A 57671-nucleotide genomic window follows, 5' to 3' on the forward strand; every position below is an offset into this window, starting at 1 on the left:
AGTCTGAATAGGGCGGCAAAGTCGTATGCAATAGACCCGAAACCGAGTGACCTAACCATGTCCAGGCTGAAGTGGAGGTAAAACTCCATGGAGGGCCGAACCCACGTCCGTTGAAAAGGCCGGGGATGAGGTGTGGTTAGCGGTGAAATTCCAATCGAACTCGGATATAGCTGGTTCTCTCCGAAATAGCTTTAGGGCTAGCCTCATGACAGATTACCGGAGGTAAAGCACTGAATGGGCTAGGGGTCGAAAGATTACTGAACCTTATCAAACTAAGAATGCCGGATAATCGATTCATGGGAGTCAGACTGTGTGAGATAAGTCTCACAGTCAAAAGGGAAACAGCCCAGACCCACAGCTAAGGTCCCAAAGTATGTTTAAGTGGAAAAGGATGTGGGGTTGCATAAACAACCAGGATGTTGGCTTAGAAGCAGCCACTCATTAAAAGAGTGCGTAATAGCTCACTGGTCGAGTGACCCTGCGCCGAAAATTCAACGGGGCTAAAACATACACCGAAGCTTGGGATTCATACAATAGTATGAGTGGTAGGAGAGCGTCGAATAAGGGGTGAAGTCAGAGCGTAAGCGCTGGTGGACTTTATTCGAGTGAGAATGCCGGAATGAGTAGCGAGAATTATGTGAGAATCATAATGGCCGAAAATCTAAGGTTTCCTGAGGAAGGTTCGTCCGCTCAGGGTAAGCCGGGGGCTAAGGTCAGGCCGAAAGGCGTAGCCGATGCACATACGGTTGAAATTCCGTAGCCACCGAAAGATTTAAGTATAGGGACGCTTCGAAAGTGATGTAGCCGGGCGATGGTTGACCCGGTCGTAAGGGATCGAAAATAAGTAGAGAAGGCATCATAGACGGAGACAAGAAAAGCTATATGAATATCTTAGGTGCCCGTACCGCAAACCGACACAGGTAGATAGGAAGAAGATTCTAAGGCCAACGGGAGAAGGGTTGTTAAGGAACTCGGCAAGTTGACCCCGTAACTTAGGGATAAGGGGTGCTTGAGTGATCAAGCCGCAGAGAATAGGCCCAGGCGACTGTTTAGCAAAAACACAGGTCTCTGCTAAATCGAAAGATGACGTATAGGGGCTGACACCTGCCCGGTGCCGGAAGGTTAAGAGGAGATGTGAGAGCATCGAATTGAAGCCCCGGTAAACGGCGGCCGTAACTATAACGGTCCTAAGGTAGCGAAATTCCTTGTCAGGTAAGTTCTGACCCGCACGAATGGTGTAACGATCTGGGCACTGTCTCAACAACCCGCCCGGCGAAATTGTAGTACCGGTGAAGATGCCGGTTACCCGCGACTAGACGGAAAGACCCCATGGAGCTTTACTGTAGCCTAATATTGGATTTCGGTATTTCATGTACAGGATAGGTGGGAGACTGGGAAGCATTGGCGTCAGCTGATGTGGAGTCACTGTTGGGATACCACTCTTGAAGTGCTGGAGTTCTAACCTGCGGCTTTGAATCAAGTCGGGGGACATTGTTAGGTGGGCAGTTTGACTGGGGCGGTCGCCTCCTAAAGAGTAACGGAGGCGCTCAAAGGTTCGCTCTGCATGGATGGAAACCATGCGTCAGAGTGTAAACGCAAAAGCGAGCCTAACTGCGAGAATGACGGTTCGAGCAGTAACGAAAGTTGGAGTTAGTGATCCGGCGGTATGTGAATGGAAATGCCGTCGCTCAACGGATAAAAGCTACCCTGGGGATAACAGGCTGATCTCCCCCAAGAGTCCACATCGACGGGGAGGTTTGGCACCTCGATGTCGGCTCATCGCATCCTGGGGCTGAATTCGGTCCCAAGGGTTTGGCTGTTCGCCAATTAAAGCGGTACGCGAGCTGGGTTCAGAACGTCGTGAGACAGTTCGGTCCCTATCTGTCGTGGGCGTAAGATATTTGCAAGGAGCTGTCCCTAGTACGAGAGGACCGGGATGGACGCACCTCTGGTGCACCAGTTGTCACGCCAGTGGCACAGCTGGGCAGCTATGTGCGGAACGGATAAACGCTGAAGGCATCTAAGCGTGAAGCCGCCCTTAAGATAAGATATCTCATCCTTTATGGAGTAAGACCCCTTGAAGACTACAAGGTTGATAGGCACAAAGTGTAAGTGCAGTGATGTATTTAGCTAGCGTGTACTAATTGGTCGAGGGCTTGTCCTAAATTATGTTAATCCTTAAATTACCCTTCATTATTCAATTTTGAGGTTACTGTTACCTCTAATTTATAGTCGGTGATCATTGAGATGAGGTCACACCTGTTCCCATGCCGAACACAGAAGTTAAGCTCATCTTCGCTGAAAATACTCGGCGGGCGACCGCCCGGGAAAATAAGTTGTCGCCGGCTCTCCCAAAACACTCTTCGGAGTGTTTTGGTGTATCTGCCTCCTTAGCTCAGTCGGTAGAGCATGCGGCTGTTAACCGCAGGGTCGTTGGTTCGAGTCCAACAGGTGGCGCTTCCTTAGCACTGAAATGTATTTCATTTCGGTGCTTTTTATTTATATATTTTTTGTTTTTATAACCGGCTGTAAATCTGTTTATGTAGAGGTAACAAAAAATATGCTTTTATAAACTGGTCATTTACAATTGATTCATTGACGTGAATGTATGTTTGTGCTATAATATACATGATTTATTGGGTCAATGGTTAGTTTTAGTTGTTCTGTTATTATCCCGATTTGTAAGTTTGGTCTTATGACCTGAAAGGATATGTGAAAAAATATGGAAGAAATGAGAATTTACTTCAGGAAAATTATTGCGGGAATGATGGCACTGCTGCTGACAGCACCTGCAAACCCAGGCGGATTTACGTCCTCGGGCAGCACTATACCCGTCAATGCTGAGGAAGCTGATGCAGATCGCAGCGGAATTTACGGGGATGATCTTGATGATGATCTGACTACTGATGCAGCGGATGATATCACAACCGACACCGAAACATCAGGCGGTGAGGATTCTCAGGAGGACGCTACCACTCAGGAAGAAGATGATATTGTTCCTGATGATACTGATGATCAGAATGTGGTCGACGATGAGACTACAAGTGCTGATGATCAGATAACCACTGACTCGCAGGATGCTCATGAATATGAATCTGATGAGCCTAAAAATGCTGAAAATACGGTTGTTGTTCCAAAGGATGAGAACGGTTCAGAGGCTGAATTGTGCTTCATCAAGATATCTTCTGCTGAAGGTGTTCTTGATAAGATCGATGAGATATCTCCCGAAGAGGCTCAATCATGGCTCGCTGCAAATATTGATACGATCACAGCCATAGCCCCTGCATATAATGGTCGTCGTGACTTCTTTTTTAAATACAATGACACATATTATTATGCATCCCTTGGTCCCGATCGTTTTGAAAGTCGTTATATAGGTGGCGATGATTTCTATTGGGCGGTTTTAAGTGCTGATAAGGTAGAGAGTTCGATCGCTAAATATATCAAACGTATGGATCACGTTTTTATATGGAAGAATCCTGCGGCAACATATACGAAGATAGATGCTCATGAAGCTACCTGTACTGAGTCGGGCAATACCGAGTATTATATCGGTTCCGATAATAAGTACTATAAACTGGAAGACGGTGTTTACAAAGAGATAGCTGAAAATTCATGGACCGTCGATGCACTTGGTCACAGCTATTTTGCGCCTGTCTGGACATGGATCGATGACGTCAATATAAGTGCTAAGTTCGTTTGCAAGAATTGTGGTGACGTAGTAGTTTTTGATACTCAGGCAACCAAGAAGATCGAAAGCGAACCAACTTACACACATGACGGTAAGGTAGAATATAATGCGAGGGTGGTATTTAACGGCAAGGGTTACAGCTACACCAAGTACGTTAATATTCCTATGCTTCGTCTTTCTTACGTTGAAGCTTCCGATCCGACCTGTACAGAAGCCGGTAATATCGAATACTGGTATGATGCTGATAACGATAAGTATTTCGCTGATGAAAACGGTGAAAACGAGATAACCAAGGCGAATACTGTTATTAAAGCAGCTGGACACACTGCCGGCAGTGAAGTTGTGGAAAATAAGGTCGAGCCGACTTATTTCCATGATGGCAGTTATGATAAGGTAGTATACTGCAGCAAATGCGGTGAAGAGATCAGCAGAGAGCACATCACGATCACTAAGCCTAAATATACTGCTCCTGCTTTGAAATATGCCAAGGGCGAAAACGCCGTTAAACTCAGCTGGGATGCAGTTGAGGGCGCTGAAAAGTATGGTATTGCAGGATATGTCAGCGGCAGATGGCTTCTTCTTTATGATTGTGATGATACTTCGTTTATACTGAACGGTCTTACCGAAGGTACACAGTACTGGGTATCAGTAATTACAATGTCTGAAGGAAAATGGGTAACTGATTTTTCCAATGCTATCGTTGTAACTCCACAGAGCACTGCAGGTAAGTATCCCATCCTCAAATCTGTTGAACACAATGAACCAACACACCAGTTCAAGCTCACATGGACAGCAGTTAAGGGTGCTCAGCAGTACGGTATAGGCGTTTACCTTAAAGGAAAATGGAAGGTTATCACTCAGGATATCCCCGGTGACAGGACAAGCTATATTTCACCTAAGCTGACAGCAGGTAAGACCTACACATTGGTCATTGTCGCTAAGGTAGATGGTAAGTGGGTACTGAATAATCTAAATGCAAGATCATTCACCGTTACAGTACAGCCCGAGGCACCTCTGGTTGCAGGTGCTTATGAGAGTGACGATTTTGTATTTTCAGGAAATGTATTTATTGTCGGAGATTCCACTGTATGTGAGTACAAACCCGAATCTACTGCAGCTAAGGGCAGCTGCGGCTGGGGAATGAAGCTTGCACAGCAGTTCGAGGGTGTGAAGGTCACAAACCTTGCAAGGGCTGGCAGAAGCTCACGCAGCTTTATGAATGATCCCGAGTACACGAGGATGTGTGATTCTATCGGCAAGGGCGATTACCTGTTCATTCAGTTTGGTCACAATGATGAAAGAACTGCAGAGCCTAATCATGCAGCGTACCCATATCTTGATTTCTCCACCCTTGACAATGAGGGTAAAAATGATAACGGACAGTATTCCTATGAATGGATACTGCTGAACAAGTACGTCAGGGTAGCACAGGCAAAGGGTGCAAAACCCGTACTGGTAACACCTATAACCAGACGTCACAAGGATGGTAGACCTGATTTCGAGGGTCATGTCAATTATGCAGATGCTATAGTAAAGCTCGGCAAAAAGTACAATATCCCCGTTATAGATATGACTACCAAGACCAAAGACCTTTATTATGAGCTTTACAGCAAGGGCGGTGCCGAAGCTACTGCTGAGATGCACTGTTACTTAGATGAATCCAGGACAGCAATAGATAACACTCACCTCAGTGTCAAAGGCAGTGAGATAATTGCTGATATGATCGCTGATGAGACAAAAACTCTGGAGCTGAAGATTTCTGAAAGGCTGAAATAAGTCTTACAGAACAGGCATAATAATACTGAACACAGAAAAGCCGAAAGAGCGCGTTTTACGTTCTTTCGGCTTTTTAATTTGTCAGAATATTTTGGTCAGTTCACCAAGGTATATAACAAAGGAGATGTTATTATCATGGCGATCTCCTATTCGGGTCTGAAATGTGTCATTTCAATTGCATCATTTACTTCTTGCACGATAGGATTATATCGCAGATCACATCGACCTGTTCGGTGGTAAGGTCTGCGTACAGCGGCAGAGTAAGAACCGACTTGCTGACCTTTAATGCAACAGGTGTATCATTAGCATCGAACTTACCCTTGAAGCAGTCGAAGGTGTTTGTAAGCGGGTAGAAATACTTTCTTGCAAATATGTTATGCTTAGCCAGTTCGTCAAAGACCTCATCGCGGCTGCTGCCGAATCTATCAGCATCGAATACAGCAGGCAGGTAAGCATAATTGGGCTTTACATCAGGGGAGATCTTGTTAAGCATGATGCCGTCGGTGCTGTCAAGTCTTTCGTGATAACGTTCAACAACTGCTTTGCGCTTTGCTATCTCTTCATCGACATGACGGAGATTGCATATTCCCATAGCGGCACAGAATTCGTTCATCTTGGCATTTGCGCCTACGGATTCAACGATCTCGGGACCGTGTATACCGAAGTTTTTAAGATCGTATATCTTGTCACCGAAAGCCTGATCCTTAAAGCATACTGCACCGCCTTCAATGGTGTTGAATACCTTTGTGGCATGGAAACTGAAGCATGAAACATCTCCGAAGGAGCCTATGCCTTTGCCCTTATAAGTTTCACCGAAGGTATGTGCGGCATCGTATATGACTTTAAGTCCATGCTTATCGGCTATGCGCTGTATCTCCTCAACGTTGCATACGTTGCCGTATACATGAACGGGTACGATAGCTGAGGTCTTATCGGTTATGAGGGACTCCAGCTTTGTAACATCCATGGTGAAGTCCTCAGGGTCGATATCGCAGAAAACGGGGGTAAGACCGTTCCTGACTATGGCATGGGTGGTGGAGGCAAAGGTGAAGGGGGTGGTTATGACCTCTCCTGTAAGACCAAGTGCCTGCATTGTGAGCTCCAGCGCCATGTGACCGTTTGTAAGCAGGTCGAGTTTCTCAACCCCGAGATATTCTATAAGACCTGCCTGGAGCTGCTTGTGCTTGGAACCCATATTGGTCAGCCAGCGTGTATCCCATATATCGCGTATCTCCTCGCAGTACTCCTCATACCCCGGCATGGATGAACGTGTTACAAGTATCTTGCCTGTAACGTACTTATCTATAAGCTTTGAATAGTTGTTATCATTTGAGTTCATTTGCATCGTATCTCCCTATCAGCATATTATTTCCTTCTTCGTCCAGTACTTTTACGGTACTGTAGATCTTCTCGATAGTATCCATGAGTTCCTGTTTGTCATCCGAGCACATATAGATCCGCGCAAATACCTGGGAGTAATCAGCAGGAAGCTTGCACACGGTACCAACTTTCATTTTGGGACAAACATAGATAACGCACTTTTCGTCCTTTATCTCGTCCAGTCCGCTGATACTTGCTATCGTACCTTTAGTGGCGAGCAGTGTAAGTGTAACACCTGTTTTATCTAAGCGGGGAACATCTTTCTCATTGATGATACTGTCATCGCCCATTGTTCCTGTAAGCGCATGACGTATCATCATCTGTATAACGTTCATGCCGTTGATGAAATCGGAGTAATGGAAAGTAAGTGAACCCTCAAGACGATAACCGAGATCAACGGTGACAAAATTGCCGTTTTTCATCTTGCCCTGCATAAGCGCATAGCCGTTTTTCATACCCAGTGAACGGAACAGTTCCCTGTACTGAGCGTCCTGCTTTTCTATAAAGCTTTCAAGATATCTTGAGGGGTATACATTTCCGACTGCCTGCTTTATTATACCTTCGCCGAAACCGAAATCTACCATTATCCTGTCAAGGGAGTTGGAAAGTGTTGCTGTGCCGTTGTGGATAGTGTAGAAAAATACAGGCTCGTATCTCGGATCATCACCGTCAAGAAATTCTTCGATGATAGCCCGTCCGCTGATGGAGCTCTTGCAGGCGTTCTCGTATGCTTTATTCAGTTCTTCGCGGTCTTTGCAGACAGATACACCTCTGCTTCCCGCATTATCGACAGGCTTGACGATAACGGGAAAACGGATATTTTCATCATTGATATCGTATGCAGCCGTTGCGGGGATACCTGCATTTATGCAGGCTTCACGGAATTTATCCTTGCTGAATATCGTTCCCAGATCTGCACCCTCGGTGTAACAGTAAAAGCCCATTCTTTTACATAATTCTGTCAGGCACTCAACTCGTCTTTCGCTGTATCCTGCAAGACAGCCGTCAACATTTCTTTCCCTGCATAGTTTTTCCAGCGCGTCCATATCCGACCAGCTGAGATCATAGGCTTCATCAGCCACATACTTTGCAGGTGACAGTGACCAGTCGGTGTGGTTGTCGGTGACGATAGTATACACACCGAGTTTCTTTGCTTCGTTTATTATCTCGATCTCGACGGTAGTTGCGCCGAGTATCAGAAGTCTTTTACCTTTAAGATCCATTATAGTACTCCTGTTTCTTCCAGCTTTTCAAGGATATATCCCATGTCCTGCGCATCATACCTCTGATCGACAGGCAGGGGCAGGATATTTTTTGCGTAAGTATATTCAAGACTGTTCTCATGGCAGTTATCGAATACATCGCCCCAGAGAGTTGGTACGAATATCTTAATCTGCTGAAGCTTTTTACGTATCTCCGATCCGTTTTCGATATATAGAGGATACATAAATGCACCCTCGGGTACGGTGATATTCAGCTTATTTATACCGCAGAGACGGTCATGCAGAATCTTGAAATTTTCCGTTCTGCGGGATATGATCCGGTCATAGTCGTAAGACCTGAGCAGGTCCGCTGTGAGCTTTGACATCTGTCTTATGGGTTCATCAGCGAAGAAATGGTTGTTATCCGATGATTCCTTATAGAATTCACCTGCGTTCCTTTCGTACCTGCCCAATATGTAATGTATGCGTTCAAAGGATTCATCACGGGGGATATCGCGGGTGAGGTCGTTGTCCGTGTAGAGGAAAGCGCCGTCGGGGACACCGAAATATTTACGGCAGGTATACAGAGTAGGTACGTCCTCGGCGGGGTGCTGAAAATAGCTTTGTGAGTTATCAAAGATCACACGGCTGAACTTCTGCTTGTATCCGCTAACTTCTTCATTGGAGATCTGACCGTAGTAATTGACGATATACAGCCATTCATCGGGGGCAAGGTCGTTAATTACGGGTCGGAAATTTTCATCTATATGGTAGTATCCGACCTCGGTGCCGTATTTAAGGCAGACATTTTTTACCGAGCTGCATAGAAAATAGGGCAGCCTGATCTTTTTGATACCCTCGGCTTCTATAAGGTAGGCAAGGCAGTTCCTGCCGCAGTTCAGCGGTACTGCGCCTTCGTGGTAAACTGTGCCGAAGTAGTTTTCAAATTCGATATATCCGCCTATCTCTTTCATCTCAGTCAACCTTTACACTAATCCATTTTTCGGAATTATCCATCATATCAAGCATTTCATCAAGGCTGTCGAACTTCATCAGCAGTATGCCGAGGGTGGTATTCGCGCCTGTGAAAGTGGTGATCTTGTCACCGGGCTTTACTATGATGTGATCCTCAACGATCTTATTTTTTGCATCTTCGACGATATCTATCGACTTTAAAATGCCGCTCTGATAGCTGTGAACTGCATAGTAAGCGTAGAATGTGTCATAGGGGGACATCTTCACATCGCTGAGTGACATACCCATTGCCGCCTTAACAGCGCACTCTACAAGATCAACACCTGTGCAGTACTTTATGATATCGGGGATATAATTTCCGCCGTCACGGGGTGCGACCTCCATGAGGTATACATTATAGTCCTTGTCGATACGCATATCGAAATTATATGTGGTAGTGCCCATATCAAGGAGAGTCAGCAGACGCTGTATCTCGTTATGTATCTTGGTCTGGACATCATCTGGCATATTGTAGGGGAAGCTTGCGGAAACAGGCACAAAGGGGTTCTCGCACTTAGGGTCGAAATGATCGTTGGCGAAACATCTGAATACCAGTTTGCCGTCGATAGAAAGACCGTCGCCTGCTATCTGGTAGCCGAACTTTTCCACAAATTCTTCCACAATTATTTTATGACCTCTTGAAAATGACATAGCATATTCAAGCTTTTCGGATATCTCCTCAGCGGTATCTATCCTGCCGACACCCTTGCTTCCTGAGGAATCGACGGGCTTGACGATAACAGGGAAAGTGAATACTCCCTCTTTGAGGTCTTTTTCAGCGGGGGCTGTATCCTCATAGCCCCTTGCTTTAGGGGTGCAGAATCCGTTCTCAGCAAGGAATGCCCTGAATTTATCCTTATTGCAGAGGATATCCACCGAACGGTAGGGGCTTCCAGGCAGACCCATTTTTTCTGCTACATAAGCAGCCGTGGGTGCAGCGGGGTCGGAAGCGTATGCAAGCACGCCGTCAACGCCCTCTTTTTTTGCTACTTCCAGCACGGCATCTTTATCCGTTGTGCTTACGAGATAGAATTTATCGGCAGCGTACTGACCCGGGTTATCGGGAAGATAATCGCAGAGAACAGTATAGCAGCCCAGACGCTTTGCGGTCTCAATGGCAACTACCTGCTGCGCTGAACCGCCAAGCAATAACAGTTTTTTCACTTTCTTTTTCCTCTTTTCAAGATCTTATTTAGACGTGCTGAGAATATTTCTTTCAATGTTGCGTTTGAGATCGAATTTTTTCCCAAAATCTTTTTCACCATGTTCAATATGTAATCGAAACATTCCAGTTTAAATAATTTTGCCAGTCCTACATAAGTTATCACACCCAGGGGTATCTGTATAAGCAGTGTGGGTATATCTTTCATGTGCAGTAATGTTATGGAGTATACCAGTGCGCCCATGACTGTAGCGATTCCCAGTGAGGGGAGTATATCCGTCATCTGCTCTTTATAGCCGTAATTCAGCAGCTTTCTGTTCGGTGATGCGTTAACAAAGCAGGATAGCAGTGTTGAACAGCACTGACCGAGTACGATAGCCAGAGGTGTGTGGAATTTAAACACGGTTATCAAAAGGATAATTATACCGTAGCTTTTCTTTATGAATTCCAGTTTCAGGAACATATCGCTCCTGCCCTGTGCGTTGATAGCCTGCAGGTTAGCGGTATGTACAGGCCAGAATGCGTACACGAAGCAGTATGCCTGCAAAAAGGGTACGCAGGGCATCCATTCATCGCCCAGCAGTAAATGTATCATGGGGCTTGCGACCACTGCTATGCCCATACACACGGGGAATATCAGGAAGGAACTGGTAACGATGGATCTTCGCATCATGCTTTTGATCTTGCTGTTATCGCCGTTGTGCTTTGAAAGTGCGGGCAGCATAACTCCCTGTATCGAGCCGTTGATATTGTTTATGATTATTTCGGGGAACTGCTTGCCTCGGTTACAGTATCCCAGTTCTTCTTTTGTATATTTTTTGCCTATTACAAGATTCTGGAGCTCACGGTAGATAACGTCTATCAGAGCGGATACCATAAGTTTCCAGCCAAAGGAGAACAGGAGTTTAACGCGGTCCCATTCGATGATGCGCTTGGGTCTCCACTTAACTATAAGGAGAAGCAGTATACATACAGATATACGGCTTGAGAGCTGCTGTCCTACCAGTGCCCATACGCCGCAGCCGCATAAAGCCATAACTATACCAACAGTACCCGATATGATTACCGAACCGATGGTACAGTACATAAGTTCCTTGAAACGCATCTCTCGTGCGACCTTAGCGTTCTGTATCGAGTTGAATGCACCCGGTATCAGTACCAGTGCCAGCACCCTCAGCAGGTTTTTCAGCTGGGGCATATCGTAGAAAGCCGCAACAAAGGGGGCTGTGAAAAACAGTACAATGTAAAGTACCACTGCGATAAACAGGCTGATATGGAATATCGAGGAATAGTCGTTTTCCTTGACATCCTTGCGCTGTATCAGTGCGGTGTTGAGACCGCTCTGTACAAACACCTGTGAAATGCTTATAAATACTGTCAGCAGGGTGATGATACCGTACTGCTTGGGTCCGAGTATCTTGGCGAGTACAAGCTGTACAATAAAGGCTATGCCCTGATAGCCTGCACGTTCAAGAAACTTAAAGAACAGAGATTTGATAACTACTGATTTTTCAGCCTGGCTGTTTGAAGCATCGGTATTGTTATCGACTTCCAGTTCTGCATTATCTTTTTCCAAACTCAAAACTATTCTCCTCTTTTTCAACGCCCGCGGCGCTGTGTATTATGGTAAAAAACATCATGACATCCAGCGCTCACAGCCACAAAAGCGCAGTTCTGCGGGCACTGAATGTAAGAAATAAATATATCGTTTAGTATATTTGCGGTATAATGGTCAGAATCTGAATTGGAAATAGTTGGATGCTGACCAACCGTATATCATTACCCATACGAACCAGTATGCGCCCATGAATACTACAAAGAATCCGTTTACGGCGATCTTGTCGGAGAGGGACTCACGCCTGAACACCTTGGTGATCATGGGTACCAGTAGTATAAGGAACATATCGCAGTAAAGCGATATCCTGACACCGTATATTGTCCTGAACATCATAAGTACATATGAGTAGAAGGCGAGTCCTATAACAGGCAGTATCTTAATGTTTTTATCAACTTTGATATCGACCTTTCTCATAAGGTACAGCGGTGTAAATACAAGGAATAATTTGTATACCCAGTCAAAGAAAACGTGTGTATTGAAGCCGACTATCCTGAGGTAAACATTGGTATCCATACTGAACACGGCTTCTATATTTCTGGTATACTTTTCAGGCAGCAGTGAATTCGCCAGCAGGAAGCTGCTTATTCCCCTCAGATCCAGCAGGACAAACAGGCTTATTGCCACTAAAGCGATCTTAGTATTCTTGTTTCTTTTGCCGTTGAGGAATTTTGCCATATATATGAAAACAAGTCCGAATACTGCCGAGAAATGGAAGGAGAAAGCGATAAGAAAGCATATTATCATTTTTGCCTTCTTGTGTTCCTTCATGTAAAGGTATACCAGCATTATGAACACTGCTGAAACGCTCTGCTTCATAACATTGAAGGAGTTGTTATAGAACAGGAACATATAAGCGCACATCGTCTGCCACATTGGGATCTGATTACGTTTCTTATATGCTATGATGTATACAGGAAGTATTACCATCACCTGTGAGGTGAACAGGAAGTATCCTGTATTATTGAAAAAACGCGCCGTGATATATGCCAGAGTAGCATAGCCCAGTGGCTCAGTGGTATACTCTCTCATATAACTGTAGGATGTGGATGAATTTGCCAGATCAAAGGTTCGCACAGCGTATTCAAGAACGTCCTTACCTACGGTATCAGCACGTACACCTGCGAGCAGTGACGGGATAAACAATGCGATCACGGAAAAAAATACAGCAGCACGTTTGTTGATACCAAAATTTTTATCTGCCCAATCTGTAAAAAGGCACGTAAGCAGAAATACTGATAAATATAATACGGTACTCTCGCCTATACTCATAAATCTCTCCTATTATTAATTATTATCCGACTTTATCTGATGATATGTTTTTTCTTACGTATCCCGACCGAAGATGAATGAAGACGGGTCATCTGCCGTAGGCATACGTAAGAGATCGAACATACTTTGATACCGCCTGATCTGCAGGCGGCGTCAAAGCATCTGATGCGGTTGTGCCGCGCTATTTTTTCTTTCTGAGTTTTGTGATGAAGGGCAGTTTATCCTTTACTTCATATTTCAGTTTTTCATAAGGGAGAAGCTCATTGAAAACACCTGTCGATCTCATGCCTTTAAGGTCATTGAGGTGCTGATAATATATAAGACTTTTGCGTTTTATGACGTGTTCTATCTCGTCATGGAATTTGCCTTTTGTGAATTCGTCGAATTCTCTGAGCAGTCCCACATGGCGGTCATAGAAGTTCTTTTTAAGCTTTTCGGGAGATGTCTTTATAGAGCCCGATGCTGAGTTGGGATTATTCGTTCTGTAAGCGCTCATTATCTCATTGAAGTAATGCGCACAGCCGTCATAGGTGGTGACGAGCCTTACAACAAGATCGAGGGAGGTTGAAAAATCAAGGATAGGACGGAGATTCTCTGTTCTGCCGACGATCGAGGCAGTAGGAGTGAAATCCAGTCTTATCAGCTCCTCCACGGATATATCTGTGCCTTCCGGCTTTTCAAGGGCTTTGTACAGTGCCTTATCGTTCCACATCCTTCTGGGATAGAAGGTCTTTATGAAATTATCCTCGGTATCAACGACATTGGCGTTGTGGAAGGTCATATTACATTCGGGGTGATCTTCGAGGTAGTCCACCTGTTTCTGAAGCTTGTTTTCATCGCACCAGTAATCGTCACCCTCACATATAGCGAAATACTTGGTCTGTATTGCGGGTATTACGTACTTCTGCACGATATTAATGCCCTTGCTGTAACGGTTTTCTTCCTGTATGATAGTATGTATCTTATCGGGATACTTTTTTTCAAATTCTTTGATTATAGCTATAGAGCCGTCAGTTGAACAGTCGTCATGGACAAGCACTGAGTATTCAAAGTCTGTCTTCTGGGTACATATACTGCCAAGACATTTCCTCAGCCATTTTTCGTGATTGAAGCTTACGATGCAGACCGTTACGATGGGTGCCATTTATGAGATCTCTCCTTTACATTCTGTAGCCGTCAGCCACGCCTTTGAACATACTTTTCAGCTTGTGGAATTTATCATCCTCGTAAAGCAGGGTCTGTATCATCCTCTTTACCACTCTGACATCAGATCTGAATCCCAGCTTATACTTACGCTTCAGGTAGATGCTGTTGCGCACCCAGTAATATTTCCTGAGAGGGGAGTGATTGAAGATTATGATATCCTTGCCGAAAAACTTTTTGGATGTGCTTCTGCCGACTTCATGCAGAAAACCTGTATAATTCAGCCTTATTATTTTATAGCCGTTTCTTGTGAGCGCGTAGCAGATATCGTAATCCACCATATCTATAAAGAGTTTTTCGTCAAATCCGCCCACAGCCTTTATACACCTTACGTTATTGAAGGCACCCGAGGTTATGCAGAAGCTGACTTTTTCGTATTCCTGTGTCATGCCGAAATCTACTTCCACGCTGCGGTCCTTGTATTTTGAGGTTATTATAGCCACATTATCCTTGGCGCGTTTGGTGAATGTATCGTATTTTTCGATGATATCGGGTTCACAGACAGTATCCTGGTCGAGGGTCAGCACCCATTCGGCACCGAGTTCATCTGCTTTGTTTATTATCTGGTCAAGAGCTTTTGCTATACCGTAATTATCATCGTTGCGTATATAAGTGATATTACCGTATCCTGCTATGAGTTTTTTGATATCGTCAATATTCTTTGAGCCGTTATCCACAAGGATAAGGCTGCCCACCTGGGGGCTTATTGCTGAGATATTTTCTTCAAGCCTTTTTATATCAGGGTTAAAAAGAACTATCCCTGCGGCATGAGCCATATAAAAACCACCTTTGATATATTAGTGAGGTATCATTTACCGTATTCGGAAAGGAATACATCATAGAATGCTTCACGCTTTTTTATCAGCTTTTCTCTGCTGAATTCCTTTGACTTGGCAAAATTTCTTTTAGCCAGTTTTTCAAGGTCGGTGCCGAGAACTCTCTCAACTGCTTTGATGACCTCGGTATCGCTGCCTTTTCTGAAAAGGCATATCTTTGAGATAAGTTCGGGTATTCCTGCGATATTAGTTCCTATCACGGGACAGCCTCGGCTCATAGCCTCTATCACGGCTCTGGGAAGTCCTTCCTGCTTGCTGGGCTGGACGTATATATCCAGCGAATCGTAATACTCCGGCATCTTATCAGCCGAAAGGTTGCCCACGAACTTTACTCTGTCTGTTACACCCAGTTCCTTTGCAAGGTCGCGGAGAAAGTAGTCGTGCTTAGTGCCGTTATATCCGCCTGCCATGTGGTATTCAACATCATAGCCCATTTCAGTAAGGGGCTTAATGGCGCGTATAACGTATTCCTGGCCTTTATAGCGGGTATCGAGGGCTGCTGCTGTACCGAGTATCAGCTTTTTATGCGGGTCAAAGCCTTTGAGTTTTTCAAGGCGCTTGACCAGTGTGGTATCAGCAGGCTCGTCTATAACGACGTTTGAACAGCTTACTGTATATCCCTTTGTGGGGTAGCGTCTTTGAAGGAACTTGCCTGTAACGTAGTATACGTACTTAGCCTTGCCGATTATGCTGCGAGTCTTATAATACATATAAGGTGCCACTGCTTTGCCCAGCAGACCGTGGTTCCAGTAGCTGTCCCACGAGCAGCCGACGCTTTCTACTATATAGGGTTTGTTATATTTCCTTATATACTTTACCGCAAGCTGTGCTATGGAGCTTTGTGTCCTGAGTACGAAAACGTCATTTTCCCTTACACACTTTTCAACTATCTTTTCAGCCTTGGGCTTATTCACAAGGATAGTCTTCGGGCTTTTGAAATTAGGAACGCTTATTACCTCTATCTGTGGCGGCACAAGGGTGAAGGTCTTGCCTTCAACTGGCTTTGTGCGTATAAGAAATGTTATCTTATCTGCCATATATGAATATCTTTCATAAAGCTCATGATAGGCGAATTCGTAGTAGTTGCCGTCTTTATCATAGAAAAGCGGACCGTCGTGTATAAAAACCAGTTTCATCAAAAGTAACTCCTTTATGCGGGGGGCTATTTTGTGAGCATATCATGCCACACCGCAAGATTGCGTTCAAACGAGAAGTTTTCCTCCCATTTTTCCTTGGAAGCCCTGCTGTAATCTTTCCAGCTGTCAAGGTCAACGGAAAGTTCTTCAACGGCATCTGCCCAGCCATCGGTATTATCTTTGTCATCAACAAGTATACCTGTTTCGTGATCGGTCACAACGCTGCTGTTGTAGCCGACATCTGAGGCTATGGACGGAAGTCCTGCCGCCATATACTGTACAAGTTTGAAGCCGCCCTTACCAAGTGAACGCTTGATGTTCAGCAGGGGCATTATGCCGATATGTGCTTTCAGGATCTCATCAAGGACGATATCCCTTGCCCAGCGGATATTTTTTATTTTAAGGTATTCGGTATCATGTTCAAGGGGCAGGTTGCATATAACAGTGAGTGTTACAGTCCTGCCTGACTTTTTATAGACACGTTCAGCCGCCTTATCGAGAGCCTCCACAACGTTGTGTACGTGTTTAAGTCCCGATGAAGCCCCTACCCAGAGTATATTTATATGCTTGTCAAAAGTCTGCACACGCGGGCAGTTCCTGCCTGTTTCTTCATCCACCATAAGATCACCGTCGGTGGTGGGCAGCATGGTGACTTTATCGCGGCACTTTTTGTTCAGCATATTTTTCAGATAATCGCTGGTGACGATGATCTCGCTGCTGTACTTCTGCAGAAGTCTTGCTTCGGTTTTGGTTATCTCATTTATGCCGAAGATATCGTCATCAAAGTCCCATATTACCTTTGAATTTTTAAGCACCCGTTCATACATAAAGCTGAGCGGGAAAAAGCAGACCTTTGGTACTGCTGCGCGGGATATCACCACAGTATCAGGCTTTGATACCATATCAGCAGTGAAGTTTGCCAGGTTCCTGAAAAAGAACATCAGGTGGTATCTTATCTTGTTGAAGAGGTTAGGCGCATCAGTATAGCTGCGGTACATCTTCTCGGTCATGGTGAACCTGTTGGTTATTTTTGCATCCTTTATCTTTTCGGTATACTGCAATATCCTGTAATAGCTTGCCGCATGGGTAAAGCCTCTGGTATACACCGAGATCGTTTTCATTATATCTATGCCTCCGGGTTCTGGCGTTCAAAGCTTTTCTCGCTTTGTATCCTTCTCATTCGCTTTTTATAGAGCTTCAGCAGACCAGTTTTATACATTATAGGACGTATCTGCCTTTTGATCCTGTTTTTCAGCTTGAAGGTGGATGGAAAATATTTCTTCTGCAGGGCATATACCGACATATTGTCCAGGTCAGCGAACATTTCATCTCTGCGTGGGCTGGGTCTGGCAGAGCCTACCATCATCCCTCCGTTTATAGCGCTGTCATTGTCAAAATCCAGCGGTTCGGTATCCAGATATTTTTTCATCTTCTCAAATGCGGCTGCGGCTTTCTCGTTATTGACAAGTACCTGCGATACGCCTATGCCGTCATCCATACGTGGTGCTGCGCCGCTTACGTACCAGTAATCGCCTGCGGTGAAGCTGCTGCGTCTGAATTTGCCTTTGCAGTGACAGTTATGGCATGACGGCCTTGATATCATTTCCTTGCTGTAAAACTGCAGCATTGGGTCAACATCATAGGGTTCATCGTATTGGCTGCCGTCGCTGAATATTACCCTCATGGTAGTGCTGCCGTAGCCGTAGGTCTTTTCACGGAACCTTACCTCGCGTATAGCCTTTTTGCTTTTCTTTTTCTGCCAGCTAAGGTATTTCCTCCAGAATTTCGGTGAGGGAACGCCCTTGCAGATTATATCCATAGTATACAGCTTATCGTGATCGCGTCCGAGGTAATTTAGCAGACCCTCCACCTGGCATGGTGTGCCTGAAAACAGTACGGTACGGTCTTTTTCCAGGAACTCCTTTACTTTTCTGTAAGTAAGTCCTATCTCGCTCTGTACATACTTGGATCTGTTGAATTTTCTGATATCCTTGGGGTCTTCGATATAGCTGTGGACGACGTCGAAATTTTCATTGAATCCCGCACCGAAGACACAGCCGCCCTGATCGAGTACGAACTCGGCAGCCGCTGCAAAAAAGCCTCCCGATGTCGAAGTGCTTCTCAGATTTTTGTTCCTGTTCCTAACGAGATATGCCTTGGGCTTATTATCAGTCTTTTTCTCTTTCAGCACAGGACAGACATTTACACATCTGCCGCAGTCCACGCACAGCTTTTCATCAACGTTCGGGTACAAAAAGCCTTCACCGTCGGGCTGCATGGTTATACAATTGCGAGGGCAGCTGTTCATACAGGCGCTGCACCCGCAGCAATCCTTTTTTACACTTTCAAGTATATTCATTATTTATCACCCGACTTATTGTCAATTCAGTTCTTCAGGGAATCGGAAAGATAGTTCCAGGAATAATTCCTTAATTTGTCGATATTTGCGGTAACTTCATCGTAGTTTATGGTATCGGTAAGGAACCTGTCCTCCCAGACATCGTTTACTACACGGTCTTTCATGCCTGCGATCGAAAGCAGGGATTCAAGGCGTGAGAAAGTATTTTTGCTGCTGTCGGCACTGTGACGGCGGAACACCAGCACTCTTTTATGGTATATTATGGAAAATACGGTGCCGTGATATGAATCGGTACAAACGTACTCTGCATTTTTAATAGCGCTTACGAAATGGGAAGGATCAGGGTCATCGACGAACTTAGCGTTGAGCTTATTGTCAAGCTCCGATATCTCTCCGAAAAAGGGCATCATCACAATAGGAAGCCCTGTCTTTTTGGCAAGTTTAAGAACACATTCACGGGGCTCTTTTCTGTTGCCGAGAAAGTAGCAGAATATATACTTTCCTTCAGCCACGGGCTTTTCGGGAAGTATATCGTCCCAGTCCTCCGATTTGAAAAGAAGCGTCGGGTCACAAACGACAGGGACTTTTTTGCCTATAAGATCATCTACTATTACCTGTCCTCTTTTTTCACGTACAGATATATGGTCGAACTTGGAAAGAAACTTTTTATAATGGCCGCGAAGCAGTGAAGGCACCTCGGATACACCGAAGCTGGGTGCGTATGCTACTCTCTTGGTGCTGTCGTTAAGCCAGTTTAGGGTATAAAAATCCGAACCGCTGTTGATGGGGTTCCATACCTGATCGCTGCCAAGTACTGCCATGTCATATTTGCCTGCGGCACGTCTGAGCGCATCATATCCCACATACTTTGTGGAAGCTGTCATATACTTTTCAACGAACCTGTCAAAAGCTTTGTTTCGCCTGCTTATAAAATCCTTGTGCTTTCTCTGGAAAAGCTTTCTTTTAACGAAAGACCATCTTTCAGCCATGATAGAAGGTATAAGCAGCTGGATAAGGTATTTGTAGGCGGTCTTTTTGGTTTTTACATATTTGATATACTCGTTGTCATATCCCAGCCTGGCAACAGCTTTCTGTGTTGCATAGGACTGCAATACACTTCCGAAATTCCTTATATTTGGACACACTACAACAGCTACTTTTTTCATACCGTTTTCTCCTGAATGTGGTTATGTGATACACATGATTTCTGCCAAAATTTGCATTAAACAAACTCTTTTAATTATAACAGATGTATATGGAGGATTTCAAGCAATAAATGATAAAATTTAATGAATAAATCCGTGTGATTTTACCAAAAACATCTACTTATATAAATAGAAAAAACGGTGCAATTCACTTCGGATCTGCACCGTTTTATGATCTTTAAATTATGAATTGCTGCTCTTGAATACAAATAATGCGGTCTTGATGATGATCTTGAGATCAACAAAAACAGAGCGGTCTTTTATGTACTTTCTGTCCAGTTCGATCTGTTCTTCGGTAGTCAGCGAATTTTTGCCGCCTATCTGCCAGTAACATGAAAGTCCGGGAGTTACAAGAAGCCTGTCCTCGGGAAGATTAGCCTGCTCTCTGGGGATGAAGGGCCTCGGACCGATTATGGACATATCTCCTTTGAGTATATTTATCAGCTGAGGGAGCTCGTCGATGGAAGTCTTTCTGATGATCGATCCGATCTTGGTGATCCTGGGATCGTTCTTCATTTTGAAAGTAGCGCCCTTACATTCGTCCATAGCTTTCAATTCTTCAAGTTTCTTATCGGCTTTTTTATACATGGAACGGAATTTGTATATCTTGAAAAGCTTACCGTTCTTGCCGACTCTTTCCTGTGTATAGATCGGATTTCCGAAATCATCTATAACTATGAGTACCATGACTATCAACATCATAGGTGCCAGTACCGTCAGTGCCATAAAGGAACAGGCGATATCAAATGCCCTCTTGACAGTATCGTACACAGGTTTGTCCTTGTAAAGTTTGCCTGATGTAACGGTAATATTGCTTTCGTGAAGTACTTTTTCACTGTAAGATGTCATTTCGATATTAGCTGCCAGAACACTTGCTTCTGATTGTACATTTGCATTGATCATTTTAATCCCCCATTATCCTTAGATAATTAATGGTTCTGCAGTCGGTATTTAACGTTCTCCTCCTGCATCATTGGATGAGTATACAGCACCGGACTTATGTCCTGCTGTATTATGAAATGGTTGGGCATCATGCACAAGATAAAATTAATATTTTTATATGTGCGAAGATGTCTTCAGTTAGTCAGTGCGTTTGAATTAGAATAAGTTAAATATCTTTTTGTTAAATCATTATATCACAAGAACTGACAAAAGTCAATATATCTGCGTTTTTTCATCACTATAGATAATATAACACGTTTCGAAATGACTATATTTTCAAAAATAATAATATCCTTAAATTATTGGTAATGTTATGTGCATAAATTAGACTATATATTTTCATATCATTCTTTCCAGAACGAAGATGGAATAACCATAATTGCATTCTCATAAACAATTAATGAAGAAAAATAACACGTATAACAGCATAACTATAGTCACACATTGTATAATTTTTGTTAATTGATAATGTGATTCGTTACTATTAACCGCCTATTACTTGACAGAATTTAGTTATTGTTGTACAATTATATACATATAAAGGTCCAGTGATGCTCAAGAAAGAACAAGTAGTGTACTTAGTTATAGAGATCCGCAGATGATATTTTTTGATCAGTACCTCACGGTGTTATGAGTATTGTTCTTAAATATCAAAGCGGTTGTTTGGAGGTTGGGTAATGAAGATAATCTTACTGTCGGGCGGAAGCGGAAAAAGACTTTGGCCGCTTTCAAATGATGTACAAAGTAAGCAGTTCATCCGTCTTTTCAAAAATGACGATGGCTGTTATGAGTCGATGCTCCAGCGTGTTTATCGTCAGATATCGTCTGTGAGCGGAGCGGGTATAACTATTGCCACATCACGTTCACAGGTAAGTGCGATAAAGAATCAGCTCAATGATAAGGTATCTATATGTATAGAACCCTGCAGAAGGGATACTTTCCCGGCAATAGCTCTGGCGGCGGAATTTCTTCACGATGTTAAGGATACCGACAGGGATGAGTGTGTTATAGTATGTCCTGTCGATCCTTATGTTGATGACAGTTACTATGAGTGCGTAAGATCTCTGGAAGCTCATGTGCAGAAGGGTGACACTGCGCTTACACTTATGGGTATAGAGCCTACTTATCCGTCGGATAAGTACGGGTATATCATACCTGATGAAAAGGCTGAAGTAAGCCTTGTAAAGTCTTTCAAGGAGAAGCCTGATAAAAAGACAGCGGAGGAGTACCTGAAAAAGGGTGCTTTGTGGAATGCGGGCGTGTTTGCATTCAAGCTGGGATACCTTATAGATAAGGTACATGAGATAACGGGCTATACCGGTTATAATGAACTCCTTGAAAACTATGAGAAGCTGGAAAAGATCTCCTTTGACTATGCAGTAGTAGAAAAGGAGAGTTCCATAAAGGCAGTGCGCTATTCGGGCGACTGGAAAGACGTCGGTACATGGAACATGATGGCTGAGGTAATGGCGGATGCTACCAAGGGCGATGTTACCCTTGATGATACCTGTGAGAACACACAGGTAGTGAATGAGCTCAGCATACCTGTACTTTGTATGGGCTGCCGTGATATGGTCATAGCTGTTAGCGGTGACGGTATACTTGTATCGGACAAGGAACGAAGCGGCTACATGAAGCCGTATGTTGAGAAGATAGCAGGTGAAGCGCATTTTGCGGAGAAATCCTGGGGAACGTATACTGTCATGGACAGTGAGGCTGAGGCTCTTACAGTCAAGATAAAGCTTTATGCAGGCAACAATATGAATTACCACAGCCACAAGAACCGCAGTGAAGTGTGGACTGTACTTTCCGGTGAGGGCAGATTTATCATTGACGGCATAGAGAGAGTTGTGGGACCCGGCGACACGGTGAGTGCAAAGGCGGGTGTAAAACACATGATAATCGCTGATACCGATATGTCCATAATCGAAGTGCAGACGGGCAAGGATATCGACAGGAAAGACAAGACCGTATACGAATGTGAATACGGCAAGGGTAATAAAGAATGAGTGCATCGTCTGAGAATAATTATCAATGGATATCTACCCTGAGAGGGTTTGCGGCGCTGCTGGTATTTGCGGCACATCTGCCGATACCGTGGCCGGAACCGGTCGGATTTGTCATCGGCAGGGCAGGCGTTGCGATATTTTTTCTTATCATGGGATATCTGGCAGTGCAGGCAAGGCAGAAAAGAACGAGAAAACAGTATCTGTACAACCGATTTGTGAGGATGTACCCTGTTTTCTGGCTGATACTGATAGCTACGTATATCACGAAGATAGTTCTGGCGGGAGCAGGTATATTTTCACGTTTTAAAGACCTGTTGTTCAATATGACACTGTTCAATCAGTTTCTGGGTTCGGACTGTATTATCGGTACAAGCTGGATGATGCCCATACAGGTTTGCTTCTTTGTGGCATTGGCTTACCTTTCGGCTGATTTCTTTGAGTATGTCAGTGAAAAGATGATCGAGAGGATATTCATCATTGGCGGCGGATTTACGGTGTTTATCTCACTGCTTAGATTTATCACGAGAAAACCTTTTCCGACTGCTTTCGGACTGTTGATACTGCTTGGGCTGATAGGTATACAGTACAAGGAATACGGCGATATCCGCAGTATTCCGATATCATATCTTGAGATATATGCGATCGCTTTTGTGCCGAGCGTTTTCCTATCGTACGGAAAGAATGGATTGGCATACATCATCGCGTATGCGGCAGGCATAGCACTGTTCGTGCTTGCGGATAAGTACAAGGTATCATCTGAGGCTATGGACAAGCTTGGAAGTGTGGGATTCTCATTCTTCCTGGCGGCGGATATACCGCAGCTGATACTTGAAAAGATCATTAATACGAACGGTTCGGTGATCAAGCTGATACTGTTCATTATCATAAAATTCGCGGCTAGTCTGGGTCTGGCATATGTGCTGACAAAGTATGTTGAAAAGCCCATGCTGAAAAAAGCTAAGAGCATCGAGATGTCGATGAAATAATAAAAGTTGAGGCTATGGAGAATGAAAAAGATCTTACATATTTCAAAATATTATTATCCCTTTATAGGCGGAGTTGAGGAAGTTGCGGCTGACATAACTCTGGCGCTGAAGGGCGAGGACTATGAGCAGAAGATCATCTGTTTCAATGAGGATTCTACCACGGACGGTGTGACAACACACAGGGGAGAGACTGTTCAGGATAATTTTGACGGCATTGAAGTCATTCGCTGCGGATCGGTGGCTAAAGTGGCTTCGCAGGCTCTTTCGCTGACTTATCACAAGGAACTGAAAAAGGTGATGGATAGTTACAGACCCGATATCATCGTGTTCCATTATCCGAATCCTTTTGTGGCTGAGATGCTTCTGAAATACAAGAAGATGGATTTCAAGCTGGTAGTTTACTGGCATCTTGATATCACAAAGCAGAAGATGCTTTCAAAGCTGTTCTACAAGCAGAATATAGATCTGCTGGAAAGGGCGGATACGATAGTTGCCACAAGCCCTAACTATATTAAGGGCAGTCCGTTCCTGAGCCGTTTTAAGGACAAGTGTGTTGTAATACCCAATTGCATCAACAACGAACGTCTGAAGGTGACACCTGAGGTGGAGGAACTGGCGGCAAAGATACGCAAAAAGTATAAAGACAAGATCATCTGCTTCGGACTTGGAAGGCATATCCCTTACAAGGGCTTTATAAAGCTGGTAGAAGCGAGCAGGTATCTTGATGACAGGTTCGCTATACTGATAGGCGGCAAGGGTGAACTGACAGGTATGCTGATGAAGGAGGCATCGGGCGACAGCAAGGTGCATTTCCTCGGAAAGATCAGCGATACAGAGCTTATAGCTTGCCTGACAGCGTGTGATATCTTCTGTTTCCCGTCGGTGACAAAGAATGAAGCTTTCGGTATAGCACTGGCTGAGGGTATGTATTTCGGCAAGCCTGCGGTGACATTTACTATACCCGGAAGCGGAGTAAACTATGTGAACGTCAAGGATGTGACGGGTCTTGAATGCCCGAATTCGGACAGTAAGGCGTATGCTGAGGCTCTTGAGAAGCTGGCTGATGATCCTGAACTGAGAAAGAAGTTTGGCAGCGCGGGCAGAGAAAGAGTGCTTGATAATTTCACATACGATATATTTGCTGATAACCTGAGAGCGCTTATAAAAAAGCTCTGAGTGTGATAATACTAAAAGACATCTTCCGTGAGTGTGCGGCAGATGTCTTTTTTATTGGTATAAAAAAGACCGGCAGCCGGTCGAGGCTGTCGGTCGTGATGTTGCAGTATTATTACTTAACAGTAACTGTTATAGCGTTCTTGATAGCGCCGGTAGTATCCCAGGTGCCGCCGACCTTAGCAGCGATAGCCAGCTTGTATGCCTTGCCAGCAGTCAGCTTGGGAGAAGTCCAGTAAGTGGTGGTAGGAGCGATGCTCTGAGTATATACTCTCCACTTGCCTGCGGAATAGTAAGCTATACCGTAAGCCTGAGCGTTGGGAACAGAATCCCAGATAACTCTGAACTGGTGGAACTGAGTATTGTAGTCGATGCTCTTGACAACAGGAACTGTAGAAGTGGTTGTGCTGCCTGTGCTGATGGTAGTGCCGGTGTAGGACATACCATAAGTAAGGATGCCTTCATATGCATCACCGTACAGAGTAGCGTCGGTGTTATCGTGTGAGCTGAGGCCGATCTTGATGGTGCTTACACCGCTGTTGGGCTTAACATACAGATAACCGAACACATTATCGGTGCCGAGGATAGCGGGTGTGAACATTGTTGCATAGCTTACAAGATAGTGACCTGCAACCTTCTCTACCTTATCGGTCTCACCGTCGTTGTTTGAATCGATGGCTTTATTTGCCTGTGTGAAGCCGAAACCGAAGTTATCGCCTTCCTTCATGTTGCTGCTATACTCGAAATCAATATCAGCAACAGCACTGGGATCGAAAGTGAATTCAGGTGTGAACATACCGATAGATCTGTTATACAGACCTGTAACAGTCAGAGGTATCTTGTAGTAGCCGTTGGACTGCTTTACAGGAGTACCCAGCTTTGCAGCTGCTTCAGTGGAGCATACTGTTCTGACAGGAGAGTAATCAGTGATCTTTCTGGAAGAATCGGTTACCTTACATCTTACGTGAGCACCGCTGTATGCAGAAGTCATCTTGCCGTGGAGAGTGCTGGAAGTAGCACCTGAGATAGCCTGCCAATTGAAACCTGAACCATAGGATGCGATCTCCCACTGGTATGTAGGATTCTTTACCCAGCTGCCTACAGTGACCTCGAAATTAAAGGTTCCGCCGAGCTTTACATACTGGTCATTGGAGATGGCTGTTACGTTCCAGTCGTACTCTTCTGCGCTGGCTACAACAGGGTTGCTGCCAAAACCTGCAAATGCTGCGGGAACTGCGCCTGCTGCAGGCATCATGACTGCCATTGCACAAAGTACAGCTGCGCATTTGCTTGCTGCTTTTGTAATTTTCATTTAAAAACCTCCATTAAAAATATTTGTCGTATATTTCCTTATGCGGTCTTTGACCCTTCGGTTACAGGATCTTGTTTTAGTACATGGGCCTTGGCGGTGTTGATCCGCCGGAACAAAAGTAAAAACGTTTAACATATCTGCACGTCAACATGACCCCTATAACTAATAGCATTATAGCATATACGGTGTTTTTTTGCAATGGTTAAAATATATAGTTATTTTCTACGTCTTTTAGATGTTTTACTAAATTTCAGTATGCAATAAAATTATCATCCTTATATCAGACGATAATATGCTGAAAAATAGCCCTTTTATAGGTATTGTCTTATTTAAGTTGAATTGTGCAAAAAATACCTTAAAATTTATATAATAATATTACGATCATGATATAGTAAGATATTGATAAAAAAGACCGACAGTCTGCAGACAAACTGTCGGTCATGTATTCGGATGCGCTGATATATTACTTAACAGTAACAGTTATAGCATTCTTGACAGCACCGGTGGTATCCCATGTACCGCCGACCTTTGCGGCAACAGCCACCTTATATGATCTGCCTGCAGTCAGCTTGGGCGAAGTCCAGTAAGTGGTTGAAGGAGCGATGCTCTGAGTATAAACTCTCCACTTGCCTGCGGAATAGTAAGCTATACCGTAAGCCTGGGCATTGGGAACAGCGTTCCAGATAAGTCTGAACTGATGGAACTGAGTGTTGTAATCAATGTTCCTGATAACAGGAACGTTGTTAGTGCTTGAAGAAGACAGGCTGACAGTGTAGTTTACGGGTGCCACACCGTACTCGATATCACCTGCAAGACCATCGCCGGTAGCTGAAAACTTGAGATCGGAAATGGACAGCTTAGCACCGTCTGCGTTAGCACCGTTTTTTACCTTAAGCATGAAGTAGCCCAGAGGGTTATTGGAGCTGATGGTCACAGGAGCGATGCCGTAGCCCATGACTACATACTGGTTATCGGATGCGCTGAAGTTATCCATGCTTCCGATACCGCTCAGATCATCGAATACTGCATCTTCAAAAACACCGGAGCTGAGATTAATGTCAAAGTAATAACCGGTCAGTTTCTGATTGTACAGACCTGATAAAGTTACAGGGATCTTGATCCATGTACCGCTGCTGTTATTGACAACGGATGCAGCACCGAGTTTTGTAGTAACAGCGTTGCAGGTAACTGTTCTTATAGGATACCAGTCGGTATCGTGAGATTCGCCTGTTTTGGTATTTGTTATCTGTACCTTGAAGTGTCTCAGGTTCTTGGACGAAGTCATGGTATCAGAATACTTTGCACTTGTAGCGCCGCTGATCTTTGTCCAGTTAAGGGTACCAGACTGAGTATCGCTGTAGTACCACTGATATGTAAAGTCGCTGGAATTATAGCTGCCCTTATAGTCGTCATACAGAGTGACCTCAAAAGTAAAGGTATCGCCTACTTTGCAGTACTGGTCGCCAGTCAGACCTGCGGCGGAATCTGCGGAAGCTGCTAAAGCGTTTGCTGTGTCATTGACTGAGAATGTTGCCGGAACAGCGCCTGCAACGGGCATCATGATCGCTGCTGCGCATAGAAAAGCTGCGCACTTGCTTGCTGCTTTTGTAATTTTCATAGAAAAGACCTCCATAACATTAAAGCGTTTTTGTCCGGCTGCCTATGACCGGAGCGTATCCTTTAAGAGTTGATGATCATATGACCGAAAAGGCGCATCCTCTGAATAATATGCCGATCAATTCAGCGGGGCAACAGTTAAAGGGTATAATACATAAGGGATATACTGTGGTCACTTAATCAAGATCATTGTATCATATTTAACAAATGATTTCAATTATTATATTTAACAAATGTATTTTGCTGTTTTTATTGGTTTATTATAGTTTGCAGGTATATATGAGATGAAAAAAGTATGCAGCAATTGAAGTTATATTGCAGGGTGATCTTCTGCATCAGTATCGTGGTGACACATAACAGTTTTGCTGATGATCAATTGATAAAAATATACAATTACATATCGCATGATTTGTTGCTCAGCTATAATTTAAAGGTATATATATCACTGGTCAAATTAATTTTTGTTCATATTACAGGAAATATAAAGAAATATTATACGGATTTCAGTGGTTTGATGTGATGAAATTTGTTGTATTGCACATAATTCATTTTAAGTTTACAAGCGTTATTTGACATGAGCGTAAAAAAATAGTATAATATAAATAAATATAGTTTCGCATTTGCATTCTATACGTTGTGTGGATGTGAAAATGCGGAAATTCGGTGCTATTGAAAAAACAGAGTAATAAATTTAATGACAGGGAGGAAAAGATATGAAAGGAATAATTCTTGCCGGAGGTTCCGGTACCAGGCTTTATCCGCTTACAATGGTAACATCGAAGCAGCTGCTTCCTGTATATGACAAGCCGATGGTGTATTATCCTCTCTCTACGCTGATGCTGGCAGGTATAAAGGATATACTCATAATCTCGACCCCTACCGATCTGCCGAATTTTGAAAGGCTTCTCGGTGACGGTTCTGAATACGGTATCACCCTTTCTTATAAGGTGCAGCCCTCTCCTGACGGACTTGCACAGGCGTTCATAATTGGCGAGGAATTCATCGGTGATGATGCCTGCGCTATGGTACTGGGAGATAATATATTCTACGGCAACGGATTCGGCGGACTGCTGCGTGAGGCTGTAAGGGATGCTGAGGAAAACAGGAGAGCTACGGTCTTCGGGTACTATGTCCCCGACCCCGAGCGCTTCGGCGTTGTTGAGTTCAACGATAAAGGACAGGCTGTGTCAATTGAGGAAAAGCCTAAGGAGCCTAAGTCCAACTATGCGGTGACAGGTCTTTACTTCTATCCCAATGGCGTTTCAGCCAGAGCAAATGAGGTCAAGCCCTCGGCGCGTGGTGAGCTTGAGATAACCACATTGAATGAGATGTATCTTGATGACGGTCTGCTGGATGTTCAGCTTCTGGGCAGAGGCTTTGCATGGCTGGATACGGGTACTATGGATAGTCTTGTGGATGCTACAAATTTCGTGCAGATGGTGCAGACACGTCAGGGGATAGAGATATCTGCCCCTGAGGAGATAGCGTTCATCAATGGCTGGATAACCAAGGACGGACTTATGAAGTCTGCCGAAAAATACGGAAAATCCCCCTATGGTGCGCATCTGAAAAAGGTTGCAGAGGGCAGGATAAAATACTAAGGAGCTATTTAACGATGGGTAATTTTACTTTCAATGAAACTAAGATAAAGGGCGTTTACATAATCGATGTGAAGACCTACGGCGATGAGCGCGGCTACTTTATGGAAACTTATAAGGAAGACGATTTCAAAGCGGCAGGACTGGACTATAAGTTTGTTCAGGACAACCAGTCAAGTTCCAGAAAGGGCGTACTCAGGGGACTGCACTTCCAGAAGACTCACCCACAGGCGAAACTCGTAAGAGTGCTGAAAGGCGAGGTGTTTGATGTTGCAGTTGACCTCAGAAAGGGAAGCGAGACCTACGGACAGTGGGTAGGCGCTGTACTTTCCGAGGAGAACAAGCGTCAGTTTATGATACCACGCGGCTTTGCACACGGATTTCTTGTAATGAGCGATTATGCAGAATTCGCTTACAAATGCGATGACCTTTATCATCCCGAGGACGAGGGCGGCATCATGTGGAATGACCCTGCCATCGGCATTGAATGGAAGGATGTCGGAGAACTTATACTCAGCGAAAAGGACAAGCATCACCCATCACTGGCTGAATCTAAAATTGAATTTTAAGGAGAATATACCATGACAATATTTGTAACAGGCGGCGCGGGCTTTATTGGCTCAAACTTCGTTTTCCATATGCTGGATACCTATCCTGATTATCGTATAGTATGTCTGGATAAACTGACCTATGCAGGCAATCTTTCCACACTTGAACCCGTGATGAAGAACCCGAATTTCAGGTTCGTGAAGATAGATATCTGCGACAGAGAAGCTATATACAAGCTGTTTGAGGAAGAAAAGCCCGATATCGTTGTGAATTTCGCGGCTGAATCTCACGTTGACCGTTCTATCGAGAACCCCGAGATATTCCTGCAGACCAACATTCTCGGCACACAGGTGCTGATGGACGCTTGCAGAAAGTACGGCATACAGAGATATCATCAGGTATCCACCGATGAAGTTTACGGCGATCTGCCCCTTGACAGACCCGACCTGTTCTTCACCGAGGAGACACCCATACACACTTCTTCACCCTATTCGTCTTCAAAGGCGGGTGCTGATCTGCTGGTTATGGCTTATCACAGAACTTACGGTCTGCCTGTGACTATTTCCAGATGTTCCAACAACTACGGTCCCTATCACTTCCCCGAGAAGCTGATACCCCTGATGATAGCAAATGCACTGGCTGACAAGCCCCTGCCTGTATACGGTGAGGGTCTGAATGTCCGCGACTGGCTGTACGTTGAGGATCACTGCCGCGCTATCGACCTGATAATCCACAAGGGAAAAGTCGGCGAAGTTTACAATGTCGGCGGACACAACGAGATGAAGAACATCGACATAGTAAAGCTTATATGCAAGGAACTTGGCAAGCCCGAAAGCCTTATCATACACGTTGAGGACAGAAAGGGTCACGATATGCGTTACGCTATCGACCCCACAAAGATACACAACGAACTGGGCTGGCTGCCCGAGACTAAGTTTGCGGACGGTATCAAGAAGACTATTGACTGGTACCTGAACAACCGTGAATGGTGGGAAACAATAATAAGCGGAGAATATCAGAACTACTACGAGAAGATGTACGGTAATCGTGCGGAGGTCTGAGATGTCCGCAAAGCGCAATTATTCAACCGATTTACTTCGTTGTATACTGATGATAATGATAACTGCGCATCACATTATCGTTCATACATTAGATCTTAAAGCGCTTGGGACAGGCAGTGTTGCGGCCGACAGGTTCGATTTTTCACTGTTTTTGCTGAACTCATTTTGTATTATAGCTGTTAACGCATTTTTCTTCATAAGCGGTTATTACTCAATTAAACTTAAATCAAAAAAAATAGTCTTACTGTACGTTGAAATGGTGTTCTACCTGTTCTTATGGTACCTTGTCATGCTTTTGACAGGGCAGTTTCCTCTGAAATCGGGACAATCGCTCAAATATCTTTTCAATGTGGCGTTCCCTATCTCGACGTACTGGTTCATGGGCGCATATTTTCTGCTTTGCATACTTGCGCCTTTCATTAATGGATTTATAGATTCCCTTGATGCGGAAAAGCAGAAAAAACTGCTGATAACCCTTAGTGTCGTAGCTGTGATATACGGCTTTATATTCGACTGGGACGGTATCGGCAGAGGACACACGTTTTTGCACGGATTGTATATGTATTTCGTAGGTATGCTGTGCCGCAAGAACAGTGAAAAGCTTCCCAAGAACAAGCTGATATATCTGGGAATATATCTTGCAACTTCGGGGGCTGTTGCTTTTGCGGCTTTTGTGATGTACAGACATTCACATTCCACGCTGGCATGGTATATTTACAGCTACAACGATCCGCTGATAGTAATAGGTGCTGTGGCACTTTGCCTGCTGTTTATTTTCTGGGATTCATACGGACCTGTATCGGAATTTTCAAGCAGGATATCAAAATATGTGCTTTCTGTCTACCTTATAACGGTAAACCCGACATTTGTTTTTTATCCCGTAAAGAGATTCATGGAGACACACAACAGTCAGCCTGTTGTCATCTCCTCGATAGTCGTATATTCGATAGCGCTTTTTGCTGTATGTATAGTTATCGATCTTCTCAGGGAAAAGCTGTTTGCATTTTTAGGCAGAGTACTTCATTTGGAGGATTTATATGAAAATATTTGTAACTGGTATTGGTGGTCAACTCGGTTATGATGTTATAAACGAACTGAAAAAGCGCGGTCATGAGGCTGTGGGTTCTGATATTTTCGACGGTGTTGAACAGGATGTTGAGTACAGAAAGCTTGACATCACCGACAAAGAAGCAGTCGAAAAAACGCTGACGGAAGTAAGACCCGATGCTGTGATACACTGTGCCGCATGGACTGCTGTTGACGCGGCAGAGGATGAGGAAAATCTCCCGAAAGTACGGGCGATAAATGTTGACGGCCCGCAGAATATCGCAAATGTCTGCAAAAAGCTGGACTGCAAGATGATACAGATATCCACCGACTATGTTTTCAACGGACAGGGCGAAACTCCCTGGCAGCCCGACTGCAAGGACTACGCACCGCTGAATGTTTACGGTCAGTCGAAGCTTGACGGCGAACTTGCGGTAGCCAACACCCTTGAAAAATATTTCATCGTCAGGATAGCATGGGTATTCGGCGTGAACGGAAATAACTTCATCAAGACCATGCTGAATGTGGGCAAAAAGTACCCAGAGGTACGTGTGGTAAACGACCAGATAGGTACACCCACCTACACCTTCGACCTTGCACGTCTGCTGGTGGATATGGCTGAAAGCGATAAGTACGGATACTACCATGCTACCAACGAGGGCGGATATATAAGCTGGTATGACTTCACCTGCGAGATATTCAGACAGGCGGGTTATGATACGAAAGTCACCCCTGTGACAACTGCGGAGTACGGACTTTCCAAGGCGGCACGTCCTTTCAACAGCAGACTTGACAAGTCCAAGCTTGCAGAAAACGGCTTTGAGCCTCTGCCGACATGGCAGGACGCAGTAGCCAGATATCTGAAAGAAATTAAATAATCGGGTGGTCATATAAATGTTTGACAATAATATAAAAAATGTTTTTGTTACAGGTGCGGCAGGATTTATCGGCTCGAATCTGGTAACAAAGCTGTTCGGTATGCTTGACGGTGTATGTATCATCGGTCTTGACAATATGAACGATTACTACGATGTAAGCCTGAAAGAGTACCGCATAGCAGAGATAGAAAAGGCTGAAAAGAACAGCAAGTGCACTTTTAAATTCTATAAAGGCGACCTTGCTGACAAGGCACTTATCACGAAGATATTTGAGGAACACAAGCCTGAGATAGTTGTGAACCTTGCGGCGCAGGCAGGTGTGAGATATTCTATCGAGAACCCCGATGCTTACATAAATTCCAATATGATCGGCTTTTATAATATCCTTGAAGCCTGCCGTCATAATCCTGTGGAACATCTTGTTTATGCAAGTTCTTCCAGCGTTTACGGCGGAAACAAGAAAGTTCCATTCAGCACTGATGATATGGTAGACCACCCTGTTTCACTGTATGCGGCTACCAAAAAGAGCAACGAACTTTTTGCCCACGCATATTCAAAGCTGTACAATATCCCAACAACGGGCCTTCGTTTCTTTACCGTTTACGGCCCTGCGGGTCGTCCCGATATGGCGTATTTCGGATTCACCAACAAGCTTGTTAACGGCGAAACAATAAAGATATTCAATTACGGAAACTGCAAGCGCGATTTCACTTTTGTTGACGATATCGTTGAGGGCATAGTCCGTGTTATGCAGAAAGCTCCCGAAAAGAAAAATGGTGAGGACGGTCTGCCTGTACCGCCTTATGCGCTGTACAATATCGGCGGCGGCACTCCCGAAAATCTGCTGGATTTCGTGCATATACTCAGCGAGGAACTTGTCCGCGCAGGGGTACTGCCCGAGGATTATGATTTTGATGCGCACAAGGAACTAGTACCGATGCAGCCGGGAGATGTCCCCGTGACTTACGCGGACAGCACCGCACTTGAGCGCGATTTCGGTTTCAAACCGACAATCGACCTGCGCACAGGTCTGCGCCGTTTTGCGGAGTGGTACAAGAATTTCTATATGGGAGGAAAGTAATATGAAGATCGCAGTTGCGGGTACAGGATATGTGGGACTTTCGCTGGCGGTATTGCTGGCGCAGTATAATTCTGTTACCGCTGTTGACATCGTACCCGAAAAGGTGGACATGATAAACAGTAAAAAATCGCCCATTCAGGACGATTACATAGAGAAATATCTTGCCGAAAAAAAACTCGACCTCACTGCAACTCTTGACGGCGAGAGCGCATATAAGGACGCTGAATTTGTTATAATCGCAGCCCCCACCAACTACGACCCGAAGAAAAATTTCTTCGATTGCAGTGCGGTTGAAGCAGTTATCGGACTTGTACAGAAAGTCAATCCCGATGCGATAATGGTCATAAAATCCACCATACCTGTTGGATATACCAAGAGCGTGCGCGAGAAGTTCGGTACAAAAAACATAATTTTCAGCCCCGAGTTTCTGCGCGAAAGCAAGGCACTTTATGATAACCTCTATCCCAGCCGTATCATTGTCGGTACCGATATGGAGGATGAGCGTCTTGTAAAAGCAGCACATACCTTTGCTGCACTGCTGCAGCAGGGCGCAATAAAAGAGGATATCGACACTCTGTTTATGGGCTTCACCGAGGCTGAGGCTGTAAAGCTGTTCGCAAATACTTATCTTGCACTGAGAGTAAGCTATTTCAACGAGCTTGACACATACGCAGAGATGAAAGGTCTTGATACCCAGCAGATAATCAACGGTGTTTGTCTTGACCCTCGTATAGGTACGCATTATAATAATCCTTCCTTCGGCTACGGCGGATATTGTCTGCCCAAGGATACCAAGCAGCTGCTTGCGAATTATGCTGATGTTCCGCAGAACATGATGTCTGCTATAGTTGAATCCAACAGGACGAGAAAGGATTTCATCGCAGACAGAGTTCTCGAAAAGGCAGGATACTATTCGTCGAACAGTTCGTGGGATTCTACCAGTGAAAAGAATGTTGTTATAGGCGTTTATCGTCTGACAATGAAATCCAACAGTGATAATTTCCGTCAGAGTTCCATACAGGGCGTTATGAAGCGTATCAAGGCTAAGGGTGCAACAGTTATAATCTACGAGCCCACCCTGAAGGACGGCGAAACATTCTTCGGAAGTCAGGTCGTGAATGACCTTGAAAAATTCAAGGCTGAGTCTGCGGCTATCATCGCCAACAGATATGACAGCTGTCTTGATGATGTGCAGGAGAAGGTCTACACCCGTGACCTTTTCAGAAGAGATTGATGTGATAAAGGCACTTCTGTGTAAGGAGTGCCTTTTTGTTTGTGATATTTGACTATTTTGCGAATTGAGATTTGTACTTTCTGCTAAAAATAATAAGAAATTATTGAAAAATTTGGGATAATCTGTTATAATCAAGACGTTGGAAAATAAGGTGGGTGACACCGCGACAGAATTAGGGTATATCCCGGATTCAGAAAGGTTGGGTTTTAATGAAAAAAGTTCTCGCATTGACTCTCGCACTGACAATGTCTGCTATGATGTTTGCTTCGTGCGGTGATTCTAAGGATGAAAGCAAAGCTGATGCGTCTTCAAAGGCTGCAGCATCGGAGGCTGCGGAGGGACAGGCTGATGTGTCAGAGGCAGCTGAGGAGTCGGAAGCAGCTGAAGAAACAAGCGCTCCCGAAGTGACAGAAGAACCTGCCGAAAGCGAGGCAGAGGCTGCACCTGAGATTGCAGAATTTGACAGAACAAAGGTGATAGGCTACGATGAAACAGCAACCGAAACTGTTATCGAGCTGACAGACCAGATATCGGATGCATGGACAAACGGTCTGGGTTCATATTCTGTTGAAGGCGGCAGCGGTGATAACTATGTCGACGGCAGATGCTTTGACAGAGATAAGGATGTACACATGGTAGTTGAGTTTGAGTACACCGAGAAGTTCAATCAGATGATCGAGGAGGATATCACAGATCAGCACAAGCAGCAGATCGTTATAGGTCCCGGTCACGCTAACGGCTGGAACAAGTTCGGTGAGACATTTGAGGGACTTATTACCGACTATCCTGCAGTGAATGATCCGAACCTGAAAGATTACGTGGTAGCTAACGGTGAAGATCTGGCAACACCCGAAACCAAGGATGAAGCATCCAAGACGGATCAGGTATGGCCTGATGTATTCGTTAAGTCTGACGGATTCATAAAGATAGGCAATCACGATGTAAAGTCTGTTGAGTTCACTATCCCCGCGGCTGAGATCAATGCACTTATCGACAATTCCACACTCGATCCCGATGATCCCGAGAAGTGGGGCGATGGTATAATGTTCCAGATCGGCGGCAATATGTACATTACCAAGATCACCATAGATCAGGGCAACGTTTTCCTGAAATCTCAGATCGCTGAAAGCGGAATGGCATGATCGTAAATAATTAGCTGAAATAAGCGGATAGCTTTGTGCTGTCCGCTTTTTGCTATATCTATAGTCTATAAGAGTGACAAAAAGACCGTCGCAGAAACGACGGTCCGAATGGTCATATTCTGTTATCAAGGAATGCAAGGGTCTTTTCATCATAGACCATATCCTGTGCTGCCATGTTCTCCTCCATCTGCCAGAGCTTTGTAACGGCAAATACAGATGATACAAAGAATGGCTGGCTGTTCAGGTAGCCCAGAGGAACTACCGCAGGAGGTGTGCCTGTTTTATCGCATAGCTGTTTTACTCTTGCAAGACGTGCAAGGTTCGCTGTAGAAGCAAACTGGCTTTCCGGCAGATTTGTAGCTGCATCACCTCTCGCAAGCTTTGCGAAAAAGCCTTTAGCCTGGGGCGAGAATGCCATCACAGGGAAATTGTGTCGTCTGTACCACCCGAATTCCCTTGTATCCATGCATACGAGTGTTTTATCACCGAGTATATCGGTGCTTGCGTGTGCGAGTGAATAGTTTATCTGGCTGATGCGGATAGGTTCAAGTCCATTCTCGCGGGCATAGCGGTTGGCTTTTTCGATACGTGCGGTAGTCCAGTTAGATACACCTATGAAATGTATCTTCCCGGATATATACATTTCGTTCAGTATAGGCATTATTTCTTCAACGGGAATATGCGGATCATCGCGATGAAGAAAATAAATATCTACGTAGTCAGTTTTAAGACATTCAAGACTCTTTGCAAGGTCTGCTTCAAGGCTTGCCCTGTCAAGACGGGACTCGCCTGTTTCGAGGTCGTGATGACCACCCTTTGTGGAGATGATAACCTTGTCACGACATTTTCTGGATTCCAGCCATCTGCCGATAACAGATTCGCTTGAATCAGCACCGCCTTCGATCCATTCACAGTAAACGCGGGCAGTGTCTATACACCAGCCGCCAAGCTCGATATATTTATCCAGGCAGGAAAAATAAGCATCATCATTATCGTGTCTTTCAAAATTAGCCGTGCCATATGTCAGGCATGGTATCTTTATCTCGTATTTTTCGTTCTTCAGTGTGCAGGTCAGCATCTTGTCATAACCTCCTCTTGTTTCATTATATATCCCTACTAATCATTATCCTTAAAGTATAACATATAAATCGCGTGATTTATATAATAAATTGTAAAATTTTATGTTTTTGTTCTGAGCCCCTTGACAAACAGAGAAAAGTGTTATATAATAGGTGATGTTGTAAAGCTGAGAAACTTTACAGGTATCCAAAAAAGTTCGCAGTACCTTGTGAAGGACAGCGGACAATTATGGAAGAACCTGCAGAACAGGAGGTCTATGGTATGGCTAAGAGCTTTGAAATGTATATTCTGCTCGATTTGTACGGCAGGCTCCTGACAGAGAAGCAGTTCAATATCATGGATCTGTATTATAATGATGACCTCAGTCTTGGTGAGGTCGCAGCAGAGTGCGGTATCTCCCGACAGGGCGTACACGATGCTGTCAAGCACTGTGAAAAGGCGCTTGAAGAGTACGAAGAAAAGCTTGGTCTGCTGAAGGCACAAAAGGCTTATGTTGAGGAACTGAAGGAATTCAAGGCGCAGGCGCTGGATATATTCAACGAGTGTAAGCGCATCAGTCTTTCAAGACCTATCGCTGAAAAGACGATAGTACTGCTTGAAAATCTTGACAGCAAGCTGGCCGAATACGAAACTGAAGAAATTATTGATGAAGCCGCAGAATGACGGCATTTACATACACACCACGGACAGGGAGGCATACTTATGGCATTTGAAGGATTGAGCGAAAAGCTCGGCGGCGTTTTCAAAAAGCTTAAAGGCAGAGGAAAACTTACCGAGGCAGACGTCAAGGAGGCTATGAAAGAAGTCAAGATGGCTCTGCTGGAGGCTGACGTAAGCTATAAGGTGGTCAAGGATTTCGTGGCTAACGTCACCGAGAGAAGTGTCGGTGAGGACGTGCTGAAAAGCCTAACTCCCGCACAGCAGGTGATAAAGATAGTTAATGAGGAGCTTGTCAAGCTGATGGGCGAGGCAAACTCAAAGATAAATTTCCCCAGCAAACCGCCTTGTGTTATAATGATGTGCGGCTTGCAGGGTTCAGGTAAGACTACTCATGCAGCAAAGCTGGCTAAGATGTTCAAGCGCCAGGGCAGCAGACCTCTGCTGATAGCTGCGGACGTCTACAGACCTGCAGCTATCGATCAGCTGAAGATAGTAGCAGAGAAGGCGCAGGTGCCTGTATTCGAGATGGGTCAGATCGATCCCCGCAAGATAGTTAAGGAAGGTCTTAAACAGGCTAAGGACTACGGCAACGATATGGTCATAATCGATACCGCAGGTCGTCTGCACATTGATGAAGAGCTCATGGATGAGCTGAAGGATATCAAGAAGATAGCAGAACCCAGCGAGATCATGCTGGTAGTCGATGCGATGATCGGTCAGGATGCCGTCAAGGTGGCTTCAAGCTTTGATGAGGCACTGGGTATAGATTCGGTCATACTGACAAAGCTCGATTCAGATACACGTGGCGGTGCTGCGCTGTCAGTGCTGGCTGTTACAGGTAAGCCTATCAAGTTCGTGGGCATGGGCGAAAAGCTTGACGAGTTCGAGCCTTTCCACCCCGAGAGAATGGCTTCAAGGATACTGGGCATGGGTGATATGCTCACTCTTATCGAAAAAGCGAGCCAGACGGTTGATGAAGAGGAAGCTGAGAAGCTTGCAAAGAAGATGCAGGAGGAAGGCTTCGACCTGAATGACCTCTTGGAACAGATGAAGCAGATCCACAAAATGGGCAGTATCAAGAACATCATCTCGATGCTTCCCGGTGCAAATAAAGTATCCGATGAGGATCTTGAAATGGGCGAGGCTGCACTGAAAAAGACCGAGGCTATGATTCATTCCATGACCAAGGCTGAACGCAAGAAGCCTGCGATAATAGATCCTAAGCGTAAAAGACGTATCGCTGCGGGCAGCGGCACACAGGTATCAGATGTTAATCAGCTTCTGAAGCAGTATGAGGATATGAAGAAGATGATGAAACAGTTCGGTATCGGCGGCGGTGGACTTCTCCACGGCAAGGGAGCAAGACGCAAGAGAGCTGCACTGCTGAAAGGTCTGGGTGCAGGAAAACAGCCTAAATAAGGCTGATACGTGAGGTAACAGAATGAGCAATACGATAGCAGCAATATTTGGGTTTGCGGCAGGTTTCTTCTGTATATTCTGTGCGTACAAGGACTACGACTGGTTCATGAACAGCAGCAAAGCACGTTTCTGGGTAAAGGTGCTCGGCCGTGACGGCGCAAGAAAGTTCTATATGGGACTCGGTGCGTTCATAATCGCTGTAGGTGCTGTACTTTGTTTTACGGGAGCTTAGTTGAAGATCCTTGCTGGGATGCATCCCGGAGGAAGTTGATCGGTATTGTTTTATATAATGTTTTCAATGCGGAGTTCCCCGCTTTGATATATTAAGGAAAGTTTATGGAGGTGAATACAAATGGCAGTTAAGATCAGACTGAGAAGAATGGGTGCTAAGAAGGCTCCTTTCTACAGACTTGTTGTTGCTGACTCCAGATATCCCAGAGATGGTAGATTTATCGAGGAGCTGGGCTATTATGATCCTACCAAGGAGCCTTCCCTGGTAAAGGTCGATGACGAAAAGGTTAAGAGCTGGATCGCTAAGGGCGCACAGCCTACCGACACAGTAAAGGCTATCCTGAAGAAGAACGGCACACTGTAATCGGGAATCAGGCACAAACAACTCTGATCGGTAAGGTAACAGTATCCCGCATCTGCCTTACCGATAACTTTTGCGGGAGGTAAGGAGTTTTAGCGATGGAAGAATTACTGAAAACTATCGTGACCGATCTGGTCGAGGACAAGACAGCTGTCGAGGTCAGTGTTGACGAGCCTAACGATGAAGGTGTTATCGTATATCATCTTCACGTAGCACAGGATGACATGGGAAGAGTAATCGGCAAGCAGGGCAGGATCGCAAAGGCTATCCGCGTTGTTATGAGAGCGGCTGCTTCCAAGCTCGGACAGAAGATTATGGTCGAGATCGACTGATAGGTACGATCAACATAAATAGTTTATCCACACCCTCGGCTTAAACGCGGCGAGGGTGTTTTTACTTAATTGAACGATCTACAAAAGTAAAGACCGTTTTGAGTGGATATATCAATAAAGGAGAAATGGCTATGAAAAAACCAGACTTTATGAAAGGGCGTTACGGCTTTGATATGCTGTTTTTCGCAGTGACTGTGGTCTGCCTGATAATAGTTCTGCTGACAAATACTCTGCTGTGTCGCATACCGCACATATCTGTCAGCGGTATAATGGGAGTGACCGGGCTGGCTATGATAATCAATACATCCCGTGTGTTTTCAAAGCAGATAAGCAGACGTCAGGCTGAAAATATCAGGTTCATACTCTTTCTGAATAAGCTGACAGGTAAAAATGGCAAGCCCGGTAAGTATGTTACTGATAACAGAGGGTACACGCCCCTTAGTCAGCTGAAAAAAAGTGCACCTGAAGGACTTCGATGCCGGTGTGGAAAGCTGCTTGATGTGCCGCCTGACAAAGGCAGTCATATAGTTATCTGCCCGAAGTGCGGAGAAAGACTGTATATAAAGAAATAACGATAGCGGCGGGACTTGACATTCCGTGGAAAATCGGTTATAATAAAATCATATTACAACCATAGGATTACTAAACCAACTAAGGAGGGAAGCTATGAAGATCTCCACAAAGGGAAGATATGCGCTCAGATTAATGACTGATCTTGCTGAACATAAGGATGATGGCTATATACCTATAAAGGTAATAGCTGAAAGACAGAACATAAGTGATAAATATCTGGAACAGATTATTTCTATACTCAGCCGCTCAGGCTATGTGCGCAGTGTCAGGGGCGCAGGCGGCGGCTATACGCTGGCTTATCCGCCTGAAAAGTACACAGTAGGTATGATACTGCGGCTGACAGAGGGCAGCCTTGCACCTGTTGCCTGTCTTGAAACGGATGAAAATCTGTGTCCTCGTGCTAAAGCCTGCCCTACATTATTTATCTGGGAGAAGCTGTATTCTGCCATAAATTATGTAGTAGACGGTATAACTATCGCGGATATCGTTGCACGCGATTTTGATGAAGCTGATCTTTACAGTATATGATATTACGCTGCTGCCTGCGGGCGGCAGCTTTTTTGTGGGCTGCAAGATTGACAACTATCTGCAAAAATGCTATAATTTTTTCATATCATCATTTTCGTAGGTCTGGTTTATGGACATAGATGAAAACAGGATAGCAGATCTTGATGAGCATACTCATATCAAGCTGATACTTGAAAAGATATAGAGGGGTAATTATATGACGGAGAAACTGTTTGATAACGGCACGCTGTTTGCTTTTGATGCGCAAGTGACAGCCTGTGCTGAAACTGAAAAGGGATATGAAGTCATACTCGACAGAACGGCTTTTTTTCCTGAAGGCGGAGGACAGGCAGGCGATGCAGGTACTCTTGACGGAGTAAAGGTAACAGATACCTATGAAAGAAACGGTGAAGTCATTCACCTGTGCAGGTCATCGCTGGAGGTCGGTAAAAAGGTATACGGTGAGATAGATGCGGATATACGTATCAGAAGGATGCAGAACCATTCGGGGGAGCACCTTCTTATGGGATTTATCCATAATATGACGGGCTATGAGAACGTAGGATTCCACATGGGCTCGGAGGAAGTGCTTCTTGATCTTGACGGTGTCATATCGGCTGAGGATATAAGGATATGCGAACAGAAAGCCAATGAGGCTGTTGCCGCTGATGTACCTATCACCATAAGCTATCCTGATGGCGAGGAGTTATCCTGTATGGAATATCGCAGCAAGCTGGAAATGACCGAAAATGTCAGGATAGTGACCATTGAGGGCATTGACCGCTGCGCCTGCTGTGCGCCACATTTTCCTTCAACGGGAAGTATAGGTATAATAAAGGTCATATCCGCTGAGAGCAACCGCGGCGGAACAAGGCTGCATATAATATGCGGACTGGATGCGCTTGATCTGATAAGGCAGAGGATGGAAAGTAATGCTGCTATATCGCGTATGCTGTCTGCTAAGCCTGAAAAAACTGCAGATGCTGTTGAAAAGCTGCTTGGCGAAAACGCAGCGCTTAAAAAACAGCTTGCGGAAAACGAGCGCCGTGCGGCAGAGGATATCATCGGAAGCATAAAAAATGACAGCAGAAAAAGCTTCTGCGTATTCACAAGAGGTATCGGCAGGAACAATATGCAGAAGATAGCCAACCATGCTGTAAAGCTTACTGACGGTGCGGTGGCTGTGCTTTCGGAGGATGCGGCAGGCTTTGGCTATATCATAGCATCCGAGAAGCTGCCGCTGCGTGCCATGGCTAAGGATATCAACTTGGCTCTGGGCGGAAAGGGCGGAGGCTCGGATCAGATGATACAAGGAACTTTTACAGCACCAAAGGAAGCTATCGAAAGCTACTTTAAAGCGATGCAGATGTAAGACGATCAGAATATAAAGGTAACATAAAAGGGACAGCTGTGAACAAGTCAGCTGTCCCTTAAATAATGTCATATCAAAGCCATTTTTTCCTTTTGAAGAATATGAGGCTGAAAATTACTATAACTATACTGAGCGCGATAACGATAGGATAGGATATCTTATACTCAAGCTCGGGCATATATTTGAAGTTCATGCCGTACCAGCCTGCTATCAGTGTAAGCGGCATGAATATAGAGGTGATAACCGTGAGCAGAGTCATTATCCTGTTCTGCTTGATATCGAGTCTTGACTGATACAGGTCGCGTATCTGTATGGAATAATCGCGCAGAGAGGAGGTCATATCGTGCAGACGGGATATGCGCTGATTGAACAGGTGGAAATATCTTACATTATCCTTTTTGAAGAAGTCGTTCTCATTTTCCTCAAGTTCCTGTGCCAGATCCTGAAGCTGTTCGTAATGGATGCGAAGATCTCTGAGGTCACTGCGTATATGGTTGACCCTTGGCGTCGGATCAGCTTCTGAGCCTGAAAGTATATCCGATTCAATGGTATCAAGCTCCTTGTCATACTTTTCCAGCATGGCCTGATCACCGGTGACAAGTTGTTCCAGAAAATCGTATATGAATCTTTCAAGACTTGGCAGTGCCCATTTTTTAGTGCGTATGATACTTTGCAGGATCTTTTCGACCATACCGCTGTCATCAATGAATACTATACCCTTCTCATCCAGTGCGAAGGCGAAATTTGTATTTGTGCCTGAGAGGTTTCTGCGGTCAGGGACAGAGAAGGTACCTGTCAGTGAATCGTAGTTGACCTCGGCTTTGGTTGAATGGACAGCCGAAAGATCAATGTCCATCTCAATGCCCATATCGAAAGTATCCTTGAACTCCATCCATTCTGCAGAAGTAAGTACAGCTACGTATTTAGCGCCCTGCTTGCCGCTGATGGTTTCCTCTGCCTTTTCAAGAGTGCTCTTAATATAGTATAACATTTTTGACCTCCTGTATGTTTGATAAGTATATTATAACACCGGATACCCGAAATTGCAACAACAAAATAAAGCGGGAAATATAATTCATGGTTATCCCTTTAACACACCATTAAAAAGTGCTATATAACAATGAATCATCGTGTTGATGTTATCCTTCCCCCGCCGCAGGCGGGGGAAGGATAACCGCCGAGTATTTCTAGTTCTTATATTACACCAAATTAATTGGTGTGTAAACGGGATAATCAGAATATAATTTAATTGCCTGCACAGCGAAGCGTATTTATAACGTAAAACTGCGTTTAGATATTTGACCTTTGTATAATATCTGCAATAGTTTTCAAGAATGACGATTAAAATACAGCGCTATTAACGAAGTGAAAAAAACTCAAAAAAAATCAAAAAAAACTATTGACAAATGGGGTGATATGGTGTATAATAGATACTGTTGTGAGGGACGAAACGAAAACGAAACGAACTTCACAGGAAAGAATATGGGGGTTTAGCTCAGCTGGGAGAGCATCTGCCTTACAAGCAGAGGGTCACAGGTTCGAGCCCTGTAGTCCCCATCAGTCAGATGTGTGCAGAACTTATCTGCACACGACTCTCTGACACGGCCCGGTAGTTCAGTTGGTTAGAACGCCGCCCTGTCACGGCGGAGGTCGTGAGTTCGAGTCTCATCCGGGTCGCTTATATGCTTCTGTAGCTCAGTCGGTAGAGCAGGGGACTGAAAATCCCCGTGTCGGTGGTTCAATTCCACTCGGAAGCACCATTTGCGGATTTAGCTCATCTGGTAGAGCGCCACCTTGCCAAGGTGGAGGTAGCGAGTTCGAGCCTCGTAATCCGCTCTCAGTATCCCGATGCTTAGGTATCGGGATACATTAATTAATGCGGGTTTATTTCAACGCTAGAATACCTTTCTTCCTGAGAGGAGAAACTTGTTTAACTCAAGTGACCCGCTCCACTGAATGCCGATAGTTTATCGGCATTTTTTATATGCGGATTTAGCTCATCCGGTAGAGCGCCACCTTCCCAAGGTGGATGTGGCGAGTTCGAGTCTCGTAATCCGCTTATCGCCCCTGTCGCGTATGGCGCGGCGGGGGTCTTGTTTTATATCACTATGATACGTATATCAGTATGGTTGTATCCTGTTAAAGAACTTTTTGTATAATTTAATAGCGATTCTAACATTTTAATAAAAAACACGAAAACTTTATCCTTATTTTTGTCAATTGAGAAAAATGTCGTAAGTTGCATAAAATGTTCTTGACAATCATCTCAATGTTTGTTATGATATATGTTAGCAAAGTGTATCAAAGTGTGTATTTTTTTGTATACTAAAATTACGTACCTGTTATGAAGAAAGGAATTTGATTTGATGGACGTTCCCGAACCGGCGCTTATGGGTGTAGCTTTACCCCTTATATGCAGCGTGTTTATATGGGTTTTTCGTGCCTGTGAATGCTGTGCTGCCGAAATACCCGACTCGCGCCTGAAAAAATTGGCGGAAAATGATAAACGAGCCCGAAATGTACTTATAATATTGGAACATTCCGGCAGATATACTGCACTTGATATTATCTCGCGTATTGTACTGATATCGGTACAATTTGCCTGTGTATTTGTGTGGGACTATTTCCCCATTAAGAAAATGTTCACTAATTGGTTCGGCGGTGGAAACGCTGCAGGCGGGATCTGTGCTGCCGCTGTTATCGTTCTTGTTATGACAGTCTGGGTGGCTGCTGTATGCCTTAATGTACCGAAAAAACTGTGTTCTGCCGGTAAGGTGGGTGAGCGTTTCCTGCTTAGGACAGCCGGGATATACCGAGGCTGGCTCACATTATTCATGCCGCTGGAGATTATATGCCGCGGTGTGACATCTGCTTTGCTGAGGCTTTTTGGCGTGAAAAATGTCAATGCAGAGGACCATGTCACCGAAGAAGAGATACTGATGATGGTGGATGCCGTTAACGAAACAGGCGGTATCGGTGAAAGTCAGGCGGAGATGATCAGCAATATCTTCGAGTTTGACGATATCGGTATAGATGAAGTGATGACCCACCGTACTGAGGTAGCTGCTATAGACGAAAGTGCGCCTATACGTGAGGCTGTTGAACTGGCGATAGAAAGCGGATTTTCGCGCATACCTGTTTATAAGGACAGTATAGACGATATACAGGGCGTTATCTATGCTAAGGATCTCCTTACACTTGTGTTCCATGAGAGTGCAGAGGACAGGACAGTAAAGGATTTTATGCGTGAGGTAATATTTGTACCCGAGAGCCGCAAGTGCGGAGAGCTTTTCAAGGAGCTCACTGCCAAAAAAGTACAGATGGCGGTCGCTGTGGATGAATACGGCGGCACTGCCGGTGTTGTTACACTTGAAGACCTTATAGAAACTATTGTGGGCGATATCGTAGACGAATACGACGATGAGAGTGAGGAGATAACAAAGATCTCCGACGGCGTTTTTGAGATAGAAGGTAATGCGGGTTATGAGGACGTTATGGAAGCCCTTGGCAAGGAACCCGATGAGGATTCACCCTTTGAAACGATAGGTGCTATGGTGATAGAACTGCTTGGTCATATACCAGATGACGGTGAAAGACCGTCTGTAAAATGGGAGAACATCAAGTTCACTGTGACTGAGGCAGAGGATAGAAGGATAGGCAAGATACGGGCAGAGCTTTGCTGACGGCACAGGCTCTGTGGAGCTTTGAAGGAGTGGATTTCTTTGAGCGGAAAGATTTTGGTGGCTGTTACGAGCCTGGCACTGCTTCTGGCGGCGGCGGGCGGAGGCTACTATGCCTACAGGACGCTTGACGACAGGAAACCTGTTGTTATATCCGGCAAGGATGAGGGCAGGTTAGTTACCCGAAAGAGCAAGGTAGATCTTCCCGGTGCTGGCGGAGAGGTCGTGGTCAAGGAGGAGATATCCTCAGAAACTGAGGACCTTTCTATCAGTGATGACGAGGCGGCTGAGATCGGTCTTCCTTATGCGGTCAACTATTTTGCAAAACAACTCACTGATGACGAGCAGACTGTCTGTCGGCAGATATACAAGGGTCTTGCTGATATGGAAGAGGAGATATACATCAAGAAGGATGTTGTCAGCTCGGCTGATATCTGTCAGCTTATGGTAATGTGCGTAACAAGTGCGCCTGAGATAGACTATATAGATACGAACTACTCGGTCCAGGTGGATGCTGACGGCTATGCTTCGGCATTGTTCGTAACGTATACCAAAACAGCTGAAGACCGTGAGATGCGCCGCATACTTACTGATCAGGCAATAGATCATATATGTGCGGGCATAAATCCCGAGTGGACTGATTTTCTGAAATACAGGCACATACATGATGCGATCGTAAACGGATGCCTGTACTACGAGGCTGACAGCGACTGTTACACAGCCTACGGATGTCTTGTGGGCGGAAATGCTGTGTGCGAGGGCTATTCAAAGGCGCTTATGATGCTGTGCGACAGGATGGATATACCATGCCTGCCTGTTGTTGGTCAGGGCGTAAACGAGGACGGCACCTCTCAGGGGCATATATGGAACAAGGTGATGCTTGACGGCGAGTGGTATGCCTGCGATGTCACCTGGGATGATCCTGTGTTTGAAAGTGCAGAGGACTATCTGCGCTATGATTACTTTTCTGTCACAGATGAGGAGATGGGTAGAAACCATATCCCCGATGAAAACAAGTATATAAACGAACCTGTCTGCACTGCCATGGAAAATGATTTTTACCGCTATTACGGTTATTTTGCGCAGGAGTCCGATAATGCTGAGGCAGCCTTCCGCCGTGCTGTATGGAATGCTATGTCAGCAGGGGATGAGTACGCAAGGATAAAGTGCGCTGACAGGGAATGCTTTGATCAGACACTGAACTGGGTGTTTGGGAACGGTTCCGGCAACGAAAGTCTGTTTTCTATTATAAGACACGGGGCTGAGATGAATCCCGATGCAGGCTATGATCCATCGGGATATTCGGTGATAAACAACTCTGTAACCTATAATATATCCATAAGGCTGAAGAAATAGTTCAAATAGTCAAATTTTTCCTTGCTGTGACAAAAAATAATAGTGAAAAATCAGTGAACAAGGTTGAAATTTCAGAGCAGATGTGTTATAATAGAGTTTAGTGATTTCAGATTTTTGCTTTTGCTTATATAAATGAAAGGAATGTTGAAAAATGGGAGCTGTCTCCACAAGTAAGAAGTCGAGTGCGGGCAAGAACGTACTGGTGTTCTTCATCGTATTCATTATATTGGAAATGCTGGTGATATTCGGCATTGGCAAGGTGTTCAAGAACAAGGACGTTACACCCAGCGTTATGGGCTACAGCCTGTTCATGACAAAAGAAGACCTGGTGAAGGCCGATAAAGACGGTACTGTGGTTGTTCCGAAGAATGTGCTGGTAATAGCCCGCGATGGTCTGACCGAGCCTAAAAATAAGATCGGTTCTGCGATACTCTGTGAGGATGTTGATGGTGTTGGCACAGGCGTTTTCTGGCTGGATAATCTCGAATCAAAGGATGAAGAGAACGGCGTAGATTATATTGTTACTAACGGAAATCAGAGTCATGTTATAAGAAGCGGAAATATCGTAGGTGTATGCGCAAGCTATTTTGTTACTGCAGGCAAGGTAATTAACTTTGTCACACAGAAGTTCGGTATGATCTGCTGCGCAGTAGTACCTCTGTTCCTGCTTGTACTTATTGAGCTTATTATAGCAATAGCTAATCATTCACCTGAAGAGTATGAAGAAGATGAAGAGGAAGAAGAAAACGTCAAAAGCGTTGAACTTGATGATTTCCTTTTCGGCGGCAAGGGCGAAAGTGAGCAGATAGCTAAACGCAGGAAAAAGCAGTCTTCTTCTGAGGATGAAGAGTTTGAAGAAGAGGATGAGCTGACAGTAAGAAAGGCTGCTTCAAATACTCAGGCAGCATCTGAAAGCGACGTTGACTTTGATTTTGATGTTAACAAACTCAAAAAGCCTGCAGCTGCTGAACGTGACTTCGGTGAGGCTATTGGTTTTGGCAGCAATACACAGAAGTTCAAAGCGGCAAAGGCAGATGATATATCTGATGATATCAATGTTCCTGCTCAGAACAATGAGGCGCCTGCTGACAACGGAAGCCTGCGTCTGAAAGATGATGAGTACTACGAGAAGGCATCACAGCTGGTAGAAGGCAGTAACGCTGCAAGACCTGCAAGACGTCCTGCCGGAGGACAAAGACGCAGAAGACGTCCGGTATCCTCTGCTGCAAATGGTGTAGACAGCGGAGCATCTCTGGAAGATCTGATGAAGCTGATGGAAGAAGAACAGAACAAACTCAAGAATCAGATCAAGTAAAAGCAATTATCAAAAAGCACTCCTGTGAAAATCAGGAGTGCTTTTTTGCATATATCACTTGGATTTGACAAGTTCAAAATTTCCGCCGAATACTGTCAGGACCAGTACTATTGAACCTACAATGACAAGTCCGGCGATAACGATGCCTATGATCGTATTGCGGGTCACTGTGAAGCCGTCATCGCGGCGGCTGAGCATATGAATGCTTTTTCAATGCCTGAGATATTGGCTTATACAGCATAAAACATATAGCTGCATTCAGTGCGCTTTTGATAAGGTTGAATGGCAGCAGGAGAGGCATTATCATGCCTATTACCTCGTCAATGGTGGTATGTGCATATATCGGTGTGATGAACAAATTCATCACCAGCATAACGGCAGTCATGCTGAACATGGCGGCGATAAGACCAATTACTGCGCCCTTGAAACTTTTGTTGTACTTGTATATCAGCGATGCTGTAACGGCAAATGCGGCGCTTCCGCCAAAATTCATAACCGCCCCGAGAAATCCTGTGTCGGACAGTGTTACCATCTCCAGCAGAGATTCTGCCAAGGCTACACCCAAAGCAGCCAATGGCCCGAAAACAAATCCTGCCATTGTGATGAACACGTCTTTGAATTCGAGGGTGAGGAAGCTGACTTTGAATCTGAAAACGAACAGACACAGATAACCAAGTGCGGTGAACATCGCCAGTATCGTCATTTCCTTGACATCCATTTTTTTGGAAGAGGAAGCACCCGCTGTTTTTGTACTCATTCTGATTCCCCCAGATAATAATTATATTCGTAAACAAATGATAAAGCCCCCAAGAAAAACTCGGGGGCTTTGATTTTTATGATGTCGTTTCTTTCATCCGGACTATACCGTCGGTACGGGTTTCTCACCCGTTCGGCGCCGGGCACACTGGCGAGGCGTTCGAGGACTTACAGCATAACAGAAACTGCTGCTCACCTCCGGTGTGGACTTTCACCACCCCTGAAACTAATTTATAGATATATGCCCTGTAACAGATCGCAGGATATTATTCCTCGTCCTCATCCTCGGAGAAATCAAATTCAAGACTCTCTCCACAGTTCGGACATTCTATCGAACCGCTCTCGACCATTTTATCGTCCATTACGATAGTTTCGCCGCATGTGGGGCATACGCACTCATAAAGAGTGTCATCATCCGGATCGTAGTCATAATCTTCGTCATCATCATCGTCACCGTAGAACTCATTGTAGAAGTCGTCCTCCAGATCGGAAAGATCGTCGCTTATGCTGTCAACTACATCAACAGTTTCATCAGCAAGTACTGTAACGTCCTCGATAGCCTTAGCCATCTCCTCCATCAGTTCAGCCATTGCCTTCAGTACCTTGCCCTGATCGGTAGTTTCATCGATCTTCATGCCTTCCATAAGACCCTTGATATAAGCTGCCTTGTTAGTAAGCTCCATTAAAGCCGCCTCCTTTTCAGGTTATGATGTTATTGATACTATGACTTATGCACGCTCCATGTACTCGCAGGTACGTGTATCGATCCTGATCCTGTCACCGGTGTTGATGAACAGAGGAACTCTGATCTCAGCGCCTGTTTCAACAGTCGCAGGCTTTGTAGCATTAGTAGCGGTGTTGCCCTTCTCGCCGGGCTCGGTCTCTGTAACTTCGAGATCTACGAAGAAAGGAGGCTCAACGCCAAATACCTGACCCTTGTAAGAAAGGATCTTACATACCATGTTCTCCTTAACGAACTTGAAGTTGTCGGAAAGCTCGCTCTTGTTTACGGGGATGAGCTCGAATGTCTCAGAATCCATGAAGTAGTAGAGATCGCCGTCACTGTAGGAATATTCCATATCCTTTCTCTCAACATAAGCGGTAGGGAACTTTGCTGTGGGGTTGTAAGTCTTTTCAATTACAGAACCTGTAATAACGTTCTTTACCTTTGCTCTTACAAAAGCAGCACCCTTACCGGGCTTAACGTGCTGGAATTCAACGATCTGCATTACGTTGCCTTCCTCTTCAAATGTCATACCATTTCTGAAATCGCCCGCTGTTACCATATTTTTAGTACCTCCATTATTTTATATGCTAAAAATTCATGCCCAAATCACGTTTGCACATTTTCATATCATAATCATACCATATTTCGCGCTCCATTTCAAGTCTTTTAAAAAACTTTTTAAAATTTGTTAGCATTCTTTTTGGCGCATGAGCTTAATATTCCCATGATACACACTTACACCGTTAATAACAGTACAAATTTTTGTGAAAAACGGAAAAGATTATTAATATTTGAAATTGCCTATTTTATTTGAAATCAAAATGTGCTATAATTTTTGTTGGAAATGCGGAGTGGTGTCCGCAGATAATAAGGAAATAAGGATGTACGGAGGTATTCAAATGAATATTGCAGTTGCTCAGTCGGGCGGACCGACCTGTGCGATCAACGCTTCTTTGCTAGGGGTATTCAAGGAAGCACTGAAAACTCCCGGGATAGACGCAGTTTTCGGTTCTATCAACGGTATCGAGGGCATGATCAAGGACGAACTCATTGATCTTAAAATGGTGATAAGATCCAATGAGGATATGGAGCTTTTAAGGCAGACTCCATCGACGGTGCTCGGTTCATGCCGCTACAAGCTGCCTGCGGCTGACGCAGACGATGAGGTGTACCGCAAGATACAGACAAATCTTGAAAAACATCGTATCGAAGCTTTTTTCTATATCGGCGGAAATGATTCCATGGATACAGTGGATAAGCTTTCTGCTTTTCTGAGGTCTGCGGGTTCGGATATCAGGGTGATAGGTATACCTAAGACCATCGACAACGATCTTCCCGTTACCGATCATACTCCGGGATTCGGCTCGGCTGCGAAATATGTGGCAGCCACCGTTCAGGAGATAATCAGGGACAGTTCTGTATACTCGGTGGATTCTGTTACCATTATTGAAGTAATGGGCAGACACGCAGGCTGGCTGACAGCTTCCACCTGTGTTCTCAGGGCTAACGATGAGATTGCTCCTCACCTTATATATCTGCCCGAATGCGATCTTGATGCTGACAAGTTCCTTGAAGATGTACGCATAATGCAGGCAAAGCACAAGGCAGTAATAGTTGCAGTATCCGAGGGTGTTCGCATACCCGAGGAGAACAGGAAGGATATCGTTGTTGATAACTTCGGTCACGAATACCTTTCGGGCATCGGCAAGACTCTGGAGCAGCTGGTAAAGGAAAGGATAGGCTGCAAGGTACGTTCTATCGAACTTAATGTTATGCAGAGATGTTCATCGCATATATGCTCAAAGACCGATATCGACGAAGCTGAGCTTATCGGCAGTGAGGGTGTTAAACGCGCACTTGCCGGAGAAACAGGCAAGATGGTATACTTCAAGCGCCTGAGCGATGTACCCTATGTTATTACCGTTGAAACTACAGATGCTTCGCAGGTAGCTAACAAGGAGAAGTTCTTTCCGAAGAAGTGGGTAAATCATGCACGAAATGATGTTATGCCCGAGGCTGTAAAGTATTTCCTGCCGCTGATACAGGGCGAGGTAAAGATCGCCATGAAGAACGGTATGCCTGTTCATTTCAAACTTAAATAATAAACGGCATAGATCGGGAGCTATACACTGACGTGCCGGGATGGGTGCTTTTGATCTCAGATGTTATCATAATATGTCGTGGCTTTTTAAGATATTAAGCCCTTCAATAATTGAATTAGGATATCACAAGCAAAGCGGTCAGCTATTATGGTTGACCGCTTTTTTTACATTATCAATGATCTGCAAGCTTAACTGTTCAAAAATCACATTCCTGTTTATTGACGGTACATATATATTAATGAAGGAATGATGCGAACCATTTTTACTGATAACAGACTTGTTTTGTATTAAGATAATTTGAAATTTAAACTAAGATGTCATTACTCCGGGTTGGAGAAATGGATTATAATTAAACTACCATATGTTATTATTCTTTGTTGAAACAATGAATAAATCACAAATGAAAATACCGGGTCACAGCATATATTATACTGTGACAGAACATAAAATAAACTTATAACAACAGGGGCAATAATATGATCAGTTTTAATGTACCGCCGGTAGTCGGTAATGAACTCGGATTTATAGCTGAAGCAGTGGAAAATAGACGTATTTCAGGTGATGGTGATTTCACGAAGCGCTGCAGCAGGCTTATGGAAAAACGCTTTGATGCGCGTCACGTACTGATAACTACGAGCTGCACCAGTGCTCTTGATATGGCTGCACTTTTATGCGGTTTCAATGAGGGCGATGAGGTCATTCTTCCAAGCTATACCTTGCTATACCTTTTCCAGTACCGCCAATGCTATTATACTTGGCGGTGCAGTGCCTGTATTTGTAGATGTTCGTCCCGATACCATGAATATCGACGAAACGAAAATAGAAGCAGCAATAACTCCGCGTACAAAAGCCATAACTGTTATGCATTACGGCGGTGTAGCCTGCGAAATGGATACTATAATGGATATAGCGCACAGGTATGGTCTTATGGTCATAGAAGATGCAGCTCAGGGAGTCATGAGCACCTATAAGGGAAAATATCTCGGTACTATAGGAGATTTTGGGTGCTATTCGTTCCACGAGACTAAGAATTACTCTATGGGCGAGGGCGGGGCGCTGCTCATAAATAATGATGCTTATCTTGAAAGAGCGGAGATACTACGTGAGAAAGGAACGAATCGTTCCAAGTTTTACCGCGGTGAGATAGACAAATACACATGGGTAGATTTCGGAGACAGCTATCTTCCAAGCGAGATAAATGCGGCGTTTCTCTAGGGACAGCTGCAGATGCTTGATGAGATAAACAATGATCGTCTTACAACTCACCGCATATACTCAGAAGCCTTTGGACCTCTGGTAAAAAAGGGACTTATAGAGATACAGAACATCCCGGATGGCTGCTGTCATAATGCTCATCTTTTCTATATAAAGCTGCGTGATCTTGAACATAGGACAGAGTTCATAAAATATATGAAGGAAGCAGGTATAACTACGGTATTCCACTATGTACCGCTGCATTCTGCTCCCGCAGGTATACATTACGGCAGATTCAGCGGAAAAGATATTTATACGACAAAGAAAAGTGAACGTCTGGTCAGGCTTCCTATGTATTACGGAATGACAGATGAGGACAGGCATACTGTAACGGAAACTGTCTTGTCTTTCTTTGTGATGACGGAGGAATGACTAATGCCTGACGAAAAGAACATGATCAAACACCCTTTACTTAAATTGTTTTTTACTTCTTTTTTCTTGTTTCTTGTCGGTATTTCTCCCATACTCATCATTTCAAAGGGCGTGTATATGTGGACAGGAGACTATAATGAACAGACTATTGTATTTACCGAATATATAAGCAAGCTGCTGCACAGCGGTCAGGGATTCCCGGCTTTTGACTGGAATTCCTTCCTGGGTATGGATTTTCTTACCTCTTATCATGATCACATTTTTTCTCCGTTTGACTGGCTGATGTACGCGGTCCCGACCGGTGTTATGCCTTACATACATACTGTTGTTATGGCATTGAAAGTCGGATTATCAGCAGTAACAGCTTATATTTACTGCCGTCAGTATGTCAAAAAAGATCAGAGCGCCTATTTATGCGGTCTGCTGTATGCTTTTTCCGGTTTTCAGCTGTTTGATCTGGTATATCAGTTTTCGGAAAGATATCTTATGTTTCCGCTGATGTTGTATTGCTTTGATCAGTTGGTGATAAACAGAAAGCCGTTCTGTTTTGCTGCACTTCTTGGAATTTATTGTCTTATAAGTCCTGTTTTTGCTTGGATGACGTGTCTGTTCCTGTTGATATATTACATCGTCAGGACCGCAACAAAGAGTTTCCCGAAACTTGATCTGAAACTGTTCATGCGTCTGGCAATTGAAACCGGCTGCGGTGTTCTTATGAGTGCTATGTTGATGCTGCCTTTCTATAGCGTTCTTTCGGGAAATGCCCGTGCAGACGGAAAGATATTCAGCCACAGTCTGATAGCTTATGAGAATCCCGGAGTAGTGCTGTGTATAATAAGATCAATGTTTTTTCCGCCGGCTTTATGTGCTAACGACTGGTATTTCAGGAACAGTCAGTTGAGTATATCTCCGCCGCTGTTGTATATACCCCTGTTCTTGATACTGGGTGTATACATGATATTCAAGAAGGAAAAACGTGCGTGGTATAGTGTACTGTTGAAAGTATGCATCATATTTGCTTGTGTACCTGTTCTCAACAGTTCTTTTGCAGTATTCAATAACAGGTATTATGCGCGCTGGCTTTTTATGCCTCTGCTTGTTATGATAATGATGACCGGCAGATATATAGATAATATCGAAGATGCAAAGCCGAAAAAAGAACTTCGGATATGTGCGGCGATCGTAGGATTTATGATCGTATACGGTGTATATACGGCTTGCTTTGAAAAGCCGCGGATTTACGGGAATAGAGCCTGGATCATCATGGCTGCTGTTTCACTGTTTGGAATGATCGTGCTGTATCTTCTTCATTATCCTATGGATAAGGTAAGCTTTATCTCTGTAAGAAATATACGTAAGCTTGTGTGTGTGTGCTGTGTTTTGCCATTTTTTGGTACGGCATTCTTTCTTGCACAGGAAAACTATTTTGAAAGTATCCCAAAACAGAAAGACATTATGTGGAATGGCTCTGAACCTGTAGTGATAGATGATGATGAATTCTTCAGGACTTCATACTGCATGACAAACACTAAAAACAAATCAATGATCTGGGGGTATCCCACAATAGCAACTTTTAACTCCATGATAACCGGAGATACCAGCAGTTTCCTGGGAGAAACAGGAAATAATTTTAACAAGAAGATCAATCTGACATTTGATACTGATAATTATGCATTGTGCAGCTTCCTTTCGGTGAAATATGATCTTTATTGCAACCTTCTTCTTACGGGAGGTATCGAAGTTGAACCGGAAGATCTGAATAAGCATATAGAGGGTTTTGAACAGGATAAGGTAATAAATCGTTATGTATTATATAAAAACAAGGCGTTTATACCTATGGGTTTTACCTATGACAACTATATCAGGATAGATGCGCAGCCTCATAATAGCGATGAGGATAGCAGGAAGATGTATGATGACAAGGTTGACAGGCAAAAACTTTTTCTGAAGGCTATATGGCTCACGGATGAACAGATAGAGAAATATGGTGATATATTACAGGAATTGCCCGAAGATAAATATAATGATGTATCTGTTGAAACCTATTATCAGGACTGCCGCGACCGTGCTGCCAGCGCTTGCTACGAATTTGTGCCTGATAAGACCGGATTCAATGCACGTATCGACCTGCCGAAGGATAATCTTGTATTTTTCTCAGTACCTTACAATAGATATTTTACTGCATATATTGACGGCAGCCCCACAGAGATCGAACGCGTATTCAACGGACTTTCGGCGGTATATGTACCGCAGGGAGATCACAGTATCTCGTTCAGGTACAGGATACCAGGGTTCAAGTACGGAGTTATCATTTCGTCTGTGAGTGCAGGGATACTGCTTATATATACGGCTGTCGATCTGATACTTAAACGCAGGATACGCAGTAAGGACGGAACGGCTGTGAATGAAGCATAGTGAGGCGTAATATATGAAAGGATCCGATAAAAAATACTTTCTTCTTATGCATCTGATCGTGTTGGTGATGTCGTTCGGCGGGGTGTTTTCAAAAAAGGCTGCTGCAGAAAAGTTCTTGTCTTTGAAATGGATCGTCCTGTACGGAGCTCTGCTGCTGGTGCTTATGGTATATGCTGTGTTCTGGCAGCAGATATTAAAACACTTGAAACTAAGTACTGCTTATGCCTGCAGATCGGTCACGGTCGTATGGGGAATGGTGTGGGGCATACTGTTCTTCAACGAACAGCTCACTGCCAAGCAGATCATCGGCGGCATGATAGTTATTGTCGGAGTGATATTTGTTTCGTCCGGAAAGGAGTATCATGACAAGGTTGACTAAATATGCGCTTATTCTGGTGTTAAGTTCGCTGATATCGTCGTTTTCACAGATACTTTTGAAAAAATCGGCAGGAAAACAATACAGTTCAAAGCTGCGTGAGTATCTGAACATACCTGTGATGACCTCGTATGGAGTGTTTTTTCTTTGTACACTGATCTCTATGTACGGACTGAAGGTCGTGCCGCTGTCCATGTCACCGCTGCTTGATGCTACGGGATATATTTTTGTTACGATACTTAGTTTCCTGTTTTTTCGAGAGATACCTGAAAAAAAGCAAGTTTTCGGTCTTGGTCTGATACT

At 44.4% G+C, this 57671-nt stretch carries 47 protein-coding genes, 6 tRNA genes, 2 rRNA genes, 2 pseudogenes and 1 riboswitch (2 of these 58 only partly in view); of the genes and pseudogenes, 37 read left to right on the forward strand and 20 right to left on the reverse strand.

The features are described from left to right. The 4 genes from RUMAL_RS01960 to RUMAL_RS01975 form a co-directional block, all read left to right on the forward strand. A 23S ribosomal RNA gene (locus tag RUMAL_RS01960) occupies window positions 1-2164 on the forward strand; it begins 672 nt to the left of the window's first position. Window positions 2165-2231: 67 nt separating this feature from the next. After that, window positions 2232-2348: ribosomal RNA gene (gene rrf / locus RUMAL_RS01965) — 5S ribosomal RNA — on the forward strand. 36 nt (window positions 2349-2384) lie between these two features. Further along, a tRNA-Asn gene (locus RUMAL_RS01970) sits at window positions 2385-2457 on the forward strand. 265 nt (window positions 2458-2722) lie between these two features. Further along, window positions 2723-5467 carry a GDSL-type esterase/lipase family protein gene (locus RUMAL_RS01975; RefSeq protein ID WP_013497135.1) on the forward strand — a complete coding sequence of 915 codons (2745 nt, stop codon included), beginning with the start codon at window positions 2723-2725 and terminating at the stop codon, window positions 5465-5467. Window positions 5468-5651: 184 nt separating this feature from the next. Here the strand turns inward: RUMAL_RS01975 and RUMAL_RS01980 are convergent, their stop codons facing one another. The 13 genes from RUMAL_RS01980 to RUMAL_RS02040 form a co-directional block, all read right to left on the reverse strand. Further along, window positions 5652-6806, reverse strand: a complete 1155-nt coding sequence (locus RUMAL_RS01980) for a DegT/DnrJ/EryC1/StrS family aminotransferase (protein ID WP_050793250.1) — start codon at window positions 6804-6806, stop codon at window positions 5652-5654. Further along, on the reverse strand, window positions 6793-8070 hold the full coding sequence (locus RUMAL_RS01985) for an ATP-grasp domain-containing protein (protein WP_013497137.1): 1278 nt from the start codon (window positions 8068-8070) through the stop codon (window positions 6793-6795). Before RUMAL_RS01985 ends, RUMAL_RS01980 begins: the two co-directional genes overlap by 14 nt. Next, a complete protein-coding gene (locus RUMAL_RS01990; protein ID WP_013497138.1) occupies window positions 8070-9023 on the reverse strand; it encodes a hypothetical protein in 954 nt (317 codons plus the stop codon). The genes RUMAL_RS01985 and RUMAL_RS01990 overlap by 1 nt, the downstream gene beginning before the upstream one ends. A gap of 1 nt (window position 9024) precedes the next feature. Further along, window positions 9025-10227: an ATP-binding protein gene (locus RUMAL_RS01995; protein WP_013497139.1), complete on the reverse strand. Its 1203-nt coding sequence runs from the start codon at window positions 10225-10227 to the stop codon at window positions 9025-9027. After that, entirely contained in the window at window positions 10224-11807 is a 1584-nt protein-coding gene (locus tag RUMAL_RS02000; RefSeq protein ID WP_013497140.1) for a lipopolysaccharide biosynthesis protein, read from the reverse strand. The genes RUMAL_RS01995 and RUMAL_RS02000 overlap by 4 nt, the downstream gene beginning before the upstream one ends. Before the next feature lie 150 nt (window positions 11808-11957). Then, window positions 11958-13112: an EpsG family protein gene (locus tag RUMAL_RS02005; RefSeq protein ID WP_013497141.1), complete on the reverse strand. Its 1155-nt coding sequence runs from the start codon at window positions 13110-13112 to the stop codon at window positions 11958-11960. Window positions 13113-13293: 181 nt separating this feature from the next. After that, window positions 13294-14256: a glycosyltransferase gene (locus RUMAL_RS02010; protein WP_013497142.1), complete on the reverse strand. Its 963-nt coding sequence runs from the start codon at window positions 14254-14256 to the stop codon at window positions 13294-13296. Between the two features lie 16 nt (window positions 14257-14272). Then, on the reverse strand, window positions 14273-15091 hold the full coding sequence (locus tag RUMAL_RS02015; RefSeq protein WP_013497143.1) for a glycosyltransferase family 2 protein: 819 nt from the start codon (window positions 15089-15091) through the stop codon (window positions 14273-14275). A 32-nt stretch (window positions 15092-15123) separates the two neighbouring features. Then, on the reverse strand, window positions 15124-16287 hold the full coding sequence (locus RUMAL_RS02020; RefSeq protein ID WP_013497144.1) for a glycosyltransferase family 4 protein: 1164 nt from the start codon (window positions 16285-16287) through the stop codon (window positions 15124-15126). Between the two features lie 26 nt (window positions 16288-16313). Then, window positions 16314-17408 carry a glycosyltransferase gene (locus tag RUMAL_RS02025; RefSeq protein WP_013497145.1) on the reverse strand — a complete coding sequence of 365 codons (1095 nt, stop codon included), beginning with the start codon at window positions 17406-17408 and terminating at the stop codon, window positions 16314-16316. A gap of 5 nt (window positions 17409-17413) precedes the next feature. Continuing rightward, window positions 17414-18646: a Coenzyme F420 hydrogenase/dehydrogenase, beta subunit C-terminal domain gene (locus RUMAL_RS02030; RefSeq protein ID WP_013497146.1), complete on the reverse strand. Its 1233-nt coding sequence runs from the start codon at window positions 18644-18646 to the stop codon at window positions 17414-17416. 26 nt (window positions 18647-18672) lie between these two features. After that, a complete protein-coding gene (locus RUMAL_RS02035; RefSeq protein WP_013497147.1) occupies window positions 18673-19812 on the reverse strand; it encodes a polysaccharide pyruvyl transferase family protein in 1140 nt (379 codons plus the stop codon). Window positions 19813-20034: 222 nt separating this feature from the next. Beyond that, window positions 20035-20754, reverse strand: coding sequence for a sugar transferase (locus RUMAL_RS02040; RefSeq protein WP_013497148.1), 720 nt, complete (start codon window positions 20752-20754; stop codon window positions 20035-20037). 716 nt (window positions 20755-21470) lie between these two features. Between RUMAL_RS02040 and RUMAL_RS02045 the strand changes: the two genes are divergently transcribed. Genes RUMAL_RS02045 through RUMAL_RS02055 form a run of 3 tightly spaced genes read left to right on the forward strand, consistent with a single transcriptional unit; the run spans window position 21471 to window position 24964 of the window. Further along, entirely contained in the window at window positions 21471-22802 is a 1332-nt protein-coding gene (locus RUMAL_RS02045; RefSeq protein ID WP_013497149.1) for a sugar phosphate nucleotidyltransferase, read from the forward strand. Further along, window positions 22799-23788: an acyltransferase family protein gene (locus tag RUMAL_RS02050; protein ID WP_013497150.1), complete on the forward strand. Its 990-nt coding sequence runs from the start codon at window positions 22799-22801 to the stop codon at window positions 23786-23788. The genes RUMAL_RS02045 and RUMAL_RS02050 overlap by 4 nt, the downstream gene beginning before the upstream one ends. Before the next feature lie 21 nt (window positions 23789-23809). After that, window positions 23810-24964, forward strand: a complete 1155-nt coding sequence (locus RUMAL_RS02055; RefSeq protein WP_013497151.1) for a glycosyltransferase — start codon at window positions 23810-23812, stop codon at window positions 24962-24964. Between the two features lie 112 nt (window positions 24965-25076). Here RUMAL_RS02055 and RUMAL_RS02060 read toward each other — a convergent pair whose 3' ends face one another. Together RUMAL_RS02060 and RUMAL_RS22805 are read right to left on the reverse strand one after the other, a co-directional pair. Continuing rightward, entirely contained in the window at window positions 25077-26273 is a 1197-nt protein-coding gene (locus RUMAL_RS02060) for a hypothetical protein (protein ID WP_013497152.1), read from the reverse strand. 463 nt (window positions 26274-26736) lie between these two features. Then, window positions 26737-27891, reverse strand: coding sequence for a hypothetical protein (locus tag RUMAL_RS22805; RefSeq protein WP_013497153.1), 1155 nt, complete (start codon window positions 27889-27891; stop codon window positions 26737-26739). A gap of 712 nt (window positions 27892-28603) precedes the next feature. On the opposite strand from RUMAL_RS22805, the gene rfbA reads away from it, so the two are divergent. The 8 genes from rfbA to RUMAL_RS02105 all read left to right on the forward strand — a co-directional run bounded on the left by rfbA (window position 28604) and on the right by RUMAL_RS02105 (window position 36480). Further along, window positions 28604-29491 carry a glucose-1-phosphate thymidylyltransferase RfbA gene (rfbA, locus tag RUMAL_RS02070; protein WP_013497154.1) on the forward strand — a complete coding sequence of 296 codons (888 nt, stop codon included), beginning with the start codon at window positions 28604-28606 and terminating at the stop codon, window positions 29489-29491. 14 nt (window positions 29492-29505) lie between these two features. Further along, the gene (gene rfbC / locus RUMAL_RS02075) at window positions 29506-30057 is read left to right on the forward strand and encodes a dTDP-4-dehydrorhamnose 3,5-epimerase (RefSeq protein ID WP_013497155.1); all 552 of its coding nucleotides are present in this window, start codon (window positions 29506-29508) and stop codon (window positions 30055-30057) included. A gap of 12 nt (window positions 30058-30069) precedes the next feature. Next, complete coding sequence (gene rfbB / locus RUMAL_RS02080; protein ID WP_013497156.1) at window positions 30070-31098, forward strand: dTDP-glucose 4,6-dehydratase; 1029 nt, start codon at window positions 30070-30072, stop codon at window positions 31096-31098. A gap of 1 nt (window position 31099) precedes the next feature. Continuing rightward, a complete protein-coding gene (locus tag RUMAL_RS02085; protein WP_013497157.1) occupies window positions 31100-32179 on the forward strand; it encodes an acyltransferase in 1080 nt (359 codons plus the stop codon). After that, window positions 32136-33023 carry a dTDP-4-dehydrorhamnose reductase gene (rfbD, locus tag RUMAL_RS02090; protein ID WP_013497158.1) on the forward strand — a complete coding sequence of 296 codons (888 nt, stop codon included), beginning with the start codon at window positions 32136-32138 and terminating at the stop codon, window positions 33021-33023. Before RUMAL_RS02085 ends, rfbD begins: the two co-directional genes overlap by 44 nt. A gap of 16 nt (window positions 33024-33039) precedes the next feature. Further along, complete coding sequence (locus tag RUMAL_RS02095) at window positions 33040-34104, forward strand: NAD-dependent epimerase/dehydratase family protein (protein WP_013497159.1); 1065 nt, start codon at window positions 33040-33042, stop codon at window positions 34102-34104. Window position 34105: 1 nt separating this feature from the next. Next, entirely contained in the window at window positions 34106-35338 is a 1233-nt protein-coding gene (locus RUMAL_RS02100; RefSeq protein WP_013497160.1) for a nucleotide sugar dehydrogenase, read from the forward strand. Window positions 35339-35547: 209 nt separating this feature from the next. Then, window positions 35548-36480: a hypothetical protein gene (locus RUMAL_RS02105; protein ID WP_013497161.1), complete on the forward strand. Its 933-nt coding sequence runs from the start codon at window positions 35548-35550 to the stop codon at window positions 36478-36480. Window positions 36481-36592: 112 nt separating this feature from the next. Here the strand turns inward: RUMAL_RS02105 and RUMAL_RS02110 are convergent, their stop codons facing one another. Next, window positions 36593-37558 carry an aldo/keto reductase gene (locus tag RUMAL_RS02110; RefSeq protein WP_013497162.1) on the reverse strand — a complete coding sequence of 322 codons (966 nt, stop codon included), beginning with the start codon at window positions 37556-37558 and terminating at the stop codon, window positions 36593-36595. A 263-nt stretch (window positions 37559-37821) separates the two neighbouring features. Here RUMAL_RS02110 and RUMAL_RS02115 point away from each other — a divergent pair, with 263 nt between their 5' ends. The 8 genes from RUMAL_RS02115 to RUMAL_RS02150 all read left to right on the forward strand — a co-directional run bounded on the left by RUMAL_RS02115 (window position 37822) and on the right by RUMAL_RS02150 (window position 43015). Continuing rightward, complete coding sequence (locus tag RUMAL_RS02115) at window positions 37822-38223, forward strand: putative DNA-binding protein (RefSeq protein ID WP_013497163.1); 402 nt, start codon at window positions 37822-37824, stop codon at window positions 38221-38223. A 39-nt stretch (window positions 38224-38262) separates the two neighbouring features. Next, the gene (ffh, locus tag RUMAL_RS02120) at window positions 38263-39639 is read left to right on the forward strand and encodes a signal recognition particle protein (RefSeq protein WP_013497164.1); all 1377 of its coding nucleotides are present in this window, start codon (window positions 38263-38265) and stop codon (window positions 39637-39639) included. A 22-nt stretch (window positions 39640-39661) separates the two neighbouring features. Further along, a complete protein-coding gene (locus RUMAL_RS02125) occupies window positions 39662-39871 on the forward strand; it encodes an immunity 17 family protein (protein ID WP_013497165.1) in 210 nt (69 codons plus the stop codon). Between the two features lie 120 nt (window positions 39872-39991). Continuing rightward, window positions 39992-40234, forward strand: coding sequence for a 30S ribosomal protein S16 (gene rpsP / locus RUMAL_RS02130; RefSeq protein ID WP_013497166.1), 243 nt, complete (start codon window positions 39992-39994; stop codon window positions 40232-40234). A gap of 95 nt (window positions 40235-40329) precedes the next feature. After that, a complete protein-coding gene (locus tag RUMAL_RS02135; RefSeq protein ID WP_013497167.1) occupies window positions 40330-40563 on the forward strand; it encodes a KH domain-containing protein in 234 nt (77 codons plus the stop codon). 131 nt (window positions 40564-40694) lie between these two features. Further along, window positions 40695-41135 (forward strand): hypothetical protein, encoded by a 441-nt coding sequence (locus tag RUMAL_RS02140; protein WP_013497168.1) that lies wholly within the window; start codon window positions 40695-40697, stop codon window positions 41133-41135. Window positions 41136-41229: 94 nt separating this feature from the next. Next, window positions 41230-41664, forward strand: a complete 435-nt coding sequence (locus RUMAL_RS02145; RefSeq protein WP_013497169.1) for an RrF2 family transcriptional regulator — start codon at window positions 41230-41232, stop codon at window positions 41662-41664. A gap of 196 nt (window positions 41665-41860) precedes the next feature. Then, entirely contained in the window at window positions 41861-43015 is a 1155-nt protein-coding gene (locus RUMAL_RS02150; RefSeq protein WP_013497170.1) for an alanyl-tRNA editing protein, read from the forward strand. A 73-nt stretch (window positions 43016-43088) separates the two neighbouring features. On the opposite strand, the gene RUMAL_RS02155 is transcribed toward RUMAL_RS02150, so the two are convergent. Then, entirely contained in the window at window positions 43089-44006 is a 918-nt protein-coding gene (locus RUMAL_RS02155; RefSeq protein WP_013497171.1) for a magnesium transporter CorA family protein, read from the reverse strand. A 493-nt stretch (window positions 44007-44499) separates the two neighbouring features. On the opposite strand from RUMAL_RS02155, the gene RUMAL_RS02160 reads away from it, so the two are divergent. From RUMAL_RS02160 to RUMAL_RS02195, 8 genes are all read left to right on the forward strand, one after another. Then, window positions 44500-44572: transfer RNA gene (locus RUMAL_RS02160), tRNA-Val, on the forward strand. Window positions 44573-44618: 46 nt separating this feature from the next. Continuing rightward, window positions 44619-44692, forward strand: a tRNA-Asp gene (locus RUMAL_RS02165). Between the two features lie 7 nt (window positions 44693-44699). Beyond that, window positions 44700-44775 (forward strand) — tRNA-Phe (locus tag RUMAL_RS02170). Between the two features lie 3 nt (window positions 44776-44778). After that, window positions 44779-44851: transfer RNA gene (locus RUMAL_RS02175), tRNA-Gly, on the forward strand. A 150-nt stretch (window positions 44852-45001) separates the two neighbouring features. Further along, a tRNA-Gly gene (locus RUMAL_RS02180) sits at window positions 45002-45074 on the forward strand. Between the two features lie 307 nt (window positions 45075-45381). Beyond that, window positions 45382-46698: a hemolysin family protein gene (locus RUMAL_RS02185; protein WP_013497172.1), complete on the forward strand. Its 1317-nt coding sequence runs from the start codon at window positions 45382-45384 to the stop codon at window positions 46696-46698. A gap of 39 nt (window positions 46699-46737) precedes the next feature. Beyond that, the gene (locus tag RUMAL_RS02190) at window positions 46738-48051 is read left to right on the forward strand and encodes a transglutaminase domain-containing protein (protein WP_013497173.1); all 1314 of its coding nucleotides are present in this window, start codon (window positions 46738-46740) and stop codon (window positions 48049-48051) included. 151 nt (window positions 48052-48202) lie between these two features. Continuing rightward, the gene (locus tag RUMAL_RS02195) at window positions 48203-49366 is read left to right on the forward strand and encodes a hypothetical protein (protein ID WP_013497174.1); all 1164 of its coding nucleotides are present in this window, start codon (window positions 48203-48205) and stop codon (window positions 49364-49366) included. A 178-nt stretch (window positions 49367-49544) separates the two neighbouring features. Here the strand turns inward: RUMAL_RS02195 and RUMAL_RS02200 are convergent, their stop codons facing one another. The 3 genes from RUMAL_RS02200 to efp all read right to left on the reverse strand — a co-directional run bounded on the left by RUMAL_RS02200 (window position 49545) and on the right by efp (window position 51408). Further along, on the reverse strand, window positions 49545-50123 hold the full coding sequence (locus RUMAL_RS02200) for an ECF transporter S component (RefSeq protein ID WP_013497175.1): 579 nt from the start codon (window positions 50121-50123) through the stop codon (window positions 49545-49547). Window positions 50124-50204: 81 nt separating this feature from the next. Next, a riboswitch (FMN riboswitch) is annotated at window positions 50205-50354 on the reverse strand. 34 nt (window positions 50355-50388) lie between these two features. Further along, on the reverse strand, window positions 50389-50805 hold the full coding sequence (locus RUMAL_RS02205) for a CD1247 N-terminal domain-containing protein (protein WP_013497176.1): 417 nt from the start codon (window positions 50803-50805) through the stop codon (window positions 50389-50391). Window positions 50806-50850: 45 nt separating this feature from the next. After that, on the reverse strand, window positions 50851-51408 hold the full coding sequence (gene efp, locus RUMAL_RS02210) for an elongation factor P (protein ID WP_013497177.1): 558 nt from the start codon (window positions 51406-51408) through the stop codon (window positions 50851-50853). Window positions 51409-51748: 340 nt separating this feature from the next. Between efp and RUMAL_RS02215 the strand changes: the two genes are divergently transcribed. From RUMAL_RS02215 to RUMAL_RS02235, 6 genes and pseudogenes are all read left to right on the forward strand, one after another. Continuing rightward, on the forward strand, window positions 51749-52951 hold the full coding sequence (locus RUMAL_RS02215; protein ID WP_013497178.1) for a 6-phosphofructokinase: 1203 nt from the start codon (window positions 51749-51751) through the stop codon (window positions 52949-52951). Window positions 52952-53427: 476 nt separating this feature from the next. Beyond that, window positions 53428-53595: pseudogene (locus RUMAL_RS22895) on the forward strand (dTDP-4-amino-4,6-dideoxygalactose transaminase); the annotation flags it as partial. A 46-nt stretch (window positions 53596-53641) separates the two neighbouring features. Beyond that, window positions 53642-54577, forward strand: a pseudogene (gene rffA, locus RUMAL_RS02220) (dTDP-4-amino-4,6-dideoxygalactose transaminase). A gap of 3 nt (window positions 54578-54580) precedes the next feature. Beyond that, on the forward strand, window positions 54581-56992 hold the full coding sequence (locus RUMAL_RS02225) for a YfhO family protein (RefSeq protein WP_013497179.1): 2412 nt from the start codon (window positions 54581-54583) through the stop codon (window positions 56990-56992). Window positions 56993-57005: 13 nt separating this feature from the next. Further along, complete coding sequence (locus RUMAL_RS02230) at window positions 57006-57371, forward strand: EamA family transporter (protein ID WP_013497180.1); 366 nt, start codon at window positions 57006-57008, stop codon at window positions 57369-57371. Continuing rightward, window positions 57355-57671 carry the 5' portion of an EamA family transporter gene (locus RUMAL_RS02235; protein WP_013497181.1) on the forward strand. It continues 28 nt past the right edge of the window, so 317 of the gene's 345 nt are visible here — the first part of the coding sequence; the start codon lies at window positions 57355-57357; its stop codon lies off the right edge, out of view. The genes RUMAL_RS02230 and RUMAL_RS02235 overlap by 17 nt, the downstream gene beginning before the upstream one ends.

This window comes from Ruminococcus albus 7 = DSM 20455, from assembly GCF_000179635.2.
GTDB classification, from domain to species: Bacteria; Bacillota; Clostridia; order Oscillospirales; family Ruminococcaceae; genus Hominimerdicola; species Hominimerdicola alba.

Excerpts from the sequence above, each read along its gene's own strand:
- RUMAL_RS01975 (WP_013497135.1), top strand. The coding sequence starts at position 2,723 with ATGGAAGAAATGAGAATTTACTTCAGGAAAATTATTGCGGGAATGATG.
- RUMAL_RS01980 (WP_050793250.1), bottom strand. The coding sequence starts at position 6,806 with ATGAACTCAAATGATAACAACTATTCAAAGCTTATAGATAAGTACGTT.
- RUMAL_RS01985 (WP_013497137.1), bottom strand. The coding sequence starts at position 8,070 with ATGGATCTTAAAGGTAAAAGACTTCTGATACTCGGCGCAACTACCGTC.
- RUMAL_RS01990 (WP_013497138.1), bottom strand. The coding sequence starts at position 9,023 with ATGAAAGAGATAGGCGGATATATCGAATTTGAAAACTACTTCGGCACA.
- RUMAL_RS02005 (WP_013497141.1), bottom strand. The coding sequence starts at position 13,112 with ATGAGTATAGGCGAGAGTACCGTATTATATTTATCAGTATTTCTGCTT.
- RUMAL_RS02010 (WP_013497142.1), bottom strand. The coding sequence starts at position 14,256 with ATGGCACCCATCGTAACGGTCTGCATCGTAAGCTTCAATCACGAAAAA.
- RUMAL_RS02015 (WP_013497143.1), bottom strand. The coding sequence starts at position 15,091 with ATGGCTCATGCCGCAGGGATAGTTCTTTTTAACCCTGATATAAAAAGG.
- RUMAL_RS02020 (WP_013497144.1), bottom strand. The coding sequence starts at position 16,287 with ATGAAACTGGTTTTTATACACGACGGTCCGCTTTTCTATGATAAAGAC.
- RUMAL_RS02025 (WP_013497145.1), bottom strand. The coding sequence starts at position 17,408 with ATGAAAACGATCTCGGTGTATACCAGAGGCTTTACCCATGCGGCAAGC.
- RUMAL_RS02030 (WP_013497146.1), bottom strand. The coding sequence starts at position 18,646 with ATGAATATACTTGAAAGTGTAAAAAAGGATTGCTGCGGGTGCAGCGCC.
- RUMAL_RS02035 (WP_013497147.1), bottom strand. The coding sequence starts at position 19,812 with ATGAAAAAAGTAGCTGTTGTAGTGTGTCCAAATATAAGGAATTTCGGA.
- RUMAL_RS02040 (WP_013497148.1), bottom strand. The coding sequence starts at position 20,754 with ATGATCAATGCAAATGTACAATCAGAAGCAAGTGTTCTGGCAGCTAAT.
- RUMAL_RS02045 (WP_013497149.1), top strand. The coding sequence starts at position 21,471 with ATGAAGATAATCTTACTGTCGGGCGGAAGCGGAAAAAGACTTTGGCCG.
- RUMAL_RS02050 (WP_013497150.1), top strand. The coding sequence starts at position 22,799 with ATGAGTGCATCGTCTGAGAATAATTATCAATGGATATCTACCCTGAGA.
- RUMAL_RS02055 (WP_013497151.1), top strand. The coding sequence starts at position 23,810 with ATGAAAAAGATCTTACATATTTCAAAATATTATTATCCCTTTATAGGC.
- RUMAL_RS02060 (WP_013497152.1), bottom strand. The coding sequence starts at position 26,273 with ATGAAAATTACAAAAGCAGCAAGCAAATGCGCAGCTGTACTTTGTGCA.
- RUMAL_RS22805 (WP_013497153.1), bottom strand. The coding sequence starts at position 27,891 with ATGAAAATTACAAAAGCAGCAAGCAAGTGCGCAGCTTTTCTATGCGCA.
- rfbA (WP_013497154.1), top strand. The coding sequence starts at position 28,604 with ATGAAAGGAATAATTCTTGCCGGAGGTTCCGGTACCAGGCTTTATCCG.
- rfbC (WP_013497155.1), top strand. The coding sequence starts at position 29,506 with ATGGGTAATTTTACTTTCAATGAAACTAAGATAAAGGGCGTTTACATA.
- rfbB (WP_013497156.1), top strand. The coding sequence starts at position 30,070 with ATGACAATATTTGTAACAGGCGGCGCGGGCTTTATTGGCTCAAACTTC.
- RUMAL_RS02085 (WP_013497157.1), top strand. The coding sequence starts at position 31,100 with ATGTCCGCAAAGCGCAATTATTCAACCGATTTACTTCGTTGTATACTG.
- rfbD (WP_013497158.1), top strand. The coding sequence starts at position 32,136 with ATGAAAATATTTGTAACTGGTATTGGTGGTCAACTCGGTTATGATGTT.
- RUMAL_RS02095 (WP_013497159.1), top strand. The coding sequence starts at position 33,040 with ATGTTTGACAATAATATAAAAAATGTTTTTGTTACAGGTGCGGCAGGA.
- RUMAL_RS02100 (WP_013497160.1), top strand. The coding sequence starts at position 34,106 with ATGAAGATCGCAGTTGCGGGTACAGGATATGTGGGACTTTCGCTGGCG.
- RUMAL_RS02105 (WP_013497161.1), top strand. The coding sequence starts at position 35,548 with ATGAAAAAAGTTCTCGCATTGACTCTCGCACTGACAATGTCTGCTATG.
- RUMAL_RS02110 (WP_013497162.1), bottom strand. The coding sequence starts at position 37,558 with ATGCTGACCTGCACACTGAAGAACGAAAAATACGAGATAAAGATACCA.
- RUMAL_RS02115 (WP_013497163.1), top strand. The coding sequence starts at position 37,822 with ATGGCTAAGAGCTTTGAAATGTATATTCTGCTCGATTTGTACGGCAGG.
- ffh (WP_013497164.1), top strand. The coding sequence starts at position 38,263 with ATGGCATTTGAAGGATTGAGCGAAAAGCTCGGCGGCGTTTTCAAAAAG.
- RUMAL_RS02125 (WP_013497165.1), top strand. The coding sequence starts at position 39,662 with ATGAGCAATACGATAGCAGCAATATTTGGGTTTGCGGCAGGTTTCTTC.
- rpsP (WP_013497166.1), top strand. The coding sequence starts at position 39,992 with ATGGCAGTTAAGATCAGACTGAGAAGAATGGGTGCTAAGAAGGCTCCT.
- RUMAL_RS02135 (WP_013497167.1), top strand. The coding sequence starts at position 40,330 with ATGGAAGAATTACTGAAAACTATCGTGACCGATCTGGTCGAGGACAAG.
- RUMAL_RS02140 (WP_013497168.1), top strand. The coding sequence starts at position 40,695 with ATGAAAAAACCAGACTTTATGAAAGGGCGTTACGGCTTTGATATGCTG.
- RUMAL_RS02145 (WP_013497169.1), top strand. The coding sequence starts at position 41,230 with ATGAAGATCTCCACAAAGGGAAGATATGCGCTCAGATTAATGACTGAT.
- RUMAL_RS02150 (WP_013497170.1), top strand. The coding sequence starts at position 41,861 with ATGACGGAGAAACTGTTTGATAACGGCACGCTGTTTGCTTTTGATGCG.
- RUMAL_RS02155 (WP_013497171.1), bottom strand. The coding sequence starts at position 44,006 with ATGTTATACTATATTAAGAGCACTCTTGAAAAGGCAGAGGAAACCATC.
- RUMAL_RS02185 (WP_013497172.1), top strand. The coding sequence starts at position 45,382 with ATGGACGTTCCCGAACCGGCGCTTATGGGTGTAGCTTTACCCCTTATA.
- RUMAL_RS02195 (WP_013497174.1), top strand. The coding sequence starts at position 48,203 with ATGGGAGCTGTCTCCACAAGTAAGAAGTCGAGTGCGGGCAAGAACGTA.
- RUMAL_RS02200 (WP_013497175.1), bottom strand. The coding sequence starts at position 50,123 with ATGAGTACAAAAACAGCGGGTGCTTCCTCTTCCAAAAAAATGGATGTC.
- RUMAL_RS02205 (WP_013497176.1), bottom strand. The coding sequence starts at position 50,805 with ATGGAGCTTACTAACAAGGCAGCTTATATCAAGGGTCTTATGGAAGGC.
- efp (WP_013497177.1), bottom strand. The coding sequence starts at position 51,408 with ATGGTAACAGCGGGCGATTTCAGAAATGGTATGACATTTGAAGAGGAA.
- RUMAL_RS02215 (WP_013497178.1), top strand. The coding sequence starts at position 51,749 with ATGAATATTGCAGTTGCTCAGTCGGGCGGACCGACCTGTGCGATCAAC.
- RUMAL_RS02225 (WP_013497179.1), top strand. The coding sequence starts at position 54,581 with ATGCCTGACGAAAAGAACATGATCAAACACCCTTTACTTAAATTGTTT.
- RUMAL_RS02230 (WP_013497180.1), top strand. The coding sequence starts at position 57,006 with ATGAAAGGATCCGATAAAAAATACTTTCTTCTTATGCATCTGATCGTG.